Raw genomic sequence first — 57671 nt, forward strand, 5'->3', positions numbered from 1 at the left:
AAACTTTTATTATAATCAAAAAACATTATTCCAAAAGCTAAATATTTTTTCTTTTTACAATAATTTCTAATTTTGTCTATAATTTCTTTATTTGGAAGAGCTTCTATAATAAAATGAACAATTCCTTCAAATATAATTTCGCACATTTCTTTGGTTTCTTTTTAATAATTCTAAATTAATCATTTTTATAGATTTTTTCTCTTTGGAAACTTATATCATTAAACGCTAAGTAAGCTGCAAAGGATCTGCAAGCATTTCCACAAAACTCTCCTCCCATCATCTGAAGGTGTGTATCATTAATAAATCCAACCTGCTCTGCATATAAATTTAACTCTCCCATAGAAATTTTAGAAATTCTCTGAATCTCATTCTTATCTATATTTTTTATATTATAAAGCAAAGTTATATTTCCTGCTGGATTAATTTTTACAAAATTTAACTCTTTTAATTTTTTCATTTTACCTCCAAAATTTTTTAATTAATTTGGAGAACTTAATTACTCTAGTATCTATTCAAAATGACAAAGAATTAATTCGTATATTATATTAGCCATTAATCTTGATGTTCTGTCATCATAATCGTAAGTTGGATTAATTTCAGCTACATCTATTGTTAAATTTTTTGAATACCTTGCAATTGTTTTTAAAAGAGGTAATGCATTCCTTGGATTTACTCCAAATGTTTGTGGAGCACTTACTCCTGGAGCAGATGTTATATGAAAAACATCTGTGCATAAAGTTAAATGTATATAATCATTTCTTTTTAAAATTGAATACAGATCATCACTTGGTATAGTTCTAATCTCTTCTGCAAAATAATATTTAACACCTAATCTATCTGCTCTATCAAAAAGTCTTTTTGTATTAGAAAATTTTTGTATTCCAAAAACATTATAATCAAAATTTAATTTTCTTTCCTCACAAATATCAGCTATTTGTAAAAACATAGTCCCTGAATTTCTACCATTTTTATATTCTCTCATATCAAAATGAGCATCGAAATTTATTATTCCGATTTTAGGATTCTCATCTTTTTTTAAAGCATAATCTAAAATTCCAGAATAATTTGCAAATGCTATATCGTGACCACCACCAAGAACTACTACAAGAAAATTTCTTTCTTTTAAGGCTGAAATTATATTAGACATTTTTGTATGAGCAAATTCTAAGTCATGATTTAAAACTTCAACTGGATCTTTTAAGTCATAAAATTTTAAATCCTCTCTAAAAATTGGGAATCCAGATAACGCTCGCTTTACATGTATCCATCCCTCCTTTGCTCCTAGTCTTCCTGAATTTCTTCTAACTCCCTCATCAGAATTAAAGCTTACAAAACAAACTTTTTTTTCTTTTAAATCAATCTCTAGTAAATCTTCAAAAGTCATTACTTTAACAACTTGATGTATACGAAGAACGTCTAATTCCACGCCATCTATTCTTCCAGTCCAATACATAATATCTTCTCCTAATTTCTAATTAATTTTATTATTTTACTAATTTTTCTATTAAATTTTCATCTACAATATATGGTAAAGTTATATGATCTGTTCCTTCATTATTTTTATTAAATTCCATAACAGTTTCAATTGAGTGCGGATTTCTTGCCCATGCTCTTCTTGCAACTCCTCCCATAACATCCCATGGCATTGCTTGAGCTAAAATATCATCTACTCTTTTGCTTCCATCTAAAACCATTCCAAATCCACCATTTATAGATTTTCCAATTCCTACTCCTCCACCATTATGTAGAGCTATCATAGTCATTCCTCTAGCAGCATTTCCTGCAAAACATTGCGTTGCCATATCAGCCATAATATTACTTCCGTCTTTTATATTTGATGTTTCTCTAAATGGTGAATCTGTTCCTGAAACATCATGATGGTCACGTCCTAACATAACTGGTCCTATTTCACCTTTTCTAACCATATCATTAAATTTTAAAGCTATTTGAGTTCTGCTCATAGCATCTTGATAAAATATTCTAGCTTGTGTTCCTACAACAAGTCCATTTTCATCTGCATCTTTAATCCACATATAATTATCTCTATCTTGGTATCTTCTATTTGGATCGACTAATTCAAGAGCTGCTGCATCAGTTTTTAAAAGATCCTCTTTTTTTCCTGACAAACAAACCCATCTAAATGGACCATAACCATAATCAAATAATTCTGGCCCTAAAATATCCTCAACATATGATGGAAATATAAAACCTCCTTTATCATCTCTTCCATTTTTTGATATCTCTTTAATTCCAATATCATAGATAGATTTTAAGAAACTATTTCCATAATCAAAGAAATAAACTCCTTTATTAGTTAAATTTTTAATTACATTGTAATGTCTTCTTAAAGTTTCATCTACCAATTTTCTAAAAGTTTCTCTATCCTCTGCTAATAATCTTGTTCTCTCTTCAAATGTTATTCCAACAGGACAATATCCACCGTCATAAACAGCATGACAAGATGTTTGATCAGATAATAAATCTATATGAACATTATTTGTATCTGCATATTCTAATAAGTCTACTATATTTCCTAAATAAGCAATAGCATATGGAGTTTTTGAATCCATTTTTTCTTTAGCTAAATCAAAAGCTTCTTTAGGAGTTGTAACAAATTTATTTATCCAACCTTGTTCTAATCTAGTTTGAATTCTAGATAAATCAACTTCTGCAATTATAGAAACTCCTTTAGCTATAACAGTAGCCTTTCCTTGAGCACCACTCATTCCTCCAAGTCCTGATGTTACAAATAATTTACCCGCTAAATCTCCATCAGCAGGAACGCCACAGAAAAGTCTTCCTGCGTTTAAAATTGTAGAATATGTACCATGAACTATTCCTTGCGGTCCAATGTACATCCATCCTCCTGCAGTCATCTGACCATAGTTAGCTACTCCAAGAGCTGCACCTCTTGCCCAGTTATCATAATCATCAAAAGCTCCAATCATAAGTCCATTAGTTATTATAACTCTTGGTGCTGAAGGATGAGATTTAAATAGTCCTGTTGGATGCCCAGAAGCTACAACTAAAGTTTGATCCATTGTTATATTTTCAAGATATTTTTTAATTAATCTATATTGCATCCAGTTTTGACAAACTTGTCCTGTTTCACCATAAGTTACAAGTTCATATGGGTAAAGAGCTATGTCAAAATCTAAATTATTATCTATCATAACTTGAATTGCCTTTGCATCAGTACATTTTCCTTCATATTCAAAAATTGGTTTTCCGTGAATATTTCCTGTAGGTCTAAATCTATATCCGTATATTCTACCGTGAGTTTTTAACTCTTCTAAAAATTCTGGAGCTAACATTTCATGGAATTCTTCAGGAATATATCTTAAGGCATTTTTAAGTGCTAAAGCTATTTCATCTTTTTCTAAATGTACTACCCTTTTTGGAGCTCTTCTAACTTTTGGATCAATTTTAGGTATTTCCATAGGAATATCATTAGCAGTTAATTTAATTGTCATAGCATTAAAAATCTCTTGATTTAACATAATTTAAAACCTCCATATTTTATATTTTTAAAATGACTTTAATAATTAGATAAAAATTTTTTATTACTTTCTGCTATTGTTAATACCTCAAAATTTAAAAAAAATAAAATATATATTTTAAATATTTTATATTTAAAATAAATACCCTTATATATAAATCTGTTCTATATAAATATTTATGTTTTAAATAAAATAAATATTGACTTTAGTTTTTTTTAAAGGTATATATTAAATTAATAAATTCATTTTAAAAAGACCTTTGGAGGAATGATGTATCAAAAAAAAATAAGAGAGGATAATGAAAAAAAAGTCTTTCATTACATATATCAAAAACAAGAAAATTTTTCAATTGTTGATATATCAAATAATTTAAATATAAGTTTTCCAACTATAAAAACAATTTTAAATAAATTTTTAGAAAAAAAATATATAAAAGAAGAAATTAAAATAGGTTCTGGAACTGGAAGAAAAGCACAATACTATTCTTTAAATAAAAATTTTGTATATAGCATAGGAATATCTATTCATTTTAAAAAAATAAAGGTTATTTTAGGTAATGAAAGAGGAGAAATATTAAAAGAACTTACTATTAAGGATTATTTTTTTAAAGATAACTTAATTGAAAAAGTAGATGAAATTTTAGAAGATTTCTTACTTGAAATAAAAAAAGAAATCAAACAAAAAATTATTGGAATTGGAATTTCTATTCCTGGAATAGTTGATAAAAAAACTAATACAATTGAAATAACATCTTTATTAAGAATTCCACTTAATAAAGTTTATGATTTATCAAAAAAATATAATAAAAAAATTCTTATTGATAATGAAGGAAATATGTGTGCAATAAGTGAAAAATTTTTAGGAATTGGTAAAGATTTTTCAAGATTTATTATTTTAAATATCGAAGATACACTTAATATGTCTACATTTTTAGAAGAAAACGAATACGGAAACTTTTCTTTTAAAGCTTCTAGAGTCAATCATATGAGTATAAATTTTCAAGGAATAAAATGTGATTGTGGAAATAGAGGATGTTGGGGAAAGTATACTTCTGAATCGGTTCTTTTAGAAAATTTTCAAAAAATTAATCCAAATATTTTAAAATTAAAAGATATATTTAAAAATAATTTTTTAGATAATAAAAATAATTTTGATATTTTTGATAATTATCTTGAACATTTAGCTATAGGAATAAAAAATATTATATTCTTATATAATCCTGAAAAAATAATTATTTCAGGAAATTTATCTCTTTATAAAGATAAATTTAAAAATAATTTATTAAATAAAATTTACCATAAAAATATTTTTTTTAAAGGCAAAGAAACCATTGAATTTTCTAACTTAGGTGAAAAAAGTGTATATTTAGGAGCAATTATGCTACCTATAATCGATGAATTATTTTAAAAAGGCAATACATTTTATATATTGCCTTTTTTTGAATATTTATTTAATAAATTAAATTTTTTTATAATAAAAATACAAATAAAAATTAATATAATTCCAATACTATACGCTTTAAAATTATTTAATATTCTTTCTCCATAAAAATAAACTATTATTCCTTGAGGCAAATGTCTTAATATTCTACTTGCGATTGCTCCTAATATAAATATCTTAAAGTTTATTCCTAGTATACCTGCTACCATAACATATCCTTCAAAAGGAATTGGTGTAAATGCTGAACTTAGAATAGTTAAAAAGATATTTTTTTCATATAATTTTTTTAATTTTATCAAAATTTTTTTTTGAGAATATTTATCTCTTATAAATCTACCTAACTCTTTCCAGAAGAAATATCCTATTGCACTTCCTAAAGTAGAGAAAAAAATTAAAATAACTACTAAATATGGTATATTTTTCTCTGAAGAAAGATATACTGGTATAGATATTGTTTCCATAGGAATAGGTAATATTGTTGCTTCTAATAAACCTGCTATAGCTATTCCCAAAATTCCATAATTTTTTAATATTTCAAACATCAATTTATCCTTTTATATTTTTATAAAATTATAGCATTCATAAGAAAATTAGTAAATAAATTATGAAAGTGCTTCTAATGATTCAGGTAAAATCTCCCCACCATCTATAATATTTAGTGTCTGTCCAATTATGTATCTTCTTTCTTTATTTAGCAAAAAATACAACTTCATTAGCTCTATCATAAATATCCCCTAAAAATTCCATAGAAACACTTTTTTGAAATTACCTTTTAAAAACTAATAATTGTTATTCTTAATCTGCAAATGTTCCATTTTTTAATTGATACGTTTCTAATTCTAAATATGTCCTCGTTACTTTATCTAATTTATCTAATATTTCGTTATTTTCTAAATATTTTGAATTTTTTATATCCACTAACTTTGGTTTAACTCCATCTCCATCAATTAAAAGAACATCGTCTTTTACAACTCCATAGAAATTATTTTGCATTATATATGCATACTCATTTTTTTTAGATGATTTAAAAAGATCTCTTCCCCAACTTGAGTTTTTATATTCTCCTCCTAGAAGTCCCATTAAAGTTGGAAGAATATCAACTTGTGAAGATGTTGATTCATCAATTTTAGCATTAAATATATTTCCAGGTGACCATAAAAGCAATGGTACTCTAAAATTTTCCCAATTTAAATCAAAGTTAGAATCTGTTTTAAATCCATGGTCAGCTACAAATACAAATATTGTATTTGTAGCCCACTCTTTTTTCTTTACTTCTTTTATAAATTCTCCCAAAGCAATATCTGCAAAATGAAAGGCATTTAATCTATTTGTTAACTCACCAAATTCATTATTTTTAAACAGTTTATAATTAGAATCAATATCGTATGGAGCGTGATTACTTAGGGTAAAAACCGTTGTAAAAAATGGATCTTTTAAAGAGTCTAAATAATCTACTGTTTTCTTAAATAATTTATCATCAGGAACTCCCCACTTTATAGTTCTATCTTCTTTTGAAAAGTTTTTGATATCAATAATATTATCTACACCATTTAATTTTAAAAATCCTGACATATTATCAAATTCTGCATCACCACCATATATAAAGGAAGTATTATATCCTCTTTCTTTTAATATCTTAGGTAATGAAAAAAATGATTTTTGTCCCGCTGTAAATTCTTTAGTCACAGATATTGCTTTAGGTGAAGGATATGAAACTATAACAGATGCTATACCTCTATTTGATCTTGTTCCTGTTGCATAAAAATTATTAAACAAAACTCCTTCTTTTGCCAATTTATTAAAATTTGGTGTCATATCTATTTGTGCACCTTGAATACCTATATATTTTGACATAAAACTTTCCATCAACACTATGACTACGTTATAATTTTTTTGTTCTTTTTCAGTATTTGTTACTCTCAATAAAGGATTTGTTTTTGAAATATATTTAGAGTTTTTATCATCAATAATTTCTCTTATATTATTATTTAACTCTTCATTAGAGAAAGTTTTCTCTAATGCCCTTCCTTTTCTTTGTTCTTTTTTTAAATTATAATATGACCTCCCCAAAGAAAAAACAGGATTTATAGTAAATTGATTCATATATGAATACTCAGAATAATAACCTCTTCCCCAATCTAAAACTGCCTCTGAAAAGCCTCCTCTTGATGAAAAAACTCCTATTGTTATTATCAAAAGTAATGTAATTATTTCTTTTAGTTTTGACAATAGATTGAATTCTAATTTTTTATTAAATTTTTCTAAATTCTTTTTTGTTAGAATTAGAAATCCAAAAGTAAAAAATAAAATAATTAACAAATTAGCTATTGGGCTATATTGAGCACTTGAAAAAGTTGTTGCTAAAATTTCATCAGTATCTCCTAAATAGTTTATAATTGATGAATTGACATTAAAGCCAAACTCTTTAAAATACTCTATGTTTGCTATATTTATAGCACATATTACTGTAAATAAACTTGCAATTGGAATAAGATATATTAACTTTGCTAATTTATTAAATTTTTTGTTCAAAATATAAAATCCTAAAAATAATATTGAAGATATTACTGTAAAGCTCCCTATTATTGAATTATCAAAAATCCAGCCAATTTTAAATCCTTTGTAGATTATATCTCTTGGAATTTTTATCTCACTTGGAAATGTTTTCTTTAAAAAATAAACTCTACTAAATAACATCATTAAGTAGAGATAAATATACTGTTGTATAAAAAATCCAAAGATTTTAAAACAGTTATTTTGTCTTTTTCTTATCATAAAATAAACCTCACTCATAATTAATTGAATATAAATTTTAGCATTTTTTTTATATTAATACAAGTTTTCTAGTATTTCTATTGTTTCTATAAAAAAGTATGTATCATTTATTTAAAAATCATGGTAAAATTAGAGCATTGTTTTGAAAAAAAATAGATTAATTAAATATATTAGGAGTTAAATTTTATGAGTATTTTAGATGTAAAAAATGTAAGTCATGGATTTGGTTCTAGAGTTATTTTAGAAAATGCCTCATTTAGACTTTTAAAAGGAGAACATGTTGGCCTAGTTGGAGCTAACGGAGAAGGAAAATCAACATTTTTAAATATTATAACAGGTAAACTTATGCCAGATGAAGGTCAAGTTTCTTGGTGTAATCATATTACAACTGGATATCTTGATCAGTATAGTACTTTAGAAAAAGGAAAAACAATTAGAGATATCTTAAAATCTGCATTTGCTAACATGTTTGAATTAGAACAAGAAATTATGGATCTTTATACTAAAATGGGAGATTGCTCTCCTGAAGAGATGGACTCTATTTTAGAAGAGGTTGGTGAAATTCAAAGTATTCTTGAAGGTGCTGATTTTTATAACTTAGATTCTAAAATTGAAGAGTATGCTGCTGGTTTAGGTTTACTTGATATTGGATTAGAAAGAGATGTTTCTGAACTTTCTGGTGGTCAAAGAGCTAAGATACTTCTTGCTAAAGTTCTATTAGAAAACCCTATGATTTTAATTTTAGACGAACCTACAAACTTTTTGGATGAAGATCATATAACTTGGTTAAAAAACTTCTTAAAAAACTACGAAAATGCTTTTATTTTAGTTTCACACGATATTCCATTTTTAAATGAAGTTACAAATGTTATATATCACATTGAAAATGCTGTATTAACTAGATATACTGGTGATTATTATCAATTTAAAGAGATGTATGAATTAAAAAAGAGACAAATTGAAGCAGCTTATAAAAAACAGCAAAAAGAAATTGCCCACCTAGAAGATTTTATAGCTAGAAATAAAGCTAGAGTTGCTACAACAAACCTAGCTAAAGATAGACAAAAAAAGTTAGATCGTATGGAAATTATTGAAATCGCTAGAGAAAAACCAAAACCAATTTTTGGATTTAAAACAGCTCGTACACCTTCTAGAGAGATTATAACAGTTAAAGATTTGGTGATTGGATATAATGAACCTTTAACAAAACCACTTAATTTTACAATAGAGCGTAATCAAAAAATTGCTATAAAAGGAGTTAATGGATTAGGAAAATCAACTCTTCTTAATACAATTTTAAAAAGAATAAAAGCTCTGTCTGGAGAAATTGAACATGGACAGTTTTTAGAAATTGGTTATTTTAAACAAGAAGAAGAAAGCTCTACTACAACTGCTTTAGATGAATTTTGGAATGAATTCCCCGGATTAACTAATGCTGAAGTTAGAGCAGCTCTCGCTAAATGTGGTTTAACTACAGATCATATAACAAGTCAAATGCGAGTTTTATCTGGAGGAGAAAATGCTAAAGTAAGGCTTGCTAAAATTATGAACCGTGAAATTAACTTTCTAATTTTAGACGAACCTACAAACCATTTAGATGTAGATGCAAAAGAAGAATTAAAAAGAGCTATCAAAGAATTTAATGGTACTGTTTTAATGGTAAGTCACGAACCTGAATTTTATATGGACGTTGCAACTGAAATATGGAATGTTGAAGACTGGACAACTAAAATAATCTAAAAGTATTAAGCTATTAATAAAAAATTTATTAATAGCTTTTTTTATTATAAAATTCTTGCATTTTTTCTCTAAATGATTTATAATTATTATAAAATTGAAATTATTACAATTTTATAAGGAGGATAATATGAAAATGTTATTAATAAGTTTTATTATGATTTTATCTTTAGTGACATACTCAACAGAAAAAGAATTAGCAGTTCCTGCTAGTGGAACATTAATGAAATATACAACAAAAGATACTTTAAAAATTAAACCTGTTTCAGCTACTGGGACAATGTTTGTTTACTTTAATAATTTATATTAATGGAAAAATACTAGTATTGAGTTTAATACTTAATTAAGATTTAGTATAATACTTCTATTAAATCTTATTATCTAATATGGAAGACTAAATAAAGTTATAGTGAAAACGCCAATATTGTAAAACTTAAATTTATAGTATAACCTTTTATTAAAATCAATAAAAAAGAGAAGAAATAATTCTTCTCTTTTTTATATTTAAAACTTATTTCCAAATAATATTTGCTTCTTTTCTAGGAACAGTTCTTGAATACTTTATATCTGGATAACCTATAACCATACAAGCTACAATATTTTGATTTTTTTCAATCCCTAAAAACTCTTTAATTTTCACATTATTTTCACAGGCTCTTGTGAAAAATCCACTAAATACTGCTCCTAATCCTAAAGCATCAATCATTAATTTCATATTAGCTGAAGCTAAACCAGCATTTAAAATATGTTCTGAGGTTACAATTATCAGTACTGGAGCTTTAAAAAATAAACTATCGTCTCCTAAAGGATCCAAAATAAAGTCATTATACATCTTTATCCACATTTTAGCATATCTTTTATATAACAAATTTTCTGAATTTTCTAATACATATTTTCCTAATTCATTTAAAGTTTCTAATATTATTTTTCTAACTTCTTGAATTTCTTTTTTTACCACTACATAATTAACATTTTGCGCATTACTAGCTGTTTGAGTAAATCTACCAGCCTCTATAATTTTTAATATTTTATCATCTTCTATATCTTTTGATTTAAAATGTCTTATAGTTCTTTCAAATTTTATAAAATTTAAAAGATTGTCTGGATTAATAGAAAATTCATCCTTTTTATATTCAATTACATCATTCATATTATAGTCATCTGTGGATACCGCTCCTACAGGACAAACAGCAATACAATGTCCACATTTAAAGCATCTAATATTTTTTATTTTTGCTTTCCCTCCAACAAAATTAATATCTTTAACAAAACAATCTTTTACACAAAGTCCACAACCAATGCATTTATTCCCATCTACTTGAAACACTTTAAACACACTCCTTTTTATAGCTAATTAATTTAAATATATTTAAATCTTTTTATTTTTTTAGAAAACCATGTTTTTCTAATTCACAAACACTATTTAAAATATAATCAAAATCCATTTTTATAGTTGGAACATGAAATTTTTTTATATTTATATCACTTAACGTTAAAATAAAATCTATATTATGCTCATTTCTTAAAAAATCTTTCAATTGATAGTTATCCAAAATTTTTAAAATATTTACATAATAATTTCCTTTTATATATTTTAAAAGCATTTTGCCATATATATGATTAAAAGAATTATCTATAATAGCTATATTTTTAGGCTCTTTTCGATTAATACTGATTGTATCTATTGTATTTTTGATAAGTATTGTTAGATAAATTATATCTTCTAAATAAAATTCAGGTATAATTGATTTAATTGTATTACTTATTTCTGTGTAATAACGTTTATATTCTTTATCTAACTTATGAAGCTCTTTATGCTCTAAAAAATTTAATTCTGCTTTAAACTTTCCTATTCTTATTGCATTAGATATTTGCATTAAAAAATCTTTTTCTCTTGGTATACTTACTTTTAATTTTATTTCTAATTTTTCTAAAAATTCACATATTTCACTCTCGAGATTTTTTGTATATATTTCTGTATCAAGAGATAATAAGATTTCAATAACTAAATCTAACTCATATAATTTTAACTCTTCTAATCCATATTTTTTTAAAAAATTTGTAACAACAGTATAATTCTTATTTTCTAGTAATTTATTTGGAGTTTTATATTCTTCATAAAAACATGGAAAATTTATTTCTCTAAAAGAATGGATTAAAATAATTGAAACTATTTTAAAAAAATCTTCTGGTGGTAGTGAAATGTTCATTTTATTAATTAAATTTAAAACTATTTTTTTTGCTAAACTCAATTCTTTTTTACTAAAAATGCTATTTATTAGATTAATAAATAAATTATGACAGCTTTCTCTTTCTATAAAATATTTAGTTAAGTAACTTGCAAATAAAATTCGAATATTTATTTCATTTCCTATAAGAAAAATTCCTTTTGAAGGTAAGCTTTCAAGCTTTAAATTATATCTAATTAAATAATCTTTTATTCTTTCTAAATCATAATTTAAAGTTCTTCTTGTTATATCTAATTCAATAAAGCTGTTACTTAATATAATCTTATTTGTAAAAAAAAGTTTTAATAAAATATAATCTCTTCTTTCAGTTGGAGTAAATGGAGCATGTGATAAAAGATCTTTTATTTTCAAAAGTTCTTTTTCATCAATGAAAAAAAATTCACCAACTTTAATTATTCCATTTATATTATGATTGTGCAAAAAACTATTTATAGTATTTATATTCATTGAAATTGATCTTTTTTTTATTTTAAGAATCATTTCTAACTCTGTAAAACTATATTTTTTAAGAGTTAAAAATAAATTCAAAATATTTAATGATTTTTTATTTAAATACATTTTTAGAAAGTATTTTATATTTCAAGAAATTTTAATAAAAATAATAAAATACTGTCTCCCTCACCCCTTTTTTCTTATGTTTATCCCAATAATATTGATAGATATTGACCTATAGTATATCATTTTTTTTATATAAATAGAAGATTTTTTAATTGTGCAATACTTTACTTATTTAAAAACATTTTTTTGCAAATATACAAAAATTTAAATTACATTATATAATGTTTAGTCAAATCAAACTTAGGAGGATATTGTGAAAAAAGTTTTACTATTATTACTTATAATGAATATTTCTATTTTTTCTAAAATGTTAAATACCGCAGTTATTTTAGAAAATAATTCAGAAACTTCTACTTCTTACTTAAATATTTTAAAAAATGAGTTAAACAAAAATTTTACTGGAACAAATTTTCAAGTAAATATATCAAAAGTTGTCTATATCGATTCCAAAACTCAAGAAATAAATACTCAATTGAATTATCTCAACTTAGACGATAAAATTGATAGTATTTTTATACTTACAGATACATCCGTCGATAAAATAACAAATCTTACTAAAAATAAATTCTATTCTTTTCCTTTAGGATTTGAAAAAAATTTAAAATTATTACCTAGTAATTTAAATTACATTTATAGTGATTTGTCTTTAAATAGCTATATTGAACTCTTTAAAAATATTAATGGTATAAATGAAGTGGATATATTTATTTCTAATACAAGTGAAGAAAATATTAAACGTTTATCTAAAAATACTTATCTAGAAAACTTAAAAATAAATATTTTCAAAACTGATAAAGAAAAACTAAAGCAAAGTTTAAACCCAACATTTTTACTAGCTTTTAATAATGAGTTAGATATATATGCTTATGCTGGTATTGATATGAAGCAAGAGATTTCTAAAAGAATCAGAGCCGCTTCTTTAAATTATATGCTTTATAAAACAAAAAATAAATTAGGATCAGTTATTAAAGTTACTATACCTAGAGAAAATTTTTTCTTTAATGGAGATGTAGCCAATAAAATTGGATTATATCCTAATCTTATATTTTTACAAAATATTTCTAAAATAAAAACTAGTGAATATATAAAAAATTCTCTTACATTAAAAGAAGCTATTCAAACAGCTCTAAAAAATAATTTTACTCTTTTAAAATCTAAGCAAGATATAGAAACTAACTTTTATAGTGTTAAAGTTTCAAATAGCTCTAGATTACCTCAATTGAGCGCTAATATACAATATAACGCCATTGATAAAAGAACCAATAGTTTTAGAATAGGAACTCCTACAAATAGTACAAATTCTTATTTAGAATTTTCTCAGGTTATTTTTAATGATCAAATCAACGCCGCTGTTGAAATTGAAAAACTTGCCCTTAATTCAAGTAGAAAACAATTTGAGCAAGAAAAATTAAACATACTTTATTATACAGCTTCTACATATGTAAATATTTTACAATTAAAAGCTCAGTTAAATATTCAAAAAAGTAATTATAATCTTCTAAAAGAAAGTTTAGACATAGCAAAATTAAATTATAAAGTTGGTAGCGGAGGCTTGCAAGACGTTTATAGACTTGAATCTAGTGTTTCTAATTCTCTTTCTGAAATAGCTAATGTTCAAAGCGAAGTAAAAAATCAAGAAATTTATTTGAATACTCTTCTTAACTTACCAGTAGATGATAGTTATAATTATGAGTCATTAAACGATATATCTAACTATTTTATCTTAAGCGATTCATTTAATAAAAATTTTATGTACGGCTCTGATAAATCCCAAAAAATAGAAAATTTTCTTATACAGGGAGCTATTTCGAACTCAAATTCATTGGCCTCATTAGACAATACTATAAAAGCGAAAGAAAGAGAACTCTCTTCTAATAAAAGAGAACGATTTTTACCTAAAATTTCTGCAAAAGGAAAATACTCTAAAGACAATATAATTACTCCTTGGGGAGAAAATTCTAACAATAAGTTTTCCGATGAATATTGGCAAGCTGGAGTTATTGCTACTTTACCAATTATTTCAGGAGGAGAAATCTACTATAATTCTAAAAAAATAGAGAGCGAAATTAAATCTTTAGAATATACTAAAGAAAATTCTAAAAACAATCTAGCAAAAGAAATTTTACAAGCTTATACAAATCTCTTAAGTAATTATGTTCAAAAATATTCAACTTCAACTTCTGCTAATGTAGCAAAAAAGAATTTAAATATTGTTAGAAATCTTTATTCTGAAGGAACTATTACTGTTACAGATTTGCTTTCTGCACAAAACAATGCTCTTTCTCAAGAATTAAATAATGTTATTCAAAACTTTAACTTAATAAATTCAGCCTTAAAACTTGAAAATCTTTATGGTAAGTCATCTCTTATAATGACTCCTGATGAAAGAATGCAGCTATTAGAAAAATTAAATGAAGTACTTGAAAAATAGGAGGATTAAATTGAAAAATAAATTTTTAATTATTTTACTTACATTATCAATTTTAGCGTGTGGTAAAAAAGAGAATGATAAAAAAAATCAAAGTTTAAAACCAGTAACATATGAAATAATAGATTCTAAGGAAAACGTAGTTAAAAGAACATATTCTGGAACTATAAAATCAGAAGCATTATCAAATTTAAGCTTTAGAGTTTCTGGAACTATTAATAAAAGAATTGCTGATTTAGGAGATACTGTTAAAAAAGGAGAAATATTAGCCACATTAGATAATACAGAATACATTCTAAACTATGAAAAAGCTTTAGCTGACTTAGCAAAAGGAGAGGCTTCTTTTGCAGAAGCTGAATCAAATTATAAAAGAGCTCAAATCCTTTATTTAGAAAATAGTATATCTAAAGCTTCTTATGATAGTGCAATTGCTCAATATAAATCTGCCTTCTCTAACGTAAGTGCTTTAAAAGAAGGATTAAAGTTAGCAAAATTGAAACTTAGTTATACACAATTAAAAGCTCCTGAAAATGGTACTATTGGTCAAGTTAAAAGTGAAATTAATCAAATTGTCAGTTCACAGACTACTATTTTTGTTTTAAATATTGATGGAGAAAGAAGTGTAGAATTTAATGTTTCACAAAGTGTTATTGGAAGTTTAAAACAAGGACAACCTGTTGAAATTGTAATATCTTCTTTAGATAATAAAACCCTTTCAGGTATTATAACAAATATTGGAACTCTTTCTATAGGTTACGGAAATACGTACCCAATTAAAGCTAAAATTATTGATTCTAATTCTAATGATGTAAAAGTTGGAATGATTGCTAATATATCTTTAAATACACAAGAAAATGATAACCCAATTATTTCACTTCCATTGAGTTCTATTATTACAGGTCCTGATAATGAAAAATATGTATATGTAGTTAAAAATATTGTTAATGATACTGGGATTACTAAAAAACAAAAAATAAAAATTTCAACTTCTCCTACCTCAACAGGAGTAATAGTTTTATCTGGACTAAGCAATGGTGATTACGTAATTACAAAAGGAAGTACTCAAGTTATAGAGAATCAAAAAGTTTCCTTAATTAAAGGAGAGATATAAGATGAGTTTAACAGAATTAACTATAAAAAATAAAGTAACAGCTTATCTTCTATTTAGCCTTCTTCTGATAGTTGGGTATATATCTTATGATAAATCTGAAAAAGCTGAAGATCCTGGTTTTACAATTAAAGTTGCTCTAATTACAACTAACTGGCCTGGTGCAAATGCTAAACAAGTGAGTGATTTAGTTAGTAAAAGAATAGCTGACCAAGTTCAAAATATGGATGCTCTTGATTATGTTGAGTCTAAAAATGTTGATGGGCAATCTAATGTTTATGTTAATATTAAAAGCGAATACAAAGATTTAAAACCTATTTGGCAAGAATTAAGAGATAGAATTAATACTTTTGTAGTTCCATATCTTCCTAGTGGAGTTCAGACACCTCAAATAAATACTTATTTTGGCGATGTATATGGAACTCTTTTAGCAATTGGAGGAGATGGTTATAGCTACGATGAACTTTATAAAACTGCAACAAAATTAAAAGAAACTCTTTTATTCGCAGTTCCAGAAATTGGAAGAATTGATATTAGTGGAGTTCAAAACCAAACTATTTATATAGATATTGATAATAAACTTCTTTCTCAAAGTGGAATCACACTACAAAATATTCTTACAACCCTAAATAATTCAAATGTCATTATTAAGGGGGGAGATATAGTTGTTAATGAAGATAGATTGAAAATAAATCCTACTGGAAACTTTGAAAATATTGATAATATTAAAAATGTTGTAATTACTAGCAATGATGGTAAAGAAAGCATATATTTAAAAGAAATTTCAAATATTTATAAAGGGTATCAAGATCCATCGCCATATTCAATAGATTTTAATGGAAATAATGCCATTACTTTGGGAGTTTCTTTAGGAGCTGGAGAAGATATTTTAGTCATGAGCGATGGAATTAAAAAAAGTTTAAAGGAATTTAAGAAAAAACTTCCTATAGGTTTAGAAATAGGAGAAATTTATTATCAACCTGACTTAGTTCAAGTAAAAGTTACATCTTTTATTGCAAATTTATTTCAGGCTGTAATTACAATAGTTCTTGTTATGTTAATTTTTTTAGGAATTAGATCTGGACTTATAGTTGCTGCTCTTACTCCTACTTCTATTGCATTTACTTTGATTGGTCTTTATTATATGGACTATGGAATTAATCAAATTACATTAGCTGGATTGATTATTGCTCTTGGAATGTTAGTTGACAATGCTGTAGTTATGTCTGAAAATATTATTGTTCTTTTAGAAAATGGAAAAGGACGTATGGAAGCTTGTTTAGAATCTGCAAAGACTTTAGCAATACCTTTACTTGTAAGTTCTATAACAACTATTATGGCATTCTCTCCTATTATTTTAAATAAAGAAGATATGGGACAATATGTTGGTCCTCTTACAATTGTTGTTATGCTTGCATTAATTGGATCATGGTTAATAAACCAAACTTTAATTCCTTTACTTTGCTATGATTTTATTAAAATAAAAGCTGGTGAAAAACAAAATCTAAATAGTAAACCATACTTTATTTATAGAAATATACTTTTAACAGTTTTAAAAAATAAGAAAATAACTCTTATTGGAACCTTTGCTTCTTTTATTTTAGGACTTTGGTTACTTGGACTTGTTCCTAATAATTTTATGCCTGCTTCTACTGATCCAATTATGTCAACATATATAAGGCTACCAAAAGGCACTGATATAAACTTTACACGAAAAGTTGTAAAAGATGCTAATGAATTTATAGCTAAAAATTACGCCACTGGTGAACAAGCCCCATTACCCCCAACTCTTTGGGATTACATAACAACAGGAGGTACAACTTTAATATATAAAAAATCTGGTGTTTTAAGTTGGGGGTCTTTTATCGGTGGAGGAGCTCCTAGATTTTCTACTGGTTATACACCTGAAACTCGTTTGACAGAATATGCATACATTATGTATAACTTAACTGATTACACTATTATTCCAAAAATAAGTGAAGAAATTAATTTTTACTTAAAAAATAAATATCCAAGTATTGATGTAGTAACTAAAGGCCTAGGAAGTGGAGTAACTCTTGAAAAAGATCTAGGGTATGTTCTTGCATCAAATAATATTGAACTTCTTAAAAAATGTGCAAATGAATTGAAATTAAAACTTAGCACAACATCAGGAGCATACTCTATTTCAGATGCTTGGGGAAATGAAGTTCCTGATATAAGCATTGAAATAAATCAAGAAAAAGCTCAAGCTGCAGGATTTAATAACGATACAATTGGAAAAGATCTACAATTTGTACTTCAAGGGTATAATGCAACAATATTTAGAGACTTTAATGCTCCACCACAAAGTACAATTATTCCCGTAGTTCTTAGAGGAAAAAATACCTATAAAAATGATATAAAGTCTATTGAATCCATTGAATTAATAAATTCTTCTGGAAAAGCTGTTCCTTTAAAACAGATTGCTAATATCAAATTAGATTTTAGACAAAATTATATTTCTACTAGAAATATGGCTTATTCTATTGAAATAGATGCTGCAATAAAAAATGATACAACTCCGCTAGAAGTAAATAAGCTTATAGAACCTTGGTTAAAAGAGAAATTAAAAGAGTGGGGTCCAGATATAAAATATTATCCTGCAGGAATTATGAAAACTTCTAAAGAAAATCAAGATGCTCTATTTGCTCAAGTTCCATTTGCTATACTTATGATGTTTGTTTTAGTTGTAGGACAATTTAATTCAATGAAAAAAGGTTTAACAATTATGTTAGTTATCCCTCTTTCTCTTTTAGGAATTGCTATTGGACTTTTATTGACAAATACACAACTAGGTTTCATGGCTATGATTGGTATCATCTCTTTGGCTGGTGTTGTTTTAAATCATGCGATAATACTAGTTGATAAAATGACAATAGAAAAAGAAGATTTAAAAAGAAGTGATCAAGATGCTATCGTATTTGGTTGTCAATCTAGACTTAGACCAATATTTTTAACTGTTGCAACAACTTTAGTTGGACTTATGCCTTTATATTTTTTTGGAGGCCCTCTTTTTCAACCTCTAGCTGTTGTACTAATATTTGGTTTAGCAACAGATACAGTCTTAGCTCTTGGAGTTATTCCAGTTATTTACGCTACATTTTATAAAGTTAACTTTACAGATTATAAATATGATGAAACAAAATTAATTATAAAGTGATTTTATACCCATCTAAACCTCTAATTTTTCTTTTAGAGGTTTATTTTTATAAAGAAAAAATTTTATTAATAAAAAATATAACTTTATTTTTTCTACAAATTAGTATAAAATATAGAAGTAGAATTTATTCGGGAGGGATTTATTTTGAACAAAATTAAACAAACAAATTACGAACTTGAAAACGAGTTGTGTGAAAAAATAGCTAAAGAACTATTACCTAAATTAGAAGCTCTTGACTTTAAATTAAAATCTATTAACTTTGAAAATTCTAAAGATAATTTATTAAAATTAAAGTTAACAAAAATATAAGGTAATTATTATGATATCCATTATTTTTATATTAATTTTTTTACTAATATTATTTTTTATAAAAAATAATATTTATTCAAAAAATAAAATCGATTTAAGGCCAAAAGAAAATATCTCATATCCTTCAAAAAAAATACAAACTACTCCTTCTCTAAAGTTAGAGGAAGTTGAGCTTTCTAAAAACTATAAAAAAATTATATTCTTTTTATTAGAATCAAATAATCTATCTTCAGAACCATCACACATAATTGCTATTAAAATGGCATTTAATCTTAAAACTGGTGATTTAATCTATTTAAATGAATTCAAAGAAAAATATAATCTAGGTAAATTTAAGATTTTTTCTCAGGATACTCTTCACTTAGCATTTTATAATTTAAAATCTGATGCCCCTGTATTAAATCTAGATAAAAAATATTTTTCAACAATGTTAACGAATACAAATATTGTTGAAATAAAAAACTCTAGTGGAAGAAATCGTTGGCCAAAACTTTTAGAAATAGCTAAGTATTACGGTATTAAATACAATAATCAAATTGAATTAAGTTCCATAAAAAAGATAAAATTAAACATACAAATATTTCAAAAGATGTTAAAACATCCTAAAGCTTCTATTTTTGTTCAAGATTTTCTTTTTAATGATAACTCATATTTAAATAAACTTTAATATAAAAATTACGTAAGAAATTTATAAGAATCTATTTATATTTCGCACTTTTTATAATTTTTATTGACATTTTTTAACCTTTCTTATAGTATTTATAGAAATATTTAAAATTATATTCTATAAACTTTTAAGAATCTTGAAACTTTATGTAATAGTAATTTTTTTTGATTTCAAATAGTAAATTTTATATAATTTATATATAATTAATACACTAAATTAAATAACTCATATAAAATATTTGTTTTATTTGATTTAAAATTTTTAATCAAGGGGACATAATGGAACAACATAATGATGAACAAAGAAAAATAGAACTTCTTAAATGGTTTTTAGAAAACAATTTTTTTAATCAAAGAATTGAATATTATATGGAACGATTTGAAATAATATCTAAAATTGATAATATTATTGATAAAAGAGATGCATATTTAAAATTTCAAACAGATATTTTAAATGAATTTGATAATATGGTTAGAAAAAAATCAATAATGATGTAATTAAAATTTCTATTTAATCTTATTGATTATTAGTTTTAGATTTCTTATACAAACTAATTAAAGTATGTTATACTAAGTTCATAATTAATAAAATTAATTAGGAGGCAACTATGAATTTTAAAATTTTAATTTCAACCTTAACCTTAATCTCTCTTTTAGGATGTACTAATTTAAATAATAAAAATATAAATAAAAATGCAGTTATAAAAACTCCTACAATCATGATGAACCAAAAACTTACTTTAGAAAGTAATAATAATAAATATATTGGAGAACTTAATACTGATAATAACTGGGAAAATGCTATTTTTATAACACCTGATAACAAACAATATAATTTAACTCGAGCCATTTCTGCTGATGGCATAAAATTAAATAATGGTTCTCTTGTTATTCATTTCAAAGGTGATTATGGTATCTTAGAAAAAAATAGTATTATCACTAAATTTAAAATAAAATAATTAAACTAAAAAAACTACTCTAAAAGGTAGTTTTTTATTTTAATTAAATCTTTTTATTTATCTATTAAGTTGCATATATTTTGAAAAAATGATAAAATATATTCTAAATTATTTTTAGGAAGTGAATTTATGAGTTATAAAAAATTTTTTAATAATATAAAAATAGGAGATAGTTTAATGAATGGAATCATTTGTATAGATGGTGTTGTTGGAGTTGGTAAAAGTACTTTAGGAGAAATTTTAGCTAATGAGTTAGGCTTACATTTCTTTAAAGAACCCGTTTTAAATAATCCGCTTTTAGATAAATTTTATTACGATAAAAAAAGATATTCTTTCCCTCTTCAAATTTTCTTTTTGAATAAAAGATTTGAAATGATAAAAGAAGCAGAAAAATTAGGTGGTTGTGTTATGGACCGTAGCATTTATGGAGATATAATCTTTGCTAAAATGTTAATGGAAGATGAAGACCTATCTAAAGAAGAATTCGATATTTATGAAGAACTTCTTTATAATATGTTAGAACATTTAAATAAACCTAAATTAATGATTTATTTAGAAACTACTGTCGATAACGCCATAGCTAAAATTAAAAATTGGTTTCTAAATACTGTAAAAAATAAACTTATGAAGATTTCTTAACAAAAAAAAAGAAAAACCTCCTTCATTTTGAATCTTACGAATAGGGTACAATAAAAAAATAGGAGGTAGTTGGTATGCTATTAGGAACACGTTACCCAGTTTTAGGGTTTCATACAGGAGGTGCTGGTATAGTTGAAAAGGATGAATTGGTTGGAGGATGGACTGCTAAATATGTAGAATATTTTTCTACATATATAGATGATGAAATAGCAAAAGCTCACTGTGAACTATGGCTAAAAAAATCATTAAATCATGAATTAAATATAAGAGGAATTAAAAAATTTAATGAATTCCAAATATTCCATAATTTTTTAAATATTGAAAAACAATTTGGATATTGTTTGACTGTCTTATGATTTTTAAATTTTGAATATGCAGATGCTGTTGAGAAAAAATAACACAAAAATGTGGATTTTTTAATTTATATTTTTTGCTAATTTAATATAGAATTAGGAGATAAAATCATGATTGAAAAAAAAGATTTAATTTTAGCACAACAAGGTGATGAATACTCTTTAGAAAAAATTATTAAAGAGTTTCATGGAACAGTTTATAAAAATAGTCATTCTTTTTTCTTAAAAGGAGGAGATAATAACGATCTTATTCAGGAAGGATTTATAGGTCTTATTAAAGCTATCCAATCCTATGATGAAAATCGAAACGCTTGTTTCAATACATTCGCGAATCTTTGTATTAAACGACAAATGATTACAGCTGTAAAAAATCATAATTCAGATAAATACAAAAATTTAAACTCAGCTATGCAAGGAAAAAGTTTTCATGAACAACAAGAACAAATTTATTACCATTCACCTTCTTTATCACTATACTCACCTGAAGATGTTCTTTTGGGAAAAGAATTAGTTAAACTTTTAGAAAATTTTTTGCTTGAAAATCTGAGTGAATTAGAAAAAAAAGTGTTTTATTATTTATGTAAACAACAAACATATATTGAAATTTCAAAATTATTAAATGAAACACCTAAAAAAATAGATAATACAATTCAAAGAGTAAAGAAAAAAATCCATAATTATCTTGAAAGTTATCTCGAAGATAGTTTTTAATAAATATTTAAAAATAGATTTAAGATTTTTTCTTAAGTCTTTTTTTTTTTTATACTTTTTTACAAATTTAAATATTTTTTAGAACCTAGAGATTTTAACCATACAGAAAAATTTAACTTTATTAATAAAAAATTTAAAACTAAATACTGTATCTTTTCACGGGACATATAGATATTTTAATATAGATTATAGTGAAATTTTATGGGCAGAATTTAAGTTAAATTTTGTAGAAGCTTTAATTTGTTGTAAAAAAACAATTGTGAATTCCTCGTTCTTCATACAAATGAATTTAAAATAAAGGACAGCTTTAATCTCAATTAGCTGTCCTTTATTTTTATGGTTTTATATAACTATATCCCTCTTGTTGTTTTAAAACTAATTCAATAACGCCTGCAGGAACAATTTGAATAAAGTCATATAACTCATCTTTTTTAACATTATATTTTTTCATTGTATTGTTACAAACTGAAAATACTACTTTTTGATTAATTAACTCTTCTAAATCATCTTTTTCTACAATGTCTGATAATTTTTTTATACCATTAATAGCAGTTCCCATAATAACCACTTCTAATGAATATTCAGAATTTATTTCTTTCATTCTTTTTACTACATTTTTTAAATTTCCAATTAGAGTATTCCATCGTTCTTCTTGATTGATATCAAAAACTGTTTTTATCATCTTTAATTATCTCCTTTATAATTTATTAAAATAAACTATTTACTCCGTGCTCGTCAAATAATTTTATTATCTCTTGAGTTTTTACGTCAATTAAACCCAAATCACTTATTTTTACATCTGGTATAACTATTAACGCAATTGTACTAGGTCTGGTTATAGGAGATTCAGCTTCTATTCCCATTTTTTTTAAAACAGAATTCATTTCTTCTATTTCAACTGATAAAATTTCTGCTGAATTTCTAGATAACATTCCTGCTATTGGTAGATGTAACTCTTTTAAAATTTCTGTTTTTTCTGCAACTACAATACCACCTCTAATTTCTTTTATTTTCTCAGATATTGCTAGTGCTTCTAATGGATTATTATATATAATAGTTAGATTATGACTATCATGTGAATATGTCGTTCCTACTCCACCTTTTTTTAAATGAAAATTTTTTACAACCCCAAGTGATATATTATCAATTTTTTTATGTCTATTTACTATAGCAACATAATTTAATTCTGAAGAATCTGAAATATCGATATAACCATTTAAAACTTTTACTTTTAATTTTTTTCTTTCCGTAAGTAAATCATTTTTATTTAAATATACAAGTCCTTCTATTTCAATTTCGCCATTTTGAATAGGTGCTTTAATCATAAAATCCTCTATTTTAAGTTCTTTAAGATGAATACTATTTAAATTTTCTATTTCCAAAGTCTGAGAAACTAACTTATCTAATAACTGATTATTTTCTGCTACTAACTTTCCTTTAAAAAAAGTTTTCATAACATTAAAATCTATAAGATTATCTAATATAACAATATCTGCAAAATATCCTGGAGCAATTCCACCTATTTTATCTAATTTATACTCTTGAGCTGGATTTAAAGTTATTGCTCTAATAGCCTCTACTGCATCTAATCCTGCTTTTATTGCCACTTGTGCACAATGGTTTACACTTCCCTCTTTTAAAAGATCTCCAGCTTCCCTATCATCAGTACATAATGTCAAATTTCTAAGTGATTTTATTATTTTTATCTTTTCTATTATGCTTGTTATATTTTTAGAAATTGAACTTTCTCTTGCATCTAAAAACATACCTTTTCTTAATTTATCTAGAGCTTCCTCTCCTTCTGTAGATTCATGACATGAAATAGGACCTCCACAGATATAACCTGCTAAAGATTTTCCTTTTAATCCAGGAGCATGCCCTTGCACAAATACACCTTTTCTTATAGCAACATCAATTATTTTAGTCATTCTTTTACTTTGATTTATAACGCCCATAAAATCCATTACTTCTCCAAGACCTAAAACACGTTCTAAATTAAACATTTTTTTTATATCATTTGGTGTAAATTCCGCTCCTGCATTTTCTAATCCTAAGACAGATGGTACACATGAAGGAATTAAAAAATATTGATTCATTGGTAATCCTTTTGATTTTTCAATCATATATTTTACTCCATCTATTCCTAAAACATTTGCAATTTCATGAGGATCAGCAATTATAGTCGTTGTACCTTTAGGTACAACAATTTTTGCAAAATTATCAGGAGTTAAATGACTACTCTCTATATGAACATGTGAATCGATAAATCCAGGTGCTATATAATTATTTTTTAAATCAATTATATTTTTACCTGTAACTACATTATCCTCCTCTATCGGTACTACATTAGCTATATACTCTTTATATATATAAATATTTGCCTTATAGATCTCTCCTGTAAAAACATTTATAAGGTTTCCATTTGTTAAAACTAAATCTGCTAATTTTTTTCCTAAAGCAACCTCTACTAGCTCTTTACGTTCTTGAAGTTTCATATTATCACTCCTTTTCTTTATAACTTTTTTACTGTAAAGAGCTATTGTTACCTTTATTTTTTCCCAAATTCAAAATATATATTTGATAATATCTCAAACTGCTCCTGTCTAAAATCATATTCTAAATTTTTTAGTAGCTTTTCCTGTAAACCTTCATTTTTTTGACTATATATAAAATTTAATTGTTTATCATATCTAAAAGATATGCTTGTCCCTATTTTCCACTTTAAAAAATCAAAAAAAGTATCTTCACTATATTCTTCAGGAATTTCAATTCTTTGAAAATCAATTTTATCAAATATTCTTAATATCAATTCAAATCTTTTTTCTTTTACTTTATCATTTAAAATTTTATTCTCCACAATTTTCCTCCAAATTATTTTTTTATATTATACCACCTTAATAAAAAAGTTGTAGAAATTTTTATTCCTACAACTTTATAATTATATTTAAATTTTATTTTATACTGCTTTCTAAACTAATGATTTAATCTTCTATAATCTCTAGGGAAGCTTGGAAGTGTCTTAATATCGGTGGTTCCCAAGTTATTCTGTAGCCTCTTGTGATTTCATGAGCTCTCTCTTTTATCGCTATTAGAGCATCTGCTATTACATCTAAATGGGCTTGTGTGTAAACTCTTCTAGGAATAGCAAGTCTTGTAAATTCAAAATCTGCTTCTAATTGCTCATTTGTATCTGGGTCATTTCCTAACATGTAAGAGCCTATATCACAACTTCTAATTCCTGCTTCTTTATAAAGTTCTATAGCTAAGACTTGTCCTGGAAACTCATTAAATGGTATATTTGGGAAAATTTTTGAAGCATCTACAAATACACCGTGTCCACCAACTGGAGATTGATATATAATTCCTGCATCATCAAGACGAGAAGCTAAATACTCCATCTGTCCAATTCTATATCTTAAAAAGTTTTCATCGATTCCTTCTAATAATCCTATAGCTAGTGCTTCTAAATCTCTTCCCGAAAGCCCTCCATAAGTTGTAAATCCTTCAAAACTTATACAATTTGCTTTTATTTTTAAGATCATATCTGCATTTTCTACAGCATTTTTTACTCCTATTAGTCCTCCCATATTAACTATTGTATCTTTTTTTGCTGACATAGTGAAGAAATCTGCATAAGAAAACATCTCTTTTATTATATCTTTTATCGACATGTTTGCACATTCAGGCTCATCTCTTTTTATAAAATATGCATTTTCTGCATAACGTGCTGCATCTATATTTAATGGTATATTATATTTTTTACAAATAGCTGCGACTTCTCGAGCATTTTTCATTGAAACAGGTTGTCCACCAGCAGAGTTATTTGTAATAGTCAATACTACTAATCCTATTTTTTCTGGACCATACTCTTGTATTAATTTTTCCATTTTTTCAACATCCATATTTCCTTTAAATTTAGATCTTTTACCTGGATCTTTTGCCTCTGGGACTACACAATCTAAAGGTCTTGCTCCTGCTAGGATAACATGTGCTCTTGTTGTATCAAAAAACATATTTGAAATTGCATATTGTCCTGACTTTAAAAAAGTTGGAAATAACACTTTTTCTGCTGCTCTTCCTTGATGCACTGGTTGAATAAATTCATATCCAAAAATATCCTTAGCAGTATTTACTAATTTAAAATAACTTGAAGCTCCTGCATACGCTTCATCACCTCTCATTACCCCTGCCCATTGATCTTGACTCATTGCATTAGTTCCTGAATCCGTTAATAAATCAATGTAAACATCCTCTCCTCTTAAATTAAAAAGATTGTAATTAGCCTCTTTAATTTTTTCTGCTCTTTCTTCTGATGTAGTCATTTTAATTGTTTCAACCATTTTAATTCTAAATGGTTCTGGAACATACTTGATAGCCATAACGTTATACCTCCGTTTTTAGTCTACCCCGGTCATCTGTTTTCAGATAGGCGGACGGTATTTCCTTTTTAGAATTTTATTCAAACTCTTGATAAATTTATATACCCTATTAAAATTCATTTTGTCAAATTAAGTTATGTTTTATATTAATTTGATTATCATAATTTCTTGACTCTCAACTTACTTTATAGTTTATAATCTCATATTGTGAATTTATTATTAATAAGGAGAAACTATGAAAAAATACCTACTACTATTTTTAACTTTGAATATAGTTACTTTTTCTATAGAGTTAACATTGGATAAATCTATTGATTTAGCTAAAAAAAACAACCGACAACTCAAAGAAAAAAATATTACTATAAAACAAAAAAAATTAAATGAAAATGTAAAAATTAAAAATGCTCTTCCCTCTCTTAGAGCACAAACTATATACATTGATCATGATGAATCAAAAAACTTAAATAGTTCTTTTCAAAATGGTATTTATCTATCACAGCCTATTTTTACAGGTGGTGAACTTTACTATAATATTAAAAGTAGTAAAGCTCTTAGAGAATTTGAAGAAAATGACTATATTACCCAAAATATTAATTTAGAGTTAAATGTTATTCAAACTTATATTAGCTGTCTTCAACTTAAGAAAACTTTGAATGTATATAAGACTTCTCAAAAAGAGAAACAAGAAGAATTAAAAAAACAACAAGAATTTTACAATCTTAGTCTTATCGATAAAAGTGAAGTTTTGAAAATTGAAACATCATTATATCAAACCGAAACATCAATCCTTAAAATTAAAAATAATATTATTGCTCAAGAACTTACTTTAAAAAATCTTTTAGGATTAAATATTGAAGAAAACATAATTTTAAAAGAAATGAATTTTTCAAATTTTATGACAATAAATATTGATTTAAAAAAAGATACTGAAAGAGCTTTATCGAATAGTACTCTTTCTAAAAAACTAGACAAAAATATTTTAATTAGTGAGTATAATTCTAAAAGTAATCGAAGCAGTTTCCTTCCTAAAGTAGATTTAGAGTACGGTTATGAATCTTTAGAGGAGTCAAGTTTTTCAAAATCTAATAATGACTGGGAATGGAGAGTTGGGATTACTTTTAAATGGGATATTTTTAACTTTGGAAGTGGCATTGATAGTTATAAAGAGTCAACTTTAGAGATTGAAAAGCAAAAAATTTCAAAAATAGATTCACTAGAGATATTAAAAAAACAGATTAAAACTGCTTATTTAGATTTAATAACAGCTAAAGAAGTTATTATTACAAATGAAAAGGCTCTTTTAACAGCTTTTGAAACATTTAAAATTGATAAAGAGAAATTTTCTAATAGAATTATTGACTCTGTTGATTTTTTAAAAAGTGAATCACAACTTCGAGAGGCTCAAATTACTCATATAAACTCTCAACTTGATTACTTCTTATACTATCAACAGTATCTATCACTTTTAAAATAATACAGGAGGATTTAATGAATAAAATATTACTTACACTTTTTTTTACTCTAATTTTAGTTGGATGTAAAGATAAAAAAGTTACTCAAGAGGTAAAATCTGAAATTATCAAAGAGGTTAAGGTTCAAGAATTAAAAATCCAAAATATTAAAAATACTAAAATTTATAATGGAGATATAAATCCCTTAAAAGAGGTTAGTATTATAACTCCCACTGGAGGTTATGCTAAAAATATTAGATATAAAAATGGAGATATAATTAATTCAGAAACAACTATTTTAACTTTAACAGATGCAGCTACTGAAGCTAGCTATTTTGAAGCAGAAGGTACACTAATTAAATCTAGATCAAATTATAATACATCTAAAATTTCCTTTGAAAAATATAAAAATTTATTTGAAAAGAAACTTATTTCAGAGGAACTGTATCTTCAATCTAAAAATAATATGGAGCAAAGTTTAGGTGAATTAAAAATTGCAGAAGCTAATTTTATAAGAGCCAATGATAATTATAAAAGACTTTTTGTAAAATCTGATATATCTGGAGTCATAACGGATTTGGATATTAAAAATAACGAAAAAATATCTTCTAATTCTAAGCTGTTAACTGTGATTGAAAATAATATAATGGAAATAAAAATTGCTGTAAATGGAGAAGATATTAAAAATATAACTCCTGAAAAAGAAGCTAAAGTTTATATTTCAGATTTAGATAAAACCGTTATTGGAAAAGTTAGTGAAATAAATTTATCTGCTGATACTAATACAAAAAAATATAATATTAAAATACAAATTCCAAACAATGACAAATCTATTTTAAAAGGGATGTATGGTAAAGTAGAAATGGAGCAAATGGAAATTAATGGACTTTTTGTTCCTCAAGAAGCTGTTATGATTAAAGATCTTTACTCATATATTGCAGTTATTCGTGACAATCAATCCATCATTTATAAAGTTGATCGTGGAATCTCTCAAGGAAATCTTCAAGAAATATATTTTGAGAATTTTAAAGAGGGAGATAAAGTTGTTGTTCAAGGACAATATCTTCTTAATAATAACGATAAAGTGAGGGAGATTTAGTCATGAGATTACTTTCTGAATTTTCTATAAAAAAACCTGCAACAGCAACAATGATTATAATATCTATGATATTCTTTGGTCTATTAGGTCTATCAAAAATGCCAATAGAACTAATGCCAAATACATCCAATCCAACCGTTAGAATTACTATTGAGTGGAAAGGAGCTACTCCTGAAGATGTTGATAAAATGATTACTAAAAAAGTTGAAGATATTCTTCCAAATGTTGATGGTATCACAGAATATTCTTCTACATCAAGTTCAGAGACATCAAAAATAAATGTAAAATTTAAATATGGAACTAACATCGAAACAAAAATAACTTTAATACAAAATGAAATTAACCAAATAAAAAATAAATTACCTGAAGATATTGAAGAACCATCTATTAGAGAACAATCTATGGGTTCTATTCCAGCTGCTGTTTTAACTATGTCTGGAGGAGACCCCATGGAAGTCAGAACTTATGCTGAAAATAGTTTAAAACCACTTTTAGAGAGAATCGAAGGTGTTTCGCAAATTATAATTTTTGGTGGTAAAGAACAAGAGGTTTTAGTCGAAATTGATCCTGAAAAACTCGAAAACTATAACTTTGGAATTTTAGAAGTTTCTAATTTAATATCTAGGGCAAGTACTACTATTCCTGGTGGACAAGTTAAAGAGGGTGAAAAAGAGTTTTATATAAAAGTTCAAGGGGAGTTAAAAACTCCTCAAGAAATTGAAAATATTATTTTAAAAAATGATAATGGTCATCTTCTAAGACTAAAAGATGTTGCAGATATTAGAATTGATACTAAAGACCCTTCTAGTTTATTTAGAAAAAATAGTTCCGATGGTCTAGTTATCGTTGTTGCTAAAACTGATGATGGAAACGCTATTGAAATTGTAGATTCTATTAATAAGACTTTAAAAAAAGTTAAAAACTCCCTACCTTTAAATTCTACTATCGATTACGACTTTGACTCTACAATTACAATTAATAATTCAATAAATAATGTTAAAGAAACTGGAATTATTGGTTTAATTTTAGCTTCAGGTATATTATATTTGTTTTTAAAAAGTATATCTGCTACTATAGTTATTGCTGTAGCTATACCAATATCTGTTATTTTTACATTTTTCCTTTTAAATGCTCAAGGTTTAACACTAAACCTTGTCTCACTAATGGGATTATCTTTAGGAATTGGTATGCTTGTTGACAACTCTGTTGTTGTTTTAGATAATATATATAGACATCTGAGTGAACTTGGGAAGAATAGAGTTCAAGCTGCTAAAGATGGAGCCGCTGAAATGGGCCTTCCTGTTTTAGCATCAACTTTAACAACAGTTTCTGTATTTTTACCAATAGTTTTCCAAGAAGGAATGGCTAAGGAACAATTTAAAGATCTTTCATATTCTATCTCTTATTCATTATTTGCTTCATTAATTGTTGCCTTGGTTTTTGTTCCTATGCTTTCAAGTAAAATATTGAATGAAAAAAAAGATATAAACTCAGAAGGAAAATTTATAAAAAAACTAAAAAAAATATATCTTTCAATTCTAAGATGGGCTATTAAAAATAGAGGAATTACTGCTATTTTAACTATATTACTTTTTATAGGTTCTATTTTTGCAGCTTCAACGTTAGGCGGAGGATTTATTCCTACAACTGATGAAGGAAGATTCGCTATTGTTGCGAAACTTCCTTCTAGTGCCGATATAAATATGAGCAATAGAATTGGAAGTATATTAGAAAATAAAGTTAAAGATATATCTATTGTTAACTCATATACTATGTCTGGAGATACTAGCAATGCTATTTTAAATATAAATGCTGGACTAAAAACATCTAGAAAGGAAAGTTTACAAGAAATTGTTAAAAATTTAAGATTAACTTTTACAGGTATTCCAGATGTTATTTTAACTGTTATTCCTTCTTATGTATTCGGTTCTGATGGTATTTACGATGTTGAATTTGAACTTTACTCTGATAATGAATCACAACTAAAAGAAATATCTGAAAAGTTAAAAGAAAAAATGTACTATATCAATGGAATAACAGATATTTCCTCTTCTTTTGAAGGCGGAAAACCTGAAGGGAAGATTATTGTGGATAGAGAAAAAGCCAAGTTTTATGGAGTTGACATTGAAAGCCTAGCACTAATGATTAAAACCCAAATTTTAGGAGGACAGCCAATCACGATAAATAGTGATAATCAAGAGATTGATGTGACCGTACAACTTCAAAAAAAATATAGAACTTCTACAAAACTACTAATGGACTCTCGGATTACTTTAGATAATGGAAAAAATATTAGAATCTCTGATATAGCTAACCTTGTTTTAGAAGAAGGTCCATCTAAGATTGAAAAAAAAGATAAAAAAAAGAAAGTTGTTCTTTTTGCTAATTTAGAAAATGGATTTGATTTACAAAGCGCTAAAAATTCTATTATAGAAACGTTTAATAATTTAGGTATCCCTGAAAGTATTTCTTTTGGATTTGGTGGAGATAGTGCCGATATAGCTAATATGGGAAATCAACTTTTCATAAGTTTCTTAGTTGCCATATTCTTAATCTATTTTATTTTAGTTTGGCAATTTGAATCTTTTATTTTTCCATTTATTATTTTGCTTTCAATTCCTCTTTCAACTATGGGTGCTTTGTACAGTTTAGCTTTATTTAGAGTTAATCTTGATGCTATGGTTGCTGTTGGTTTTGTAATGCTTGCTGGAATAGTTGTTAATAACGCTATAGTTTTAATTGATTTTATAAATATTAGAAGAGAAGCTGGTGATAATATTAACCGAGCTCTTATTGTATCTGGTAAAACAAGACTTAGACCTATACTTATGACTACTTTAACTACTGTTTTAGGAATGATCCCCTTAGCTTTAAGTAATGGTGATGGTTCTGAAATGTATGCTGGAATGTCTTTTGTTGTTATATTTGGACTCTCTACCGCTACTTTGTTTACCTTAATTGTTATTCCTGTTTTCTATTATCTAGTTGATGATATGAAAAAACATATAAAAAAGATTACTAGGAGATAATATGTTTGATGAATTTTTTACAATAGGAGAAGTTTCTAAATCTACGAATATTCCAATATCAACTCTACGATATTATGATAAGGTTGGTTTACTTTCTCCAGCTTTTAAAAATGACGATACTAATTACCGTTACTATACACCTATGCAAATAATTACATTAAAAGTAATTAGTCATATGAGGCATTTGGGATTTTCTATTGAATATATAAAAAGTCATTTTGAAAATATGGATTATGAACACACTTTACAACTATTTGAAAAAGTGTTATTAGAAACAAAATTAGAAATAAAAAAACTAAAAAATACAGAAAAAGAACTAGTTGAAAGTTGGAATAAATTTAAAGAAAATTTCCAATTAGAAAAAAAGGTTGGTATTCCCTTTATAGATGAAACTGCTGATATTAAAGGGATTATTTATAATGGCCCTGTTCATTCTTTAGGAGAATTAAGCAAAACATTAAAAAATATTGATAATTTTGAAATTAGTAATAATTTAACACCTGTTTTAAGAGGGTTTAAGGTTTCCTTTAATAATTGGAAAAAAAATAGATTTACTAAAGATTGTCTTATTGCTAGTATGAAAGAAAATCATACAAATAAATCAATAGTTATTCCTAAAGGAAAATATGCTTGTGTTTATGGTAAAGGTACTTTTGAAGAACAAAATATTATTGAAAATCTTTTAAATTGGATAAAAGAAAATGGATATTCACCTAAAAACGAGTTTTATTTAACGTTCACAGATCTAATTATGTTTAAAAGTAAAAAAGATTTTTTATATCTTTTGAGAATCCCAATAATTTAAAAATAAAGAAAAAGCAGCCTATTTATTAAGCTGCTTTTTGCTATTTAGTTCTCTATCCCTGTTTCAATTGGATTTGAACTATCTTCACTCCATTCCATCCAACCATTGGAATAAAGAGCATTATTTTTTAATCCCATCACTTGAGAATAAAATAATACTTCTGCTGCTCTCCATCCTGATCCACAGAAAAATGTTAACTCTTTATTTGTATTAATTCCTAATCCAGACCACATAGAGATAATTTCATAACTATTTCTCATTGTATTATCAATATTTCTATAGTCTTCCAATGTTGTTGATTTAGTTCCAGATTTTCCCCATACGGATCCTTTAATTCTACCTTTTCTATCCATATATGAATATCCTGATTCTTTTCCGATTCTCTCATTATATGATCTAATATCTACTAAAAGTTTTGAATTTTTATTATCTTTTAAAACTTGCTTTGCTCCATTTTCATTTACTATTAAATTTTTATTTAAAGGAACTTTAGATCCAAAATCTTTAATTGGAGTTGGTTTAACAATTCCCATTTCTGTTTTGTATCCAGCATCTTTCCAAGCATCTAAACCGCCATTTAAAACTCTTACATCTTTTACTCCAAGATATTTTAAAATTATAGCTAATCTATACGAAGCCATTACATCTTCTCCGTAAAGAACAACTGCATCATTTTTAGATATTCCCATCTCTTCCGCAAATTTAATTAAATTTTCATCCGTATTTAGCATCCATTTTGGTGGTGGCTCTATACTATCTGTATTAATATGTGGTGCTCCTGGAATATGACCAGCTAAATATACAGCAGCATCTTTTATACTTCCCCAAGATACTTCAAAAACTTTAATCTCATTTTTATCCATAGCATTTTTTACCCAAGTTGCAGGAACTAGAATTTCATAATTTTCATATGCTTCAAAAGGCAATTTGTTATAATCTTTATTTTTTTCAAGATCATAAAAATAAATGTTTTTTATTCCATTTTCTTTTAGATATTTCTCTACCTCTTTAATTTCGGTAGTTGTTCCGTATAAAACAATGTTTTTTTCAGATATAATTCCTTTTTCTAAAACTCTTTGCTTCAATATCTCTTTATTATTAGAACTTAAATATTTTGTTTTTAGCCAATTAGCAGATAAATCAGTAGCTCCCTTTATATGTCCATTTATTTTTAGATTAGATAAATTCCATCCATTATATTCATTACTATCTCTTGTATCAACTATAATCCATTCAGAATTATTAAGATTTTTTAATAGCTCATTAGTTGAGATATCCTTTCCTAATAAAATTGTTGATAAAATTATTAGTAAAAATAATATTTTTTTCATTCTGTATTTCTCCCTAACTTATATTTTAAGACAACACTTTGCCAAATAAATTTTTAACTTTTAACCTAAAAGTTCCATCCTCAGTTAACTCATTTCAAAGTAATCACCTCACAATATAAATACATTATATTATATACTAATTTATCAATTAAATCTATTAATAACTTAAAAAATTAACTCTTCTATAATTTAATTTTTTTTCAATGTTTTTAATTTTAAAATATGAGTTAAAACTACTAAATATACTATTAAAAGAAATACACGTCCATAAATATCTTGCATCGAAAGAAAACCTTTCCCCATTCCTAAAGTCATTACACTTATTGCTATTATTTTATTTTTATATGTTATTCCTTTTTTTTGCGTATAATCTTTTATATATTTTCCAAATACTCTATTTTCTAACAACAATCTATGAAATTTTTCAGAACTTCTTTCAAATAAAAATGCAGATAAAAGTATAAAAGGTGTTGTTGGTAAAAGAGGTAAAAATATTCCGATAGCTCCTAAAATCAAAGATAAACACCCTAATATTAAATATAATTTTTTCTTCATAAGTATCCTCCATATAATAATTTATACCATTTTAGCATATATTACTTTGGTTATCAAATATTTTAATTTTTAAATATATTTTATTGCAAATTTAAATCCGCTGTGCTAATATTATTTTGACAGACAAATATTTTTATAACGGAGGTATTATGAACAAATATTTTATTTCATTGGGGATTTTAATTTCTACTTTAAATTATTCTATGGAGCTAGAAAAAAATGGGGTATTTTTAGAAAAAAGTGTTATATCTTCTGTTGGATATGAAGATTCTATACAAAATACACCAAAAAATATTCAAATAATAACAAAAGAAGAAATTTCTGAAAAAAATTTTAAAAATGTTACTGAAACTTTAAATAGTTCACCTTTAATTACTATTACAAGAAACTCTGTAGGAGAGTCAATTCAAATGAGAGGTAGCGGTATTAATTCAAAAGCAACTGTTCAAGTCTTAGTTGATGGTACCTCTATTAATCCTGTTGATATAAATCATGGAACACTACCTTTAAATTCTATCGCTTTATCATCAATTGAAAGAATTGAAATTTTACCTGGTGGTAATGGTGTTCTATATGGTGATGGTTTTACTGGAGGACTTGTTAATATTATTACAAAAGACTCTGTAGAGAAAACTAATGGGAATATTGGTTATAGATATGGTAGTAAAGGAGAGAATATCTTTGATATTGGAACTTCTCTTAAAATAAATGATTATATGTCTTTCATCTTAAATTATTCAAAAGAAAATAGCCATACTAATAGAGATGATGAAAAACTTAATTCAGAACATGTTGATTTTACAACTTTATTAAATTTAACTAAAGATGATAAATTAAAGTTACAATATTCCTATTACAATAAAAAAAATAAAACAGCTAACCTTTTAACTAAAGATCAATTAAAAAATAATTCTTCACAATCTGGTGTAGATTTTGATGGTTCGTATCTTAAAAATAATTCAAGTAATAAATATCCACTTTTAGAAGGAACTGGAGATATCTTAGATAAATCTAACTTAAGAAGAGATGAATTTTCTTTCAATTACACTAAAAAAATTAATAATGAATTTGAATTTAATTTAAACGGAAGCTATCAAAAAAATACTAATGATGTTACAACTAAAGAGGCTACATATGCAAACTTTGGTTCTTTAACAAATCCATTTGATTACAAAAATTACTATGCCGATAATATCGGTACCTTTACTGATGAAAAATTTAAAATTAATCCATCTTTAAAATATAATTATATGACTAATAGTTACTTAATTTTAGGTTATGATTATAAAGAGCAAAAAAGTAAAAGAGATTTTGCTAATTTTATGGATATGTATAAAGTTTACGATTTATCAAGTAAAAAAGAAAGCAATGGAATCTATATTTTTAATAAAACATCTTTTGATAAATTTGAATTTTTACAAGGTTATAGAAGAGAATGGACAAAATATAATACTACAAAAAATAGTCACTATTACCATAGAGTAAAACCTATTTTTCTCAACAATGGTTACGTTGATACAGGTTTAAAAACTGATTATATAAAAAAATCAATGCATAATGATAGCTATGAATTTGCTATAAATTATTTATACTCTGATACTGGTAATGTCTATACTCGTTTCGAAGAAAGTTTTAGAACTCCTGCTCCAACAGAGTTTCAAGATAAAGATGGAACTGATTATGTCTTAAATGATTTAAAGCCTGAAACAAATCAAACTTTAGAAATTGGAATTAAAGATTATCTCCTTGGAAGTTTTGTTTCTCTAAATGGATTCATTGGAAAAACTAAAAATGAAATTTATTATAGCGAAGTTTCTCATGGAAAAGAATGGTATTATGGTAATTTTGGTAAAACTGAGCGAAAAGGTATTGAATTGAGTTTAGAGCAACCTTTTGGAAAGTTTGTTTTCTTTGAAAATCTAGCTTATATAGATGCTAAAATTAAAGAGGATTCTAAAAACTCAAATTTAGAGGGTAATCAAGTTCCATATACTCCTAAAATAAATGCTAACTTAGGAACACTTATCAATTTTACAAATAATTTTAACTCTATATTATCTTTTAATTATAAAGATAAATACTATTTAGATAAAGCTAATAAGTATGAGGCTCAAAGTTTTATAACTCTTGATTTAAGCCTTAATTATGTCTTTAATAACGGATTAAAAATATATGGAGGTATTAATAATATCTTAAATAGAGATAACTATGATCAAGAAGGTATCTCCAGTAATGAGATTCTTTATGATCCAGCTAATGGAAGAACTTTCTACTCAGGGTTTACTTATATATTTTAAAAGAAAACTAATTTTTAATCTATAAAAAAAGCTAAGGATTGACCTTAACAGAGTCACCTTAGCTTTTTCATTTTAAACACTTAAACAAAATACAACATATAAAATAGAAATCATAAAACTAAAAAAAAGATAAAAATAATCATTTTTTTCTAATTTATAATCTTTTAATCTAGTTCTTTTAATTCCATTTCCATATCCTCTAACTTCCATAGATATTGCTAAATTTACTGCATTTTGTATTCCACAAATAACTACTGGAAAAAATAGTGTTAAAATATTGCTAATTTTTTCTTTCAGATTCATCAATTTATAATCAATGCCTCTTGCTTTTTGAGCTATTATTATTCTTTTACTTTCTTCTTCTAACATTGGAATAAATTTAAATGCCAAAGCTGTTATAACTCCTATTGAGTCAACTGGAACTTTAAATATTTTTAAAGGTGATAACATCTTCTCTATTACAAATCCAATCTCTCTAATCTCCATTTTAGAAACCATAGAGGTAACTAACAAAATAATTGTTAAAAGTCTAAAAGTAGAAAGAAATACATATTCTATATTTTTATTCATTAAGAGCAAATTTACAAATATCATTGATAGTAAAAGTCCTATTGAATACTTAAATATTCGTTTTAATTTGTTTAAATCAGCTGAAAATAATTTCATTTGATAAAATATAAATGGTAAAATTATAATTATCTGATAATATTTATTTGCAAAACTAATTGCTATAATATAACCTACAGTTGTATAAAATACTGTTCGAGGGTCAAAATCTTTCTTTAGCATCTATCCCAATCCTCTCTAATAATTCATCTATGTTTTTCATATTTTCTGTTTCTATTCCAAATTTATTAATAATTTTACAAAATTCTATAAATTCCAAGTCAGATTTCTCTAAAACTTTTAAAGGAACTCCTTCATTTATAATTTTTTTATTTTCTAATAAAAAAACTTTATCTCCATATTCTAAAACATCCTCAAATAAATGAGATATTTGTATAATTGTAACTCCTTTATTTTTTAATTGTTTTAAGACATCAAAAAATAACTTTTTATTTTCTAAATCTAATCCCGCAGTTGGTTCATCTAATAATAATAATTTAGGAGAAGTGACTAAAATTGATGCTAATGCAACTAACCTTTTTTGACCTCCACTTATTTCATATGGAGATTTATTTAAAATTTCGTTAGATAGTTTCAAAAGTTTTAAAACTTCATTTACATTTCTATCAATTTCTTCTCTAGAAACTTTTTTCTTAATTAAAATATACTCAATCTCTTCTTTTATTGTATTATTAAAAAATTGTTTCTCAGTATATTGAAACATATATCCTGTAGCTTCTCTAAATTTTTTTAAGTTTTGAGAATTAGATAAATTAATTCCTTTCCATAAGATTTCTCCTTGAATATTATTCAATAAAAATCCTATAGTTTGTAAAAGTGTTGATTTTCCACTACCTGTTTTTCCTATTATAAATGTCCATGAACATTCTTCTATTTCCATATTGACATTTTTCAAAATTGTCTCATCATATCCTGAGTTAACTTTTTTTAAAGAGATTTCCATAAATGCTCCCCCATTTTATTTAAATTAAAAATATCTTCTGAAACATCCTTTTTAGTTCTTAAATAAATGCTTCTAGCGACTTTAAACATAGGAGGTAACTCTATCCCTTGGTCTATCTCATTTTTTACAAGAAAGTTCATAAAAAGCTTTTTAGGCCCATTAAAATTGATTTTATTTTTTTCAAGATAAATAACTTCATCACAAAATTCTATTTCATTTAAATGATGAGTTACTAAAATCACTGTCATCCCCTTATTACTTAAATTTCTTAATATATCTAGTATTATTTTTCTATTTTCTGGGTCGAGCATCGCCGTTCCTTCATCTAGTATTAAAATTTTAGGATCTAAAACTAAAGAAGAAGCTATACAAACTCTTTGTTTTTCTCCACCTGATAATTTAGATATCTCTTCATTCTTTTTTTCAAAAAAATCTATTTCTTTCAATAATTTTTCTACTTTTCTTTTCATGAAATCTGAACTATATCCATAATTTTCCATCGAAAAAGCAATTTCTTCCTCTACAATATCAGTTACAAGTTGTTCATCAGGATTTTGAAATACTATTCCTATATTTTTTCTACATTGAAAAAGACTTTCTCTTATATTTAAATTATCTATATATATATTTCCTTGACTTACTTTTTCTATACCTAGAATTAATTTTATTAAAGTACTTTTTCCAGAGCCATTTTTCCCTAACAAAGTATAAAATTTTCCTTTTTTAAAATTTATAGAAAAATCTTGGAATATAATTTCTTGATTATAAGAAAATTTTATTGATTCTAATTTAATCAATCTCTTCACTCCAATCATCTATATCATAAAAACTTAATTTGATATTTTTTTCTTTTAAAAGTTCTTCTAGTATCTCCATAAAAATTCCTTTTTCAGAAACTAGGTGCACTCTATTTATAATATCTTCCAAATTTTTATAACAGCTTGCTTCTCCTTCCCAATCTCCTCTACAAGTTTTATTAACTCCGCAACTAGGACTTCCCTTAATGCCATAAACTCCTTTTACTTCATATCCATTTTTTAAATATATATCTATTTGATCTACAATAGAATAAAGTAATTTTTTACACTCCAATTTAAAATTTGGATATTCTAATTGATCTTTTACATGTCCCCATCTTTTTAAACCTAATATAACCAACTCAGGACAAGGAAGTTGAATAAAACCATAATTATTTAAAAGAAAACTTTTTATAAATTTAAAAAACTCTTCTTGGTCTTTTGCATAAGGCTTTACAACACAATTTTGATTTAAAATACAATGAGATAATATAATAATTTTTTTTCCTCTCTTCATAAAATTAACCTTTTATTTTATTTAATAAACTATTCGGAAGTTTTTTTATTATTATTGCTACAATGACACATGAAACTATTTTATCAATTAAATTTGACATTATTCTTGGTATAAATGCTGCAGTGAATATTTTTTGTCCACTTTTAACAAACCATCCTGTTAAAATATCCATCGAACCTCCTGCTAATCCACCAAATAAAGATACTGCTATTGGTGTTCCAATTAATGGTGCCAGCACTGATAATAAAATTCCTGTTAATATTGCAATTTTTATAGTAAATCCAAATTTTTTAGCTATAAGCCCTACAACTATTCCTATCATCATATTAACTATTGCAAAAGGTAGCTCTACAGGGTTATTTACCATTGCTGTTATTACATTTGTAATCAATCCTGTTATAGCACCAAAAAATGGTCCTAATAAAGCTCCTGAAAGAATTGTTCCTATTGTATCTAAAAATAAAAAAGGTATACTAAAAGTTTTTCCTAATGTTGCTAATATAATATTTAACCCGATTCCCAATGCTGAAATTGTTATTGATGATGTATTTTTATTCATTTTTCCCCTTTTTTAGTTTTCACTTAAACTAATTCATAATAGTTTTATAGTTATTTTCTTCCTAATTTAAGATTTCTTTACTTTTAACCTAAAAGCATTAATATATCATTTAAGTCATTTCATTAAATTCCCCCTAATCGTTATTTATATTATTATACAAAAAAAAACCTTAATAATAAAAGGTTTTTTAAAATATTTCATCTTCTAATTTTAATAATATATTTTCTATTCTTATTAATCTTTCGTCAGAGAATTCATTATTATTTAAAATTCTAAATAATGTTGTTAGCTTTTCTTTTATTTTTTCTTTTTTTACATTTTCAGTTATTTTCTTTTTTTCTTTATTTAAATTTTCTTTTATTTCTTTTATTTTTTCTTTTGGATCTTCAGAATTTAAAATTTCTACAACTATTTCTTCATTTTCTTTTTCTATTTTTTTTATATCTTTTATTATTCTATCAGGAAATTTATAAATGTCTTTTGAATTATATTGAAGAGATAACTTTCTTCTATCTAAACAAAGATAAACAAAATCTTTTTTAAATCCTAAATTTTCATACCATTTTCCAAACATTCCATTTTTGTTATTTGAAAAAATTTTATGCGCTTCTAAAAAAACATCTCCTAATTCTTTTAAATTTTCTTTTAATAAATTTCCTGTATGAATAGCTTTTTTTTCAAGCTCAATTAAGTTTTCTTTATCATCAAAACTAAAGTCACTGTAATCAAAATTTGATTCGAATTTCTCTTTTTTTATAGTAACTTCACTTTTTTTATAATTTGCTAACAATCCCATTCTATAATTTCCCCCACTAAATTTTTATAATCTATTGCTGCTGTACATGTCGAATCTATTTGATAAATTGAATTTTTATTTAATCCTAATAAATTTAATTTTGAACATGTTCTTATTGTTGTTTTTGTTGTTTTAAAATTTTCTAGTAGATGTTCATAGATTTCTTTACTTACTTTTTTTCTTTTGTCTAATTTTGTTGGTAAAACTAATGTATTTTTTATTTTTACATCTAGCTCTTCTTCCGTTTGCTCTAATGTTTGAATTAAAAGATTTAATCCATCTAATGCTAAAAGTTCTGTTTCGCATGGTATTAATACATAATCAGATGCAAATAAAGCGTTTATAGTAAATAAATTCATACTTGGAGGACAATCTATAATTATATAATCGTATGTTTTTTCAATTTTATTTAATGCTTTTTTTAGAAGTTTTTCCGTTCCAAATTTTGAAGTTAATTGTCTTTCCGCTAAATTTAATATTAGATTTGAAGGAATTAAATCAAAATTTTCAGTTTCTATTATAATGTCATTTATATTCTTTTGATCAACTAATAAATCTTTTATTGTTAATTTTGGAGTTTCATTTAGTGCTGTAAAGGTTAAACTTGCTTGAGGGTCTGTGTCTATTAATAACACTTTTTTATTAAAAAGTGTTAATCCAGATCCTATACAATGAGTTGTAGTTGTTTTTCCTACGCCACCTTTAAAATTAATAATAGAAATTATCTTAGACATTTTTTCCTCCTGAGTAAAATTTATTTTTATTTCTTCTTCTGTAATATCTATTTTAACTAATTGATTTTTTTTATATCCAATTTTTTCAATAAGTTCTTTATCTAAAGTAAAACGATAAAGTTTTGTATTTCCATTTGCTTGTATAATTAAAGGTTGCCCAGTTTCATTTTTTGTTAAAATAATTTCATTATTATTTTTATTAAAATTACAACTTAATGTTTTGGGATTATTCATTAATTTAATTCCTTTTATAGGAATATTTATATAAGCTGTTGATATTTTATTTTTTTTATTAAATGTTAAATTTATTTTTTTTTCAAAAATCATATATACTCCCTTGGAAAATATTTTCGGTCATGACCGAAAATATTTTTTAATATAAAAGTAAATTAGCTATTCTATAAGCTTCTTCTTCTGTGTTAACAATATATTTTACCTTTTCTTGTTTTAAATTTTTTTTAAAATAAAGAGTTACTTCTATTCCGTTTTTTAAAATTGTTAATCTCATTATTAAGCCTCCTTGATTTTTAGAGGATTAAATGATATACTTCTATTGCCAGTAGGGGTATATCATTTTGATTACCTCTTTTTTTATATTATAAGAATACAACATAAAATTCCAAAAGTCAACGCATATATTTTTAATTTTATAAAAAATGCGTTTGTTTTATAAATAATCATATTGTTATAGTTGTTTATATATTGTTATATATTGTTATATATTGTTATGTACAAAAAAATAAAGTAAAAAATAACAAGTAAGCATTGATTTTTAAAGCTTTTAGAGACATTATATTAATCCTCATTATATGGGATATTTGATCCTCATTATATGGGAGCTTCTATCCTCATTATATGGGATATTTTTCCTCATTACATGGGAGCTTCTATCTTCATTATGTGGGTACTCTTTGAATTAAGCTTTTTTTTTCTTCATTTACTAGGAGTATTTTATATAAAAAAAATAATTTCTTCATTATATGGGAGCTTTTATCTTGAAAAATTGGATTTTTTTAGGTATAATCTAATTAAATAAAAAAAAAATAATGAAAATAATTAAGATATACCCATATAATGAAGAAAAAATTGTTGGAGTTGAGTTATGAAAATAGTAAAAAAGAAAAGCAACAATTTAGATTATCAAGAAGTTATAGATACGCCACAAACAGAAATAGTTGAAGAAAATATAACTTTAGATGAAAGTTTTATAAAAAATAGAGCATTAATTAGAATGGATATGAATATTATACAGTATCCTATATTTAGTAAAAATACTAAAAGAAAAACTAATCAAATAGTTAAATATTATTTTAATAACAATAGAGACACATATATAACTGTAACTCCAGCTTCAGGGTATCACATTCCAGGAGAAATGGAAGAAAAAGTTTTTATAGTATTAATGAAAATAATGAAAGATAAAGGAATGCCTCAAAAATTTTGGGTAACTTTAAGTGAGTTAAAAAAAGAATTAGGATTAAATACAAATAGAGCAAATGAACTTATAAAAAAAAGTTTACTTAGAATAGCTAATACTTTTTATAGTTTTAAAAATACAATGTATTTTAACGAATTAAAATCTGTCTTAAAGGAAGAAATAACTAGATCTATTTTTGAATTGGATATTGTTAGTTTAGAGAGAAAAGAAAATGCAGAAATAAAGGCAAAAATAAACGATAGAAGAATAAAAGAAATTTATCAAATAAAAATATCTGACTTTTTTTATAAAAATATATTAGCTAAAGGTTATTTAGTATACGATGCAGCTGTACTATTGGATATAGAATCTAGTACAGCTAGAACAATTTATATGTTAATAGAAAAACTTAGGTTCAATGATATTTATTTAAAAATAGATGTTATGTATTTAATCAAAAGAATTCCATTAAAGTATGATAAAAGCAATATTGGAAGAACAGTAAAAACTTTAATAAAAAGTTTTCAAGAGTTGAAAGATAAAGATTTAATTAAAAATTTTATGCTAGAAAAAGATGGAACTTGGGAGAGTGCAGAAGTTGAGATATTTTTTTACGATTTTACAGTTCAAGATAAGCAACAAAGATTTTTTGATGATTTAAATGAATTTAGAAAATTAAGCCAAAGTCAATTATTAGTTAGTCATACTGAGAATAAAGATTTACAAGATGATGATGAAAAAAATAATTTTATTATTGTGACTACTGAAATGATAGAAGAAGTTTTAAATTTAATGCCTATTAAAGCAAGAAGTTTAAAAACAATGTCTAAAACAATAAAAGATTCTATAGAAAATTATGGATTAGAAAAAGTACAAAAAGTAGCAGTTTATATGAAAAAAAATAAAGTAGATAAGGTCAGAGCCTATTTTATTAAAGCACTTGAAAATGATTGGACAAAAGATGAAGATATTAGTGAAGTTTTTAAGATAAGGCAAAAAGATAAAATATTACTTAATGAAGAGTTCATTGAAACAAATGAGGAGAAATCTTTAAAAATAGAAAGTGATATTTTGGATAAATTTAATTTATTAAATGATAGAGAAAAATTAGAAGTAGAGGAAGCAGCATATAAATACTATATAAAAAAGTGTGGTCAAGACACGAAAATACAAAAAATTGCATTTAAGGCTGGAAAATCAAAAATAATTTGTGATTATTTAGAGGATACTAAGTATTTTATAAATAAAATGGAAATAGTGGAAGAAGAGATTATCCCATTAAAAGAGGAAAAAAATATTCAATTAAAAAATGAAAAAAGATTAATTTTAGAAGAGGTTTATAAATCAATAAATGAAAAGATAACATTTTATTCAGGATTATTAAATCTTAACCTAGATCAAGAAATATCTTTAAAGTTAGAAGTAGGAAAAGAGATACTATTAAATAAAAATTTAGATCAAATTTCAGAAGAAGAAATTATAGAAATGGTTAAATTAGTTGTTTTAAGATTAAATAGCGAAAAAAAATAAAAATGGAGTTATAAAATGATCTTTGATTTAAAAAAACAGTTGAATGAGTATCATCCAGAAAATAACCAAGAAAAATCAGATAAAAAACTTTTATTAAATTTATTAAGTAAAGAAAAAAATATTTTTACTAGAGAAAATATTTTTTTTCATTTTACAGCTTCGTCTTGGATTGTAAATCAAAATCGAGATAAAGTTTTAATGATTTATCATAATATATATGACTCTTGGTCTTGGACCGGAGGTCATGCAGATGGAAATGAAAATCTTTTAGAAGTTGCAATAAATGAAGCTAAAGAAGAAACTGGATTAAAAGAAATTAAAGTTTTATTAAAATCTATTTTTTCTATTGAAATACTTAATGTAAATGGGCATATGAAGAAGGGGCAATATATTCTAGAACATTTACATTTAAATGTAACATATTTATTAGAAGCAAATGATAAAGATGAATTAAATATGAAATTAGATGAAAATAGTGGAGTTAAATGGGTAAAGATAGATGATATAGATAAAATTTGTAAAGAAGATCATATGAATATTATTTATAAAAAATTAAATAAGAAATTACAAAAATATCTTCGGTCATGACCGAAGATATTTTTGTATAAATTTTAATTGTAATCTATAATTAACCTTGGTGTTATTTTTGTATCAATATTAACATTAAAATTTTTAATATATTCAATAACGATATCTTCAACACTAGAATAATGTTTTATTTCATCTCCAGATATAAGTGATATATATTCTTCACCACCTAAAGACATAAAATCAGTCATGGCAATACAATAATTTAAATCTAGAGATAATGGAATTTTTTTTATAAAAATATCCGTCACCTTTTTAAATGGTGGATTATTAGGATTAAAAAAAACTTCTAATCCAGAAACTTGCGCCATTGCTCCTAATAAATTAGGATAAGATTTTAATCCATTTTCAAGAGCAATTTTAAGATCAGACCCTTTTATTTTTTTAGTAACAATGCAATTCCCAAATGGAAGAGAATTTATAATATCTCCAATACTTATATTTCCTTGGTTTATAGAATCTCTAATACTTCCTCCATTTATTAAAACAGCATCACAATTTGTTTTCCAGAGTATTGCATCTGTTATAAGATGAGTAAAATTTGTTTCACTTCGTCTAACTAATTCTCTGTCTCCAATTAAAGGTACTGAAGTTTTACCAATAATGGTTTTTGTAATTAATTCTTGTGATTTTTGAATAAGTTTAATTTTATTTTTGATTTTGAAATCACTTTTATAAGAATCAATATAATTTTTATCTAATAATTTATATTTAAATTTATGAGTATAATTAAGATCAAATAGTTTTACTTGGACTAAAGATATTTTTTTATTATAGTGTCCAGATTGACTAATTAGAGTATTATTAAAAATATATTTTTCAGAAATTTCAGTGTGACTGTGACCATCAAAAAGTATATTAATTTCTGGAAAATTTTTAGCTAAATTTAAACTTTGATAAATATCCTTGGTACTTGTATCTAATCCTAGGTGAGTTATACCTACATAAAAATCTATATTTTTATCCTTTAAGTTTTTTAAAAGTTCAGCAAAAGATTTTTCAGGGTCAGTTATTGTTAAATCATTTATATTTTTAAAGCTTGTCTTATAGTAAGTTTCTGGAGTAATAATACCAAAAAAGCAGATATTAAAACCATTAATTTTAATGATGTCAAAAGGGATAGTGTTGGAATTATCATCGATTAAATTTAAAGTTAGAGTTTTATAATTTTGCAATAAAAGAAGTTTTTTTAAATGGTCATACCCATAGTTAAAATCATGGTTTCCTAAAGTAGTATAGTCGACTTTCAGCATATTAAAAATATCAATAATAGATTTCCCTTTAGAAAGGTTAGCAAAAGAAGTTCCATGAAGAGTATCACCTGAATCTATTAAAAAAACTTGACCATTATTTTTATTTTTACGTAATTCTTCTAAAAAAGTAAAGAGTTTTGAAATATCAATGCCATTATTTTCACCATTTACTCGTCCATGAATATCATTAAGATGAATAAAAGTTAGGTCATAATTAATATTATCAAATTCCATAATACCTCCTAAAAAAGTTGTTTTATAAGTTTAACATAAATTCTATTAAAAAGATATATAATTTCTTGCTTTTGAATTATAAATATTGTTAAAATATAATAAAATAATAAAAAGGTGTTGGTTTAATTGAAAATAATTGTAGATGCAGATGCTTGTCCAGTAACAGACATAGTTTTAAAAATTGCTAAAGAACAAAAAATAGAGTGTATAATAGTATGTGATAATGCTCATAAAATTGAGAGAGAAAATATAGAGACAGTAGTTGTAAATCAAGGTGCTGATGCGGTTGATTTTGTAATTATATCTAAAACAAATGAAAGTGATATTGTTGTTACTCAAGATTATGGATTAGCATCTATAATACTTTCAAAAAATGCATATGGAATAAATCAAGATGGCTTAATTTATAATAAATATAATATTGAGAGTTTACTTTTTAGTAGACATATATCCCAAAAAATGAGAAATTCGGGAAAAAGAACTAGAGGACCTCGAAAAAGAGTAGTAGAGCAAGATAAAAATTTTGAACAAAGTTTATTACAACTTTTAAGTAAAATAAATAAAAATGTATAGGAGGAAAAAATGGAAGAATGTTTAAATTGTAAAAAAAAATTAGAGAAAGTAGGAAATAGATATATTTGTAAAGTATGTAATAAGCAATATATAAAAAAAGCATACTGTCCTTTAGATAATAGTGAGCTTGAAAAATTAGCTGCATGTGGCTCAGTAAGTTATTGGTGTAATAGATGTAATGAATTAAAATCTAAAAGAGATATTGTATATAAAATGGAAGAAATTAAATTATAGTATTGAAGAAAAAAGTAATAAAGGAACAATTTTATAAATATGGTATAACCTCTTAGACGCAATTATTTTTAGAGGAGATGATATCATGAAAGTTATAAGCGAAGTAGATATTATGGGAAGATGGGAAATTGCTATTGAAACAAATAATAAGCAAGAACAAGATATTTTAAAAGAAAAAATAGATGAAATTGGAGCAGAGTTTATGGAATCAGGTGTTTCTGAAATTATAGTTTATGCTACTGGATCTCAAAAGATTAAATTGATTAGTTTTGTTTCAAATAATGAAAAAATATAAGATTTAACCATAAGTTTTAATAATTTAATAGCAGTTCACTTTTGTGAACTGCTATTTTTATTTAATCCTAAATTAAAGATTATTATTTATAAGTTTTAAAATTTGTTCTTTATTCATAGCGCCAGGAGTAACAACTTTAATTTCGCCATCTTTTCCAATTATAAATGTAGTTGGAAATGCTCGGATTTTAAAATTATCAAAATATATACCTGTTTTATCGAACATTGTAGGGAATGTATATTTATTTTCATTTAAAAAATATTTTATTTCTTCGATATTTTTATCTTGTCCATTTGAGTTTTCTTCAGTTATAGGATTTGTAATTCCTAAGATTATGACATCTTTTTTATTTGATCCAAAATTTTTATAGATTTCTTCTAGATATGGCATTTCTTCCTTACAAGGAGGGCACCAAGTAGCCCAAAAGTTTAATAGTATAACTTTACCTTTATAATCTGATAGGATATGCTCAACTCCATATTGATCAATTAATCGATAACTATCTTTATTCAAAACTGTATTACTTTCATTAGAAATAGAATTTGTTGGATTAGAAGGCAAAAAATAATTGGAAAGTTGATTAGTGTATCCAAAGAAGGTTAAAGTTCCAATAACTATTAAAAAAAATCCAGATATTTTAACTGTATATTTCAAAAATTTTTGATGGGTTTTAAAAAAATTTAATAAAATAGTAGTGAATATTCCAATTAATAAAAATGGAATAACAAATCCTAAAGAATATATAAAAATTAATAAATTTGCAAGAGTGTTATTGTGCAGAGTAGTAGCTAAAATTAAGACTGATGAAAGTATTGGCCCAACGCAAGGAGTCCAAGCAAAGCTAAAAGTAAATCCTGTTATAAATGCAATAAAAGGAGAAACATTTTTGCTATCATAAGTTATTCTCTTTTCTTTGTATAAGGTGTTTATTTTTATTATTTCAAGTTGAAATAAACCAAGTATTACAATAATGATTCCACCAATTTTAGAGATGATATTTTTTTGACTGAATGCAATATTGCCAATTGTAGTAAAAGAAACTCCTAAAATAAAAAAAGAAGTAGAGATTCCTAAGATAAAAAATAACGTATTAAAAAAAACTTTTTTTTGGTTATATGTTAAGTTTCCATAGCAATCAACCTGTTTACCATTACCTGTAAGATAACTAAAATATATTGGAATTATAGGTATAACACATGGTGAAAAGAATGATAAAATTCCACTGAGAAAAGTCAAAAAATAAAAAAGTAATTCGATTTCCATAATTATCTCCTTTATATAGAATTTATATGAAAAGAATACAGGATTTTAATTATAAAAGCAAGAGAATAAAAAAGAAAAAAAAATACAATCTAGTATGATAATAAATGTAAAAGGAGATGGTTTTTGTGAAAAATAGAGATTATTATTTAATAGTTATTTGTTTATGTTTTTTTAGTGGTTTTATAAATATTATAACATTGTTTTATTTTGGACATCCAATATCACATTTTTCAGGAACATTCACTTCAGTAGCTGAATATTTATATAAACTTATATGGTATGAAAAATTATTAGAATTATTAATAATGATAATATGTTTTGTTGTAGGAGCTATTTATTCTGCTATAATAAGTGAAGATTCTCAAGAAAAAAATCTAAAAAAATATGGGAAAATTATGGTTATATTCGGCTGTATAATATTGTATTTAGATAATATTATAAAAAATAATAATTTATTTTTATATTTTTTAACATTAACAATGGGATTCCAAAATGGTATGAGCATTAGATTTAAAGGAAATTTGATAAGAAGCACTCACATGACGGGAAATTTAACAGATTTTGGAAGTTATTTGGGAAAAGTAATAAAGGGTGAAAAAGATAAAATAGATCATGTTTTAATTGCAGCATTAGAAATAAGTCAATATACTTTAGGAGGTATAGTGGCTTTAATTTGTTTGTTTTATATGAGCGATTATACAGTATTCTTATATTCGATTTTGTATATAATTTGTGGATTATTTTTAAGTTTGAAAAAATAAAAAAAGTTGGCATTTTAATAGTGCCAACTTTTTTTTTAAGCTGAAATAACATGGCTATACTCTAAAACATCTTCGGCAATTTTATATAAATTTTTACTAAAAAAAGATATTTCTATACTTATATCACTTTTAGGAAAAACATTTTCATTGCACTTATGAACGAGAATAGGAATATTAAATGCAGAAGCTATATGCGTAATACCTGTATCAACAGATATAACTAAATCTGCCTTTTTAATAAGACTACAAAGATCTAAAAGAGAATCTTCTTTTTCTATTTTTTTAATTTCAGCCCATTTAATTTTAGAAAGATTTTTTAAAATAGTTTTTTCATCTTCTAAAGAAATGCTCCTAGAAGAAGTTGATGCTAAACCATTATATAAAATTAATGGTTTTTTTTTCATATAATAGGAATATTTATTATTTTTATTAAGAAAAATATCATAGATTCCTCCAGGGTCTTTTATTCCAAAAATTTTTAAAACTTCAACTCCATTTTCTCTCATATGATCTTGACGGTTAAAAATTCTATTGATAATATTAAGAGTTTTTCCATGCTTTCTTTCTATACCTATTATTTTTTTAGCTTTTAATAATTTCATAAGTATAATTTCTCTTAAATATATACTTCCAACTAATTCGATATAATAGTCAAATTTATTTCTATATTTTAAACCAGTTTTAATATTTCTAAAAATATCAAAAGATTTTTTACGATAGCTATTATCAACAATAACTTCTTTTATATATGGATTATTTTCTGCAAGTTCTTTTGTAACAAGACTACCAAGAATAGATACTTCATATCCATTTAAAGCTAATCCTTTTATTAATGGAGTTTTAAATAAATAATTTCCTATTTTTTGACAATCATTTATTAAAACTTTTTTTCCTTTTATTTTAAGATTTCTTTTTTTATCTAAAAATAATTTTCCAAAAATATATCCTAATTTCTTCAATATTACCATCTCCTTTTATATAGAGTTATTATCCTATATAAAAGTAAAAAAATGGTAAAAGTTAGAGAAAAAAATATTTTGTAAAGTCTGAGATTAAAGTTATAATTAAAAAATACTATTTTTTTATTAATAAAGTTAAAGATTTTTTTCTGTATTGTTTTCAATATTTTCTTTTATATACTTTTTTCTAAGAGTTTCCAATACATTATAAAAATTATCTAAAATTAAATCCCAACAACATTTATTTTTTTGACTATTATAATTATTTTTTAAAAAAATAATTATTGAATTTTCTCGATTATTTAAAGAAGATGTATTTATTTTAGATAATCTTTCTAAAACAGTGTTGTCATAAAGGAAAAAAAGATTATCATCATTAGAAATATTTTGTAAAATTTTTCTTACGTCATCAGTATAATAATCATAAATTAAATCTTCAACAGATTTAGGAAAAGACTCATTGTTATAAGTAGCTTCAGTATCTTGATCTAAATCCTCAAAATTAACATTCCAATTTTTAAAAACATAATTTATATGTTTTGTAATAAATTCTTCTTCAAACATTTAGAATCACTCCTTTAGTTTTAGTGACAATTAAAGAAAATTATTTTCTAATTCTTCTTTAAATGTTCAATATTTATTGCATGAAATTATTTACTATATCTATACAATTTTTTTTGTTTCTTCCTTTCTCTTTAAATATCATAGTCATTTATACATTCTCTTTTTTTAATTTTTTATAAAATTAATTATAATAAAAATAAATTAATAAAAATATTTATAAAATTCATTATAAGAATAATTTTTTTAAAAATCATTTATTTTATATATTTACATTAGTTGGAAAAATTTGATATTATTAATGTATACAAAAATTGAATTTTTTATATTTAATGGAGGTAGAATTGAACCATAAAGAAAGAGAAGAGAAGCTAAAAGAAAAATTAAAAGGTTATACAATGGATGAATTATTGGATTTAGTTATACTTGGATTAAAGCAAGAGTCAATAGAAAAAAGAATGGAAGAGCAAGATAAAGCTTGCTAAAATATATAAATATATAGTAGAGCTTAGATATAAACTAGATATCTAAGCTCTATTTTTAATATGAATATTGACAATTAAAGTTAAATTAATGTATTATTTAGATAATTATATTTTAGGGAGGAATATTAATGAAGTTTGTTTTTAATCATTTTAATATTAATGTTTTAAATCTTGAAAAAAGTATAGAGTTTTATAAAGAAGCTCTAGGATTGAAAGAGGTAAGAAGAAAAGAAGCTGAAGATGGTAGTTATATATTAGTTTATATGGGGGATAATGAAACAAATTTTACTATTGAATTAACATGGTTAAGAGATAGGGAAGAAGCGTATGATTTGGGAGATGAGGAGTTTCACCTAGCTTTTGTAACAGATGACTATGAGGCTGCTCATAAAAAACATGGAGAAATGGGATGTATTTGTTATGAGAATACAAGTATGGGAATTTATTTTATAAATGATCCAGATGGATATTGGTTAGAAGTTATTCCGCCTAGAAAATAGATAAAAAGGAGATGGTATTCTCCTTTTTTATTTATTAAAAAATTTGAATTATTAGGGAGATGATTGAGTGAAAGATTTAAAAGTATATTATATTTATCATAGTGGATTTTTATTAGAAACTAAAAATTATTTAATAGTATTTGATTATTTTAAAAATTCAAAAAAATCACAAGAAAATATACTATTTTTAGAAGAGAAAATATATAATACTGAAAAGAAAGTACTTGTATTTTCATCTCATAGTCATTATGATCATTTTAATAAAGATATTTTTTCTTGGAAAAATAAAAAAGAGGATATTGAGTATATTTTAAGCGATGATATTATTTTTAATGAAAAACCAAAAAAATATCATTTGATTAAAGAAAAAGAAAAATTAGAAATAGAAACAATAAAAGTAGAAGCCTATGGATCTACTGATTTAGGAGTTTCTTTTTTAGTAGAAATTGATAATACTAAGATATTTCATGCAGGAGATTTGAATTGGTGGTATTGGAAAGATGACACTGAGGATGAAGAGAGATATATGAAAGAACTTTATCAAAATATAATTTTAAATATTTCAGTGAATAAAAATATAGATATTGCCTTTTTCCCAGTTGATCCTAGGTTAGAAGAATTTTGTTATTTAGGAGGAGAATATTTTGCTGAAAAACTTAGACCTAAAATAATGGTTCCTATGCATTTTGACGACGCTTTTTATATAACTAAAGAATTTAAGAAACGAATTTTAAAATTTGGAGTTAAGGGAATCGAAATAGAAAATGAAAATTCTTTATTGAGAATAAATATATAAAGCTGGGAAATCATACTTTGTTCTTAAAAAAAGCAATATCGATCATTAATAAAACGAAATAAAAGTGTAATGCTTCGTATAAAAAACACATTTGACATACTAGTTCGGATATGGTATTATTAATTTAAACCGATGATTAAGTAAATTTAATACCCCCCAAAAAATTTATTTAAATCTTTTTATTTTAACACTCCCCCGTGTTATAAAAAACTTCCTTTTCCCCAGAAGGAAGTTTTTTTATTTTTTAGTAGTTTATTTATATAAATTAAGGAGGTATTCTATGAAAAATTTAAAGATAATTTTAGTACTTGGATTCTTACTTTTAGGGATTACATCATGCTCTTCTTTAGAAATGGAAACTGCAGGAGCATCAAAAAATTTAAATCAAAAATATTAATTTAGTAAAAAAAAGTTAAAGTATGATAAAATAGTTAAAAGTTTTTAAAGAATGTTTTAATTTTGGGAGGGGAAATGAATAAAATTAAATTATTAGAAAATTTATCAAATTTACATGGAGCACCAGGCCATGAATATGAGGTTACTGCTTTTATTAAAAATAACATGAAAAATTTTAATTGTGAAGGCGACTCTATAAATAATCTTTATATAAAAAATAATAAAGAAAATAATTATCCAATAGTAGCTTTAGATAGCCATAGCGATGAGGTTGGATTTATGGTTGAAGGTATTAAAGCTAATGGAACTATAACTTTCTTACCTCTAGGAGGATGGCATATTACAAATATTCCTGCTCATTCAGTTATTATAAAAAATTTTAAAAATGAGTATATAAAAGGAGTAGTATCATCTAAGCCACCTCATTTTATGACAGTAGAAGAAAAGCAAAGATTACCTAAAATAGAAGAATTAGTTATAGATATTGGAACTAGTTCGTATGAAGAAACAACAGAGTTATATGGCATAGAAGTAGGAAATCCTATAACTCCGGATGTAGTATTTTCTTATGATCAAAAAATAGATGTAGTTAGAGGAAAGGCTTTTGATAATAGACTAGGTTGCGCTATTGTAATGGAGATTTTAAAAGAATTAAATTATAACGAATTAAGAGTTAATCCAATAGGAGTTATAAGTTCTCAAGAAGAAGTTGGGTTAAGAGGTGCTCAAGTTGCTGCAAATAAAATAAAGCCAGATTTTGCTATTATTTTTGAGGGATCACCAGCAGATGACACTTTTAAAGATAATTTTTCATCAAAAGGAGCTTTGGGAAAAGGCATACAATTAAGAGTTTTAGATGCAGGAATGGTTTCAAATCCAAAAGTTCAAACATTTGTAAAAAATATAGCTAAGAAAAATAATATACCTTTTCAAGTTATAGCAAGAAGTGGCGGAAGTACAAATGGTGCTAAATATCATATAGCTGATAAAAGTATTCCAACAGTTGTAATTGGAATTCCTACAAGATATATTCATACACATTATACATATGCATCTGTGAGAGATTATAAAGATGCAATAATTTTAGGTAAAAAATTACTTGAAGAGTTAACAGAAGAAATAATTAAAAATTTTTAAATAAAAAAATAGGTGGTCTAAATTATCCACCTATTTTTTTATTTAATCAATAATTTTTAAACCTAATTCTCTAGCGATAATTATAGCAGCAGCTTCAGCAACCTCTCCAGTAAAAGAAACGCACTGATTTTTATGTTCCTTTGCTCCCATATCCATTCCATGAGTTAAAATTTTACAACATAAAACTTTATGATTTTTTTTAAATTCTTCTTGAAGTTCATAAGTAAGTTCAAGATTTTTATTAACTTTAGTATCTCCACCCTTAGTTCTTCCAAAAAAATAACTAATAACCATTACTCCTCCACTAACTGCTCCACAAACACATTTTGATTTTCCAATTCCAACAGGAAAACCAGAAGCTGCAGCGATTAAAGCCTCAGGCATTTCAGGAGCAATGTTATTTCTAATAGAATTAACTATTGCTTCTGAGCAGAAAAAATCACCTAATCTATAAGATTCTTCAGCATCAAATTTAATTTTTTTAATACTTATTTCTTTATTCATATATTCTCTCCTTTTTTAATGGACTTATTTTTATTTTAACATTTTATTTATAAAAAACAAAGATTTAAATTTCAAAGAAATATAAAATAAAAGACTGACTCAAAAACAAAAATTTTTTATAAAATTTTTAGCTTTAGACTCAGTCTTATTAATTATCTTATTATCCAAATATATTCATAAAAACGGTTATAATAGAAGCATTTACAAAATCTATAAATAAAGCTCCCACTAAAGGTAAAACGAAAAATGCTGTTGGAGATGGACCATTAGCAGCAGTAAAAGATTCCATATTTGCCATAGCATTAGGAGTTGCTCCCATACCGAATCCACAATGACCAGTGGCAATAACAGCAGCATCATAATCTTTTCCCATAGCTCTAAAAGTTATGAAATAAGCATATAAAGCCATTACAAGTGTTTGAATTAGCAAAATGACAACCAATGGTACAGCAAGTGCAGCTAGTTCCCATAATCTCATTGACATTAAGGCCATTGCTAAAAAAAGTTGAAGAGCAATATTACCTATAATATTAACAGTATGAAGTGGCAGTTCACCACCTTTAGAATCAACAATATTTCTTATAAATGCAGCTATAAGCATTGGACCAATATATGTAGGTAAAACAATACCAATTTTTTTAGCTAAACTATTTATAATTCCTCCAACTCCCATAGATACAACAATTAAAACAATAGCTTTAAAAATAGATTCCTCTGTAATATTTTCTTTTTTTATATCAATTTTTTTTGTGTTGCCTTCAGTTATAAATTCCTCTTCTTTATGTCCAATTAAATTATATTTTATCATTAATCTTTTTCCAACGGGTCCACCTATTAGACATCCTGCAACTAATCCAAAAGTAGCAGAAGCAATAGCTACTGACATAGCTCCAGTTGCTCCAGCAGCTTCGAGAACAGGACCAAATGCTCCAGAAGTTCCATGACCACCAGTTAGAGGAATTGATCCAGCAGCAATTCCAAGTAGAGGATTTAAATGAAAAAATTTAGCTAAATGAATTCCAATAAAATTTTGTATAATTACCAATCCACTAGCAGCTCCTAAAAAAATTAAAACTTGAATTCCTCCTTTTTTTAAAAGTTTAAGACTCGCCAAAAATCCAATTGTTGTAAAAAATGCAATCATTAATAGATTTTTCAATTCTCCTTCAAATGAGAATACAAAAGTTTCAGTATTTTTTCCAATTAATGTAAATATTGAGAAAATTACACCACCAATCACTGGAGCAGGAATAAAGTATTTGTCAAAAAAAAATACTTTTTTCTTAATCCATCGACCAATAATTAACAAAATTACAGCTACTGCCAAAGTCTCACTCATATTAAATGTGTACTCAAACATATATAACCTCCTGAAAATTTGTATATAGAACTAATTGTAAGTATAGTCCTCAGTTTTACAAAAAGACAAATATACAAAAATAATTTAGGACATAAAATATATATATGTTAGCTTTTTATATTATTTTTATATAACACAATTGTATTTTAGTATTATAAAAATAAACAAATTAAGGATAGATTTCTTTATTAGGATATATATTATATATATCCTAATTGTATAAAAAATAAAAAAAGTCGCTAATATTAATTTAGCGACTTTTAATATGATAATGAATAATATTACTGAATAAT

General features: G+C 25.0%; 58 protein-coding genes (2 of these 58 cut by a window edge). 28 read left to right on the plus strand and 30 right to left on the minus strand.

Annotation, left to right across the window (positions count from 1 at the left end; translation table 11 throughout):
- The 4 genes in view from NON08_RS15145 to NON08_RS13675 are tightly spaced (at most 51 nt apart) and all read right to left on the minus strand, a layout consistent with a single transcriptional unit that may run on beyond the window.
- Positions 1 to 146, minus strand: partial view of a hypothetical protein gene (locus tag NON08_RS15145; protein WP_413774063.1) — the 5' end (the start) only. It extends 226 nt beyond the left edge of the window; only the first 146 of its 372 coding nucleotides appear in the window; it begins with the start codon at positions 144 to 146; the stop codon falls past the left edge of the window.
- A gap of 29 nt (positions 147 to 175) precedes the next feature.
- Positions 176 to 457: a hypothetical protein gene (locus tag NON08_RS15150; protein WP_413774064.1), complete on the minus strand. Its 282-nt coding sequence runs from the start codon at positions 455 to 457 to the stop codon at positions 176 to 178.
- Between the two features lie 51 nt (positions 458 to 508).
- Positions 509 to 1453, minus strand: coding sequence for a formimidoylglutamase (hutG, locus tag NON08_RS13670; protein WP_256692175.1), 945 nt, complete (start codon positions 1451 to 1453; stop codon positions 509 to 511).
- Positions 1454 to 1484: 31 nt separating this feature from the next.
- Positions 1485 to 3500, minus strand: a complete 2016-nt coding sequence (locus NON08_RS13675) for a urocanate hydratase (RefSeq protein WP_264759833.1) — start codon at positions 3498 to 3500, stop codon at positions 1485 to 1487.
- Between the two features lie 270 nt (positions 3501 to 3770).
- Between NON08_RS13675 and NON08_RS13680 the strand changes: the two genes are divergently transcribed.
- Entirely contained in the window at positions 3771 to 4907 is a 1137-nt protein-coding gene (locus NON08_RS13680; RefSeq protein WP_256692176.1) for an ROK family transcriptional regulator, read from the plus strand.
- A 14-nt stretch (positions 4908 to 4921) separates the two neighbouring features.
- Here NON08_RS13680 and NON08_RS13685 read toward each other — a convergent pair whose 3' ends face one another.
- From NON08_RS13685 to NON08_RS13695, 3 genes are all read right to left on the minus strand, one after another.
- Positions 4922 to 5482, minus strand: coding sequence for a YqaA family protein (locus NON08_RS13685; RefSeq protein WP_256692177.1), 561 nt, complete (start codon positions 5480 to 5482; stop codon positions 4922 to 4924).
- 60 nt (positions 5483 to 5542) lie between these two features.
- Positions 5543 to 5665: a hypothetical protein gene (locus NON08_RS13690; RefSeq protein ID WP_256692178.1), complete on the minus strand. Its 123-nt coding sequence runs from the start codon at positions 5663 to 5665 to the stop codon at positions 5543 to 5545.
- 70 nt (positions 5666 to 5735) lie between these two features.
- A complete protein-coding gene (locus NON08_RS13695; RefSeq protein WP_256692179.1) occupies positions 5736 to 7715 on the minus strand; it encodes an LTA synthase family protein in 1980 nt (659 codons plus the stop codon).
- 186 nt (positions 7716 to 7901) lie between these two features.
- Between NON08_RS13695 and NON08_RS13700 the strand changes: the two genes are divergently transcribed.
- Positions 7902 to 9455 carry an ABC-F family ATP-binding cassette domain-containing protein gene (locus tag NON08_RS13700; protein ID WP_256692180.1) on the plus strand — a complete coding sequence of 518 codons (1554 nt, stop codon included), beginning with the start codon at positions 7902 to 7904 and terminating at the stop codon, positions 9453 to 9455.
- Between the two features lie 127 nt (positions 9456 to 9582).
- On the plus strand, positions 9583 to 9762 hold the full coding sequence (locus tag NON08_RS13705; RefSeq protein ID WP_256692181.1) for a hypothetical protein: 180 nt from the start codon (positions 9583 to 9585) through the stop codon (positions 9760 to 9762).
- Between the two features lie 201 nt (positions 9763 to 9963).
- On the opposite strand, the gene NON08_RS13710 is transcribed toward NON08_RS13705, so the two are convergent.
- Positions 9964 to 10779: a nitroreductase family protein gene (locus tag NON08_RS13710; RefSeq protein ID WP_256692182.1), complete on the minus strand. Its 816-nt coding sequence runs from the start codon at positions 10777 to 10779 to the stop codon at positions 9964 to 9966.
- A 52-nt stretch (positions 10780 to 10831) separates the two neighbouring features.
- A complete protein-coding gene (locus tag NON08_RS13715) occupies positions 10832 to 12259 on the minus strand; it encodes a helix-turn-helix domain-containing protein (RefSeq protein WP_256692183.1) in 1428 nt (475 codons plus the stop codon).
- Between the two features lie 253 nt (positions 12260 to 12512).
- Here NON08_RS13715 and NON08_RS13720 point away from each other — a divergent pair, with 253 nt between their 5' ends.
- The 10 genes from NON08_RS13720 (at position 12513) to NON08_RS13765 (ending at position 22613) form a co-directional block, all read left to right on the plus strand.
- Positions 12513 to 14690 (plus strand): TolC family protein, encoded by a 2178-nt coding sequence (locus NON08_RS13720; RefSeq protein ID WP_256692184.1) that lies wholly within the window; start codon positions 12513 to 12515, stop codon positions 14688 to 14690.
- Between the two features lie 10 nt (positions 14691 to 14700).
- Positions 14701 to 15798: an efflux RND transporter periplasmic adaptor subunit gene (locus tag NON08_RS13725; protein ID WP_256692185.1), complete on the plus strand. Its 1098-nt coding sequence runs from the start codon at positions 14701 to 14703 to the stop codon at positions 15796 to 15798.
- Position 15799: 1 nt separating this feature from the next.
- Positions 15800 to 18976, plus strand: coding sequence for an efflux RND transporter permease subunit (locus NON08_RS13730; protein WP_256692186.1), 3177 nt, complete (start codon positions 15800 to 15802; stop codon positions 18974 to 18976).
- Positions 18977 to 19120: 144 nt separating this feature from the next.
- On the plus strand, positions 19121 to 19285 hold the full coding sequence (locus tag NON08_RS13735) for a hypothetical protein (protein ID WP_256692187.1): 165 nt from the start codon (positions 19121 to 19123) through the stop codon (positions 19283 to 19285).
- Positions 19286 to 19295: 10 nt separating this feature from the next.
- A complete protein-coding gene (locus NON08_RS13740; protein ID WP_256692188.1) occupies positions 19296 to 19952 on the plus strand; it encodes a hypothetical protein in 657 nt (218 codons plus the stop codon).
- A 278-nt stretch (positions 19953 to 20230) separates the two neighbouring features.
- Positions 20231 to 20449: a hypothetical protein gene (locus NON08_RS13745; RefSeq protein WP_256692189.1), complete on the plus strand. Its 219-nt coding sequence runs from the start codon at positions 20231 to 20233 to the stop codon at positions 20447 to 20449.
- A 110-nt stretch (positions 20450 to 20559) separates the two neighbouring features.
- Positions 20560 to 20910, plus strand: a complete 351-nt coding sequence (locus NON08_RS13750) for a hypothetical protein (protein WP_256692190.1) — start codon at positions 20560 to 20562, stop codon at positions 20908 to 20910.
- Between the two features lie 129 nt (positions 20911 to 21039).
- Positions 21040 to 21549: a deoxynucleoside kinase gene (locus tag NON08_RS13755; protein WP_256692191.1), complete on the plus strand. Its 510-nt coding sequence runs from the start codon at positions 21040 to 21042 to the stop codon at positions 21547 to 21549.
- A gap of 74 nt (positions 21550 to 21623) precedes the next feature.
- Entirely contained in the window at positions 21624 to 21905 is a 282-nt protein-coding gene (locus NON08_RS13760) for a hypothetical protein (RefSeq protein WP_319941568.1), read from the plus strand.
- Positions 21906 to 22013: 108 nt separating this feature from the next.
- A complete protein-coding gene (locus tag NON08_RS13765) occupies positions 22014 to 22613 on the plus strand; it encodes a sigma-70 family RNA polymerase sigma factor (protein WP_256692192.1) in 600 nt (199 codons plus the stop codon).
- 334 nt (positions 22614 to 22947) lie between these two features.
- Here the strand turns inward: NON08_RS13765 and NON08_RS13770 are convergent, their stop codons facing one another.
- From NON08_RS13770 to NON08_RS13785, 4 genes are all read right to left on the minus strand, one after another.
- The gene (locus NON08_RS13770; RefSeq protein ID WP_256692193.1) at positions 22948 to 23295 is read right to left on the minus strand and encodes a DsrE family protein; all 348 of its coding nucleotides are present in this window, start codon (positions 23293 to 23295) and stop codon (positions 22948 to 22950) included.
- Between the two features lie 25 nt (positions 23296 to 23320).
- Complete coding sequence (gene ade, locus NON08_RS13775) at positions 23321 to 25108, minus strand: adenine deaminase (RefSeq protein ID WP_256692194.1); 1788 nt, start codon at positions 25106 to 25108, stop codon at positions 23321 to 23323.
- Between the two features lie 53 nt (positions 25109 to 25161).
- Positions 25162 to 25470, minus strand: coding sequence for a hypothetical protein (locus NON08_RS13780; RefSeq protein ID WP_256692195.1), 309 nt, complete (start codon positions 25468 to 25470; stop codon positions 25162 to 25164).
- Between the two features lie 124 nt (positions 25471 to 25594).
- Positions 25595 to 26992, minus strand: coding sequence for a tryptophanase (locus tag NON08_RS13785; RefSeq protein ID WP_023051438.1), 1398 nt, complete (start codon positions 26990 to 26992; stop codon positions 25595 to 25597).
- A gap of 235 nt (positions 26993 to 27227) precedes the next feature.
- On the opposite strand from NON08_RS13785, the gene NON08_RS13790 reads away from it, so the two are divergent.
- The 4 genes from NON08_RS13790 to NON08_RS13805 are packed head-to-tail and all read left to right on the plus strand — an operon-like array spanning position 27228 to position 33376.
- Positions 27228 to 28466, plus strand: a complete 1239-nt coding sequence (locus NON08_RS13790) for a TolC family protein (protein WP_256692196.1) — start codon at positions 27228 to 27230, stop codon at positions 28464 to 28466.
- 14 nt (positions 28467 to 28480) lie between these two features.
- The gene (locus tag NON08_RS13795) at positions 28481 to 29542 is read left to right on the plus strand and encodes an efflux RND transporter periplasmic adaptor subunit (protein ID WP_256692197.1); all 1062 of its coding nucleotides are present in this window, start codon (positions 28481 to 28483) and stop codon (positions 29540 to 29542) included.
- A 2-nt stretch (positions 29543 to 29544) separates the two neighbouring features.
- On the plus strand, positions 29545 to 32571 hold the full coding sequence (locus NON08_RS13800) for an efflux RND transporter permease subunit (RefSeq protein WP_256692198.1): 3027 nt from the start codon (positions 29545 to 29547) through the stop codon (positions 32569 to 32571).
- Position 32572: 1 nt separating this feature from the next.
- Entirely contained in the window at positions 32573 to 33376 is an 804-nt protein-coding gene (locus tag NON08_RS13805) for a MerR family transcriptional regulator (protein WP_256692199.1), read from the plus strand.
- 44 nt (positions 33377 to 33420) lie between these two features.
- On the opposite strand, the gene NON08_RS13810 is transcribed toward NON08_RS13805, so the two are convergent.
- Together NON08_RS13810 and NON08_RS13815 are read right to left on the minus strand one after the other, a co-directional pair.
- Positions 33421 to 34707 (minus strand): sulfurtransferase, encoded by a 1287-nt coding sequence (locus NON08_RS13810; protein WP_256692200.1) that lies wholly within the window; start codon positions 34705 to 34707, stop codon positions 33421 to 33423.
- 189 nt (positions 34708 to 34896) lie between these two features.
- On the minus strand, positions 34897 to 35262 hold the full coding sequence (locus tag NON08_RS13815; RefSeq protein WP_256692201.1) for a YbaN family protein: 366 nt from the start codon (positions 35260 to 35262) through the stop codon (positions 34897 to 34899).
- Positions 35263 to 35411: 149 nt separating this feature from the next.
- Here NON08_RS13815 and NON08_RS13820 point away from each other — a divergent pair, with 149 nt between their 5' ends.
- Entirely contained in the window at positions 35412 to 37559 is a 2148-nt protein-coding gene (locus NON08_RS13820; RefSeq protein WP_256692202.1) for a TonB-dependent receptor, read from the plus strand.
- Between the two features lie 72 nt (positions 37560 to 37631).
- Here NON08_RS13820 and NON08_RS13825 read toward each other — a convergent pair whose 3' ends face one another.
- From NON08_RS13825 to NON08_RS13860, 8 genes are all read right to left on the minus strand, one after another.
- Positions 37632 to 38348: an energy-coupling factor transporter transmembrane component T gene (locus tag NON08_RS13825; RefSeq protein ID WP_256692203.1), complete on the minus strand. Its 717-nt coding sequence runs from the start codon at positions 38346 to 38348 to the stop codon at positions 37632 to 37634.
- Positions 38329 to 39129 carry an energy-coupling factor ABC transporter ATP-binding protein gene (locus NON08_RS13830; RefSeq protein WP_256692204.1) on the minus strand — a complete coding sequence of 267 codons (801 nt, stop codon included), beginning with the start codon at positions 39127 to 39129 and terminating at the stop codon, positions 38329 to 38331. Before NON08_RS13830 ends, NON08_RS13825 begins: the two co-directional genes overlap by 20 nt.
- Positions 39114 to 39926: an energy-coupling factor ABC transporter ATP-binding protein gene (locus tag NON08_RS13835; protein ID WP_256692205.1), complete on the minus strand. Its 813-nt coding sequence runs from the start codon at positions 39924 to 39926 to the stop codon at positions 39114 to 39116. Before NON08_RS13835 ends, NON08_RS13830 begins: the two co-directional genes overlap by 16 nt.
- A complete protein-coding gene (locus NON08_RS13840) occupies positions 39919 to 40443 on the minus strand; it encodes a CD3072 family TudS-related putative desulfidase (RefSeq protein ID WP_256692206.1) in 525 nt (174 codons plus the stop codon). Before NON08_RS13840 ends, NON08_RS13835 begins: the two co-directional genes overlap by 8 nt.
- 4 nt (positions 40444 to 40447) lie before the next feature.
- Complete coding sequence (locus NON08_RS13845) at positions 40448 to 41002, minus strand: CD3073 family putative ECF transporter S component (protein WP_256692207.1); 555 nt, start codon at positions 41000 to 41002, stop codon at positions 40448 to 40450.
- A gap of 187 nt (positions 41003 to 41189) precedes the next feature.
- Positions 41190 to 41798 carry a hypothetical protein gene (locus NON08_RS13850; RefSeq protein WP_256692208.1) on the minus strand — a complete coding sequence of 203 codons (609 nt, stop codon included), beginning with the start codon at positions 41796 to 41798 and terminating at the stop codon, positions 41190 to 41192.
- Positions 41786 to 42859 (minus strand): ParA family protein, encoded by a 1074-nt coding sequence (locus NON08_RS13855; protein ID WP_256692209.1) that lies wholly within the window; start codon positions 42857 to 42859, stop codon positions 41786 to 41788. Before NON08_RS13855 ends, NON08_RS13850 begins: the two co-directional genes overlap by 13 nt.
- Positions 42860 to 42905: 46 nt before the next feature.
- Positions 42906 to 43040, minus strand: coding sequence for a hypothetical protein (locus NON08_RS13860; protein ID WP_256692210.1), 135 nt, complete (start codon positions 43038 to 43040; stop codon positions 42906 to 42908).
- A gap of 594 nt (positions 43041 to 43634) precedes the next feature.
- Between NON08_RS13860 and NON08_RS13865 the strand changes: the two genes are divergently transcribed.
- Positions 43635 to 45479, plus strand: a complete 1845-nt coding sequence (locus tag NON08_RS13865; protein WP_256692211.1) for a hypothetical protein — start codon at positions 43635 to 43637, stop codon at positions 45477 to 45479.
- 15 nt (positions 45480 to 45494) lie between these two features.
- The gene (locus tag NON08_RS13870) at positions 45495 to 46067 is read left to right on the plus strand and encodes an NUDIX hydrolase (RefSeq protein WP_256692212.1); all 573 of its coding nucleotides are present in this window, start codon (positions 45495 to 45497) and stop codon (positions 46065 to 46067) included.
- Positions 46068 to 46090: 23 nt separating this feature from the next.
- Here the strand turns inward: NON08_RS13870 and NON08_RS13875 are convergent, their stop codons facing one another.
- Positions 46091 to 47554 carry a bifunctional metallophosphatase/5'-nucleotidase gene (locus NON08_RS13875; RefSeq protein WP_256692213.1) on the minus strand — a complete coding sequence of 488 codons (1464 nt, stop codon included), beginning with the start codon at positions 47552 to 47554 and terminating at the stop codon, positions 46091 to 46093.
- A 126-nt stretch (positions 47555 to 47680) separates the two neighbouring features.
- Between NON08_RS13875 and NON08_RS13880 the strand changes: the two genes are divergently transcribed.
- The 3 genes from NON08_RS13880 to NON08_RS13890 all read left to right on the plus strand — a co-directional run bounded on the left by NON08_RS13880 (position 47681) and on the right by NON08_RS13890 (position 48656).
- Positions 47681 to 48127 (plus strand): YaiI/YqxD family protein, encoded by a 447-nt coding sequence (locus NON08_RS13880; RefSeq protein ID WP_256692214.1) that lies wholly within the window; start codon positions 47681 to 47683, stop codon positions 48125 to 48127.
- A gap of 9 nt (positions 48128 to 48136) precedes the next feature.
- Positions 48137 to 48361 (plus strand): zinc ribbon domain-containing protein, encoded by a 225-nt coding sequence (locus NON08_RS13885; RefSeq protein WP_256692215.1) that lies wholly within the window; start codon positions 48137 to 48139, stop codon positions 48359 to 48361.
- A gap of 85 nt (positions 48362 to 48446) precedes the next feature.
- Positions 48447 to 48656 carry a hypothetical protein gene (locus tag NON08_RS13890; RefSeq protein ID WP_256692216.1) on the plus strand — a complete coding sequence of 70 codons (210 nt, stop codon included), beginning with the start codon at positions 48447 to 48449 and terminating at the stop codon, positions 48654 to 48656.
- Between the two features lie 72 nt (positions 48657 to 48728).
- Here NON08_RS13890 and NON08_RS13895 read toward each other — a convergent pair whose 3' ends face one another.
- On the minus strand, positions 48729 to 49919 hold the full coding sequence (locus tag NON08_RS13895; protein ID WP_256692217.1) for a cytochrome c biogenesis protein CcdA: 1191 nt from the start codon (positions 49917 to 49919) through the stop codon (positions 48729 to 48731).
- Positions 49920 to 50044: 125 nt separating this feature from the next.
- On the opposite strand from NON08_RS13895, the gene NON08_RS13900 reads away from it, so the two are divergent.
- A complete protein-coding gene (locus NON08_RS13900) occupies positions 50045 to 50680 on the plus strand; it encodes a YoaK family protein (RefSeq protein ID WP_256692218.1) in 636 nt (211 codons plus the stop codon).
- Positions 50681 to 50715: 35 nt separating this feature from the next.
- On the opposite strand, the gene NON08_RS13905 is transcribed toward NON08_RS13900, so the two are convergent.
- The gene (locus NON08_RS13905; RefSeq protein WP_256692219.1) at positions 50716 to 51639 is read right to left on the minus strand and encodes a glycosyltransferase family 9 protein; all 924 of its coding nucleotides are present in this window, start codon (positions 51637 to 51639) and stop codon (positions 50716 to 50718) included.
- Between the two features lie 135 nt (positions 51640 to 51774).
- On the minus strand, positions 51775 to 52203 hold the full coding sequence (locus tag NON08_RS13910; protein WP_256692220.1) for a hypothetical protein: 429 nt from the start codon (positions 52201 to 52203) through the stop codon (positions 51775 to 51777).
- 341 nt (positions 52204 to 52544) lie between these two features.
- Between NON08_RS13910 and NON08_RS13915 the strand changes: the two genes are divergently transcribed.
- From NON08_RS13915 to NON08_RS13930, 4 genes are all read left to right on the plus strand, one after another.
- Complete coding sequence (locus NON08_RS13915; protein WP_256692221.1) at positions 52545 to 52685, plus strand: hypothetical protein; 141 nt, start codon at positions 52545 to 52547, stop codon at positions 52683 to 52685.
- A 128-nt stretch (positions 52686 to 52813) separates the two neighbouring features.
- Positions 52814 to 53185, plus strand: coding sequence for a VOC family protein (locus NON08_RS13920; RefSeq protein ID WP_256692222.1), 372 nt, complete (start codon positions 52814 to 52816; stop codon positions 53183 to 53185).
- Between the two features lie 67 nt (positions 53186 to 53252).
- Positions 53253 to 53981 carry an MBL fold metallo-hydrolase gene (locus tag NON08_RS13925; protein WP_256692223.1) on the plus strand — a complete coding sequence of 243 codons (729 nt, stop codon included), beginning with the start codon at positions 53253 to 53255 and terminating at the stop codon, positions 53979 to 53981.
- A gap of 471 nt (positions 53982 to 54452) precedes the next feature.
- A complete protein-coding gene (locus tag NON08_RS13930) occupies positions 54453 to 55514 on the plus strand; it encodes a M42 family metallopeptidase (protein WP_256692224.1) in 1062 nt (353 codons plus the stop codon).
- Between the two features lie 42 nt (positions 55515 to 55556).
- Here the strand turns inward: NON08_RS13930 and NON08_RS13935 are convergent, their stop codons facing one another.
- The 3 genes from NON08_RS13935 to NON08_RS13945 form a co-directional block, all read right to left on the minus strand.
- Positions 55557 to 56018 (minus strand): C-GCAxxG-C-C family (seleno)protein, encoded by a 462-nt coding sequence (locus NON08_RS13935; RefSeq protein WP_256692225.1) that lies wholly within the window; start codon positions 56016 to 56018, stop codon positions 55557 to 55559.
- Between the two features lie 160 nt (positions 56019 to 56178).
- Entirely contained in the window at positions 56179 to 57378 is a 1200-nt protein-coding gene (gltS, locus tag NON08_RS13940) for a sodium/glutamate symporter (protein ID WP_256692226.1), read from the minus strand.
- A 281-nt stretch (positions 57379 to 57659) separates the two neighbouring features.
- Positions 57660 to 57671, minus strand: the 3' portion of a protein-coding gene (locus NON08_RS13945) for an MATE family efflux transporter (RefSeq protein WP_256692227.1). It continues 1317 nt past the right edge of the window; only the last 12 of its 1329 coding nucleotides appear in the window; its start codon lies off the right edge, out of view; the stop codon is at positions 57660 to 57662.

Origin of the sequence: Cetobacterium sp. NK01, assembly GCF_024506395.1 — a bacterium.
In the GTDB taxonomy this organism is placed as follows: domain Bacteria; phylum Fusobacteriota; class Fusobacteriia; order Fusobacteriales; family Fusobacteriaceae; genus Cetobacterium_A; species Cetobacterium_A somerae_A.

What these genes read in the sequence shown, in the direction of transcription:
- NON08_RS15150 (WP_413774064.1), bottom strand. Translation starts at nt 457, where the DNA reads ATGAAAAAATTAAAAGAGTTAAATTTTGTAAAAATTAATCCAGCAGGA.
- hutG (WP_256692175.1), bottom strand. Translation starts at nt 1,453, where the DNA reads ATGTATTGGACTGGAAGAATAGATGGCGTGGAATTAGACGTTCTTCGT.
- NON08_RS13675 (WP_264759833.1), bottom strand. Translation starts at nt 3,500, where the DNA reads ATGTTAAATCAAGAGATTTTTAATGCTATGACAATTAAATTAACTGCT.
- NON08_RS13680 (WP_256692176.1), top strand. Translation starts at nt 3,771, where the DNA reads ATGTATCAAAAAAAAATAAGAGAGGATAATGAAAAAAAAGTCTTTCAT.
- NON08_RS13685 (WP_256692177.1), bottom strand. Translation starts at nt 5,482, where the DNA reads ATGTTTGAAATATTAAAAAATTATGGAATTTTGGGAATAGCTATAGCA.
- NON08_RS13690 (WP_256692178.1), bottom strand. Translation starts at nt 5,665, where the DNA reads ATGATAGAGCTAATGAAGTTGTATTTTTTGCTAAATAAAGAAAGAAGA.
- NON08_RS13695 (WP_256692179.1), bottom strand. Translation starts at nt 7,715, where the DNA reads ATGATAAGAAAAAGACAAAATAACTGTTTTAAAATCTTTGGATTTTTT.
- NON08_RS13700 (WP_256692180.1), top strand. Translation starts at nt 7,902, where the DNA reads ATGAGTATTTTAGATGTAAAAAATGTAAGTCATGGATTTGGTTCTAGA.
- NON08_RS13705 (WP_256692181.1), top strand. Translation starts at nt 9,583, where the DNA reads ATGAAAATGTTATTAATAAGTTTTATTATGATTTTATCTTTAGTGACA.
- NON08_RS13715 (WP_256692183.1), bottom strand. Translation starts at nt 12,259, where the DNA reads ATGTATTTAAATAAAAAATCATTAAATATTTTGAATTTATTTTTAACT.
- NON08_RS13730 (WP_256692186.1), top strand. Translation starts at nt 15,800, where the DNA reads ATGAGTTTAACAGAATTAACTATAAAAAATAAAGTAACAGCTTATCTT.
- NON08_RS13740 (WP_256692188.1), top strand. Translation starts at nt 19,296, where the DNA reads ATGATATCCATTATTTTTATATTAATTTTTTTACTAATATTATTTTTT.
- NON08_RS13745 (WP_256692189.1), top strand. Translation starts at nt 20,231, where the DNA reads ATGGAACAACATAATGATGAACAAAGAAAAATAGAACTTCTTAAATGG.
- NON08_RS13750 (WP_256692190.1), top strand. Translation starts at nt 20,560, where the DNA reads ATGAATTTTAAAATTTTAATTTCAACCTTAACCTTAATCTCTCTTTTA.
- NON08_RS13755 (WP_256692191.1), top strand. Translation starts at nt 21,040, where the DNA reads ATGAGTTATAAAAAATTTTTTAATAATATAAAAATAGGAGATAGTTTA.
- NON08_RS13760 (WP_319941568.1), top strand. Translation starts at nt 21,624, where the DNA reads ATGCTATTAGGAACACGTTACCCAGTTTTAGGGTTTCATACAGGAGGT.
- NON08_RS13765 (WP_256692192.1), top strand. Translation starts at nt 22,014, where the DNA reads ATGATTGAAAAAAAAGATTTAATTTTAGCACAACAAGGTGATGAATAC.
- NON08_RS13770 (WP_256692193.1), bottom strand. Translation starts at nt 23,295, where the DNA reads ATGATAAAAACAGTTTTTGATATCAATCAAGAAGAACGATGGAATACT.
- ade (WP_256692194.1), bottom strand. Translation starts at nt 25,108, where the DNA reads ATGAAACTTCAAGAACGTAAAGAGCTAGTAGAGGTTGCTTTAGGAAAA.
- NON08_RS13785 (WP_023051438.1), bottom strand. Translation starts at nt 26,992, where the DNA reads ATGGCTATCAAGTATGTTCCAGAACCATTTAGAATTAAAATGGTTGAA.
- NON08_RS13790 (WP_256692196.1), top strand. Translation starts at nt 27,228, where the DNA reads ATGAAAAAATACCTACTACTATTTTTAACTTTGAATATAGTTACTTTT.
- NON08_RS13795 (WP_256692197.1), top strand. Translation starts at nt 28,481, where the DNA reads ATGAATAAAATATTACTTACACTTTTTTTTACTCTAATTTTAGTTGGA.
- NON08_RS13800 (WP_256692198.1), top strand. Translation starts at nt 29,545, where the DNA reads ATGAGATTACTTTCTGAATTTTCTATAAAAAAACCTGCAACAGCAACA.
- NON08_RS13805 (WP_256692199.1), top strand. Translation starts at nt 32,573, where the DNA reads ATGTTTGATGAATTTTTTACAATAGGAGAAGTTTCTAAATCTACGAAT.
- NON08_RS13810 (WP_256692200.1), bottom strand. Translation starts at nt 34,707, where the DNA reads ATGAAAAAAATATTATTTTTACTAATAATTTTATCAACAATTTTATTA.
- NON08_RS13815 (WP_256692201.1), bottom strand. Translation starts at nt 35,262, where the DNA reads ATGAAGAAAAAATTATATTTAATATTAGGGTGTTTATCTTTGATTTTA.
- NON08_RS13820 (WP_256692202.1), top strand. Translation starts at nt 35,412, where the DNA reads ATGAACAAATATTTTATTTCATTGGGGATTTTAATTTCTACTTTAAAT.
- NON08_RS13825 (WP_256692203.1), bottom strand. Translation starts at nt 38,348, where the DNA reads ATGCTAAAGAAAGATTTTGACCCTCGAACAGTATTTTATACAACTGTA.
- NON08_RS13830 (WP_256692204.1), bottom strand. Translation starts at nt 39,129, where the DNA reads ATGGAAATCTCTTTAAAAAAAGTTAACTCAGGATATGATGAGACAATT.
- NON08_RS13840 (WP_256692206.1), bottom strand. Translation starts at nt 40,443, where the DNA reads ATGAAGAGAGGAAAAAAAATTATTATATTATCTCATTGTATTTTAAAT.
- NON08_RS13845 (WP_256692207.1), bottom strand. Translation starts at nt 41,002, where the DNA reads ATGAATAAAAATACATCATCAATAACAATTTCAGCATTGGGAATCGGG.
- NON08_RS13850 (WP_256692208.1), bottom strand. Translation starts at nt 41,798, where the DNA reads ATGGGATTGTTAGCAAATTATAAAAAAAGTGAAGTTACTATAAAAAAA.
- NON08_RS13855 (WP_256692209.1), bottom strand. Translation starts at nt 42,859, where the DNA reads ATGATTTTTGAAAAAAAAATAAATTTAACATTTAATAAAAAAAATAAA.
- NON08_RS13860 (WP_256692210.1), bottom strand. Translation starts at nt 43,040, where the DNA reads ATGAGATTAACAATTTTAAAAAACGGAATAGAAGTAACTCTTTATTTT.
- NON08_RS13865 (WP_256692211.1), top strand. Translation starts at nt 43,635, where the DNA reads ATGAAAATAGTAAAAAAGAAAAGCAACAATTTAGATTATCAAGAAGTT.
- NON08_RS13870 (WP_256692212.1), top strand. Translation starts at nt 45,495, where the DNA reads ATGATCTTTGATTTAAAAAAACAGTTGAATGAGTATCATCCAGAAAAT.
- NON08_RS13875 (WP_256692213.1), bottom strand. Translation starts at nt 47,554, where the DNA reads ATGGAATTTGATAATATTAATTATGACCTAACTTTTATTCATCTTAAT.
- NON08_RS13885 (WP_256692215.1), top strand. Translation starts at nt 48,137, where the DNA reads ATGGAAGAATGTTTAAATTGTAAAAAAAAATTAGAGAAAGTAGGAAAT.
- NON08_RS13890 (WP_256692216.1), top strand. Translation starts at nt 48,447, where the DNA reads ATGAAAGTTATAAGCGAAGTAGATATTATGGGAAGATGGGAAATTGCT.
- NON08_RS13895 (WP_256692217.1), bottom strand. Translation starts at nt 49,919, where the DNA reads ATGGAAATCGAATTACTTTTTTATTTTTTGACTTTTCTCAGTGGAATT.
- NON08_RS13910 (WP_256692220.1), bottom strand. Translation starts at nt 52,203, where the DNA reads ATGTTTGAAGAAGAATTTATTACAAAACATATAAATTATGTTTTTAAA.
- NON08_RS13920 (WP_256692222.1), top strand. Translation starts at nt 52,814, where the DNA reads ATGAAGTTTGTTTTTAATCATTTTAATATTAATGTTTTAAATCTTGAA.
- NON08_RS13930 (WP_256692224.1), top strand. Translation starts at nt 54,453, where the DNA reads ATGAATAAAATTAAATTATTAGAAAATTTATCAAATTTACATGGAGCA.
- NON08_RS13935 (WP_256692225.1), bottom strand. Translation starts at nt 56,018, where the DNA reads ATGAATAAAGAAATAAGTATTAAAAAAATTAAATTTGATGCTGAAGAA.
- gltS (WP_256692226.1), bottom strand. Translation starts at nt 57,378, where the DNA reads ATGTTTGAGTACACATTTAATATGAGTGAGACTTTGGCAGTAGCTGTA.